The sequence below is a fragment of the Roseateles saccharophilus genome (genome assembly GCF_004342485.1).
Lineage (GTDB): Bacteria > Pseudomonadota > Gammaproteobacteria > Burkholderiales > Burkholderiaceae_C > Pelomonas > Pelomonas saccharophila.
On sequence record NZ_SMBU01000032.1, the window covers coordinates 1 to 56,905 of the forward strand.

Below are 56,905 nucleotides of genomic sequence, written 5' to 3' on the forward strand. Positions count from 1 at the left end.
ACCATCCAGACTGTCATCTTCCTGATCGCGGGCAAGCTCGACTTCAGCGCGATCAACCCTCACGCCCGGCAACCCACTTGAAATTCAAGAGAGCCAGCTTTTTGCGCCTGGCCAACAATCGCCAGGTACTCCCGACCGATCGCCCGGCCTTCTTTGGCTATGTCGGGCGCGTCATGCGCAGCGTCGTGATCGACCATGTGCGCGAGCAACAGTCGCTCAAGCGAGGCGGCGGGCAGCAGCTGGTGACGCTGACCACGGGCGCCGAGCCCGGGATGGTCGATGACAGCCGATTGCTGGCCGTGGACGCTGCGCTGGATTTGCTGGAACGCATCGGCTGTGGCTTTCGCGCCGGCAATCGGACGCAGACCGGCCTACGACTTGAACCCTGTGGCAGCGGATTCCGATCGCCGCGAACAGCCTTGACGATGCCCGAGGCCTCAGGGCACGAGGACGGCGGCGCCGTTGAGCCTGCCCGCGCGCAGATCGCCGACCGCCGCATTCGCATCGGCCAACGCATAGCGGGTCGTGCGCACCCGCAGCGGCAAGCGGGCTGCGGCTGCCAGGAACTCCCGGCCGTCCTGTCGCGTGAGGTTGGCGACCGAAAGGATCCGGCGTTCCTCCCACAGCAGCCGGTAGGGGAAGGAGGGGATGTCGCTCATGTGGATGCCGCCGCAGACCACCCTGCCGCCCTTGCGCACCGCCTGCAGCGCCTGCGGCACCAGTTCGCCCGCCGGCGCGAAGATCAGCGCCGCGTCGACAGGCTCGGGTGGTGCCTCGCCCGAGCCACCGGCCCAGCTGGCGCCCATCGAGAGGGCGAACTGCTGGCCCGCCGTGTCGCCCGCGCGCGTGAACGCAAAGACCTTGCGCCCCTGGTGGGCGGCCACCTGCGCGATCAGGTGAGCGGCGGCACCGAAGCCATACAGGCCCAGCACCCTGGCGCCGTCGCCCGCCGCGCGCAGGGCGCGCCAGCCGATCAGGCCTGCGCACAGCAGGGGCGCCGTGTGCTCGGGGTCGGCGCATTGCGATGCGCCGAGCGGCAGGCAGAAGGCCGCGCGTGCGAGCACATGAGTCGCGAAACCACCGTCGCGGCTGCAGCCCGTGAACTGCGGCCGGTCGCACAGGTTCTCGTCGCCATCGATGCAATAGCGGCAGCTGCAACAGGCCCCGCCCAGCCAGGGCAGGCCGACGATCTGGCCGACGCAGAGGCCATCGGCACCGGGGCCCAGCGCCTCGACCTCGCCGACGATCTCGTGGCCGGGCACGATGGGGTAGCGCGCCTGCGGCAGCTCGCCGTCGATGACGTGCAGGTCGGTGCGGCACACGGCGCAGGCCAGCACGCGCAGACGGACCTCCCCGGCCGGCGGTTCGGGCAAGGGGCGGTCCTGCAGCTGAAGCGCCTGCTTCGGGTGCCCAAGGACCATGGCTTGCATCGTCTTCATCACAACTCCTCGCAGCGGTATTCTGGGCGGCGGCGGCGCCCAGGCATTGATCGAGCGCAAGTGCTGCGGCCGGTGTCGCGCGCAACATGCCAATGGGCGTCCCCGCTGAACGGCCTGCCGCGCAAAATGCTTTCTGCGGTCAATGGCGGGAGCGCTGGCGAAATGGCCCACATGGCCTCCTTGGCAACCTTGAATCCGGACGCCTGGCTCTACGCGGGCGCATGGTCCGCGACCTGGTGGTCCGGCCTCCATCCGGAGACCGTGGGGCTGGCCATGCGCCAGCGGCGCCTGGCCAGGCTCATCGACCAGGCCCTGTCGGCCTCGCCCTTCTACAAAAAGCGTGGCGGCGGCAGGCTGTGCGACTTCAGGCCGACCACCAAGCACGAGCTGATGGCCTGCTTCGACGACTGGGCGACCGACCGCCGCATCACGCGCGCGGCGCTGGAGTCCTTCGTCGCCGATCCGCAGAGGGCCGCCAGCCCCTGGCTGGGCAGGTATCTGGTCTGGACGAGCTCGGGAACATCGGGCGAGATGGGCTACTTCATCCAGGACGCCACCAGCATGGCGGCCTACGACGCCATCGACTCGCTGCGCCTGCGCGGGCGCGCGCCGCTGGACAACCTCAACCCGCTGTGGGGCCTGGACCAGCGCTTCGCCTTCGTGGGGGCCACGGGAGGGCATTTCGCCGGCTTCGTCAGCCTGGAGCGCATGCGGCGTGCCACGCACGGCCGGCCGACGATCCAGGTGGTCTCTGCGCTGGAGCCGGTCGCGCGCATCGCGGAGCAACTCGCGGTGATCGATCCCACCGTCCTGATCTGCTATCCGAGCGCGGCGGTGCTGCTGGCGGAGCGGCAACTGTCCGGCACCCTGGGGCTGGACCTGACCGAGGTCTGGCTGGGTGGCGAGCAGTTCACGCCCGGCCAGCGCGCGCTGATCCAGGCAGCCTTCCAATGCCCCGTCCGAAACAACTACGGTGCCTCGGAGTTCTTCTCCATCGCCTCCGAATGCCGGTTCGGGAACCTGCATGTCAACGAGGACTGGGTGATCCTGGAGCCGGTGGACGCCAACCTGCAGCCCCTGTCCGGCGACGGCTTCTCCGCTTCCGTGCTGCTGACGAACCTGGCCAATCTGGTCCAGCCGCTGCTGCGCTATCAGCTCACGGACCGGGTGCGGTTCGCCCCGCGGCCCTGTCCCTGCGGGGATCGGTTCCGCGTGATCGAGGTCGACGGCCGCTCCGACGACATACTGCGGTTCCAGGACGCGCAGGGCGGACCGGTCCCGGTCCTTCCGCTGGCCTTGGAGACCGTGATCGAGGAGGGTGCCGGCATCACGCATTTCCAGCTGCTGTGCCGCGGCAGCGCGGTGATCGAGGTGCGCTTCGACGCCGAGCTACCGGACGCGCCTGCGGCCTACGAGAGGCTGCGGGCGGTGTTGCTGGCGTATCTGCGGCAGCACCGCGTCGCCGGCCTACGAACCCGGTTCAGCCGGGCCGCACCGCAACGGGAGCAGCGCAGCGGAAAGCTGCGGCGCATTGTCGCGGTCCAGGCCCGGTCTCAGGGCAGGGGTGAGGTCTCAGGCTCCAGCCCGGCCTCCGCGTAGCGGTTGCCCGGGTTCCACAGCATCCAGCCATTGGTGCCCACGGCGTCGGCCGCCTCGATCTGCGCGCGGATCTCGTGTTCGCCGAAGACGCGCCGGTCGAACGCATAGTCGCGGAAGGCCTGCAGCCAGGGGCGAAAGCGCGTGCCTGGCAGGCCGGTGCGCGCAAGCGCCCGCTGCAGGCTGCGCTGCACGATCTCGTAGGGCGCGGCAACCGGGTCGCGGTAGCCGGGAATGCCGAAGCTGAACCCCGAGGGGTAGAGCATGGGCGAGAGGTAGTCGACATGCCCGGCGATGGCTTCGAGCTGCTGGCCGATGTGCGTGTCGTTGCTGTTCCAGGTCACGTAGCCAAAGATGTCGGCGGCGACGAAGACGTTGTAGCGCCCCAGCCGCTGCTGGGCCGCGTCGAGAAAGCCGCCGATCGCCGCGATGCGGCGGTCTTCGGTATCGGGCTCCGAGAAGGCCAGGCCGCTGGCGTCGGGGAAGCGCAGGTAGTCGAACTGGATCTCGTCGAAGCCGAGCACGGCCGCCTCCTCGGCAAGCGCCAGATTGCGCTCCCAGGCCATGCGGCGGAACGGGTCTATCCAGGCCAGGCCCTCGCGGTCCTTCCACACGGCGCCCTGGGCGTCGTGCACGGCCCATTCCGGGTGGGCCGTGGCATAGGGCTCGTCCTTGAAGGTGACGATGCGGGCGATCAGGTAGAGCCCGCGCTCGTGCAGGCTGCGCACCAGGGCCGCCATGTCGCGCACCGTGACCAGCGTCTGCGCCAGGCCGGCCGCGGTCAGCGCCGCGCTGGGGTAGGGCACCAGGCCGCGGTCGCCCTTCACGTCGATCACCAGCGCGTTCAGCTCCGTGTCGTCGATCAACTTCAGCGCATCGCCGCGCAGCTTGGCGCTGCCGATGCCGTAGACCGACAGATACAGGGCCTTGGGCCGCAAGGGCTTCAGCGCGAGCGCGAGCGGCGCGGACGGCGCGACCGTGCCCCGGTACCTCGCATAGCCCGGCGCGCGCGCGGTGATCGGGCCGCCCGCGACGGGTTCGCCCACCTCGAAGCGGCCCTGGGCATCGCAGCGCCGGACCTCGGCGCCGACCACCACGCTGGCGAACGGGATGGGGCGGCCCGTCTCGGCGTCCTTCACCATGCCGTCCAGGGCGCGTGCGGGCAACGCCGCGATGCCCAGCACAAGGGCGAGCCAGATCGACGCAGCCGCTCTCATGGTGGCGCCTCGCTGCTGAAGGCGGCCTGCAGCCGCGCCGCGAGCTGATGGGCATCGACGCTGTCGACCATCAGATGGCGCGGCACGGCGAACGGCGGGTCGGCGGCGCTGGCCGAGCGGTTGCCCAGCGCGAACGCCGCCTGGTAGCCGGCCTCGGCGGCCTGCAGGGCCAGGCCCTCGTCGCTGAGGCCGAAGGGCCAGGCCAGCAGGTCGACGGGGCGTGACAGGCGCTGCTCCAGCGTGCTGCGCGAACGGGTCAGCTGGTCGGCGGCGAAGCGCCGGAAGGCGTCCGGCGGCATGCGCTCGCGCTCGCGCAGCAGGTTGGGATGCCAGAAGGTGTGCGACTGCACCGAGACCAGCGGGCTGGCTGCCAGCTCGCGCAGCTGGGGCCAGGTCATCGCGTAGGCGGCGTTGGAGATGGCGGAGGGGTAAACGAACAGCGTCACCGGCCAGTTGCGCTCTCGCAGCAGCGGCGCCATCACCTCGAACTGCGACCGGTGGCCGTCGTCGGCCGTGAGCACGACGGCGCGTGGCGGCAGCGACGCGCCAGCGGCCCCCGCCAACCGCCAGGCCACCCATTCGGACAGCGGGATCACTTGGCAGGAGAAGCGCTCGAGCATGCGCAACTGCGACTCGAAGTTCGCGACGCGCAGCGTCATGCTGTCGAGGGCGGCAGCCGCGAAACGGTGGAACACCAGAATGGGCACATGCCGCGCCGCCGCTGCCAAGGCGGCAGGCGCGCCAGCCCAGGCTGCAGCGCCGGCGAGGCTGCAGACGAGGGCGCGGCGCCTGCGGTCGACAAGGCCTGCTCCCGTGGCCGAAAGGCTGCGCGGTGTTGCCGGCAAGGTCATGGGCAAATGATGGTCCCGTTGGCGTCGTGCGGACTTGACGCGGCGCAAGACTCACCTGGAAGCAGGGCAATTGAGGCCCTGCAAGCCCGGAGCGGGTTCACCCCAGGTAAACCCGTCCGATGAGGGCGTCAGCGGCTGCCTAGAATTTGCTGCACTGCACAGGAGACATCCGCATGGCGACAGCCCGCAAGAAGGCGGCGACGACGAACGAGCAAACCGGCGAAGCCAAGCCCGGCCTGCGCGTCCTCAAGAAGTACCCCAACCGCCGCCTGTACGACACCCAGACCAGCAGCTACATCACGCTGGCCGACGTGAAGCGCATGGTGCTGGACGGCGTCGACTTCGAGGTGCACGACGCCAAGACCCAGGAAGACCTGACCCGCGCCATCCTGCTGCAGATCATCCTGGAGGAAGAAACCGGCGGCGTGCCGATGTTCTCCACCGCGTCCCTGGCCCAGATCATCCGCTTCTACGGCCATGCGATGCAGGGCGTCATGGGCGGCCTGCTGGAGCGCCAGATGCAGGCCTTCACCGACATGCAGCAGCGCTTCACCGAGCAGACGCCCGGCATGCCCTTCACCCCCGAGGCCTGGACGGGCCTGATGGGCGCTTTGCCGACACAGGTGGCCGAGCAGTCCAAGACGCTGATGAACCAGTGGCAGGAGCAGCTGAAGAACGCCGGCGCGATGTTCCCCTTCGGCGTGCCGCCGGGCAGCAAAAAGCCCTGAAGTCGCACATCGCCGAAAATACGGCGATGAACGAAACGACCACCTCCGTCCCGAAGATCGGCTTCGTCAGTCTCGGCTGCCCGAAAGCCCTGACCGACTCCGAGCTGATCCTGACCCAGCTCCGCGCCGAGGGCTACGAGACCTCCAAGACCTTCGCCGGTGCCGACCTGGTGATCGTCAACACCTGCGGTTTCATCGACGACGCGGTCAAGGAGAGCCTGGACACCATCGGCGAGGCCCTGGCCGAGAACGGCAAGGTCATCGTCACCGGCTGCCTGGGCGCCAAGGCCGGCCATGCCAGCAGCGACGCCGGCAGCCTGGTGCGCGAGATCCACCCCAGCGTCTTGGCCGTGACCGGCCCGCATGCGACGCAGGAGGTCATGGACGCGGTGCATACCCATGTGCCCAAGCCCCACGACCCCTTCGTCGACCTGGTGCCCAGCTATGGCATCAAGCTCACGCCCAAGCATTACGCCTACCTGAAGATCAGCGAGGGCTGCAACCACCGCTGCTCCTTCTGCATCATCCCCAGCATGCGCGGCGACCTCGTCTCCCGCCCCATCGGCGACGTGCTGAACGAGGCGCGCGCGCTGTTCGAGAGCGGCGTGAAGGAGCTGCTGGTCATCAGCCAGGACACCTCGGCCTACGGCGTGGACGTGAAGTACCGCACCGGCTTTTGGGACGGCAAGCCGGTCAAGACCCGCATGCTGGACCTGGTCGCCCAGCTCGGCGAGATCGCCAAGCCTTATGGCGCCTGGGTGCGCCTGCACTATGTCTACCCCTATCCGCACGTGGACGAGGTGCTGCCGCTGATGGGTCAAGGCCTGGTGCTGCCCTATCTCGACGTGCCCTTCCAGCATTCCCATCCCGACGTGCTCAAGCGCATGAAGCGCCCGGCCAACGGCGAGAAGAACATGGAGCGCATCCTGCGCTGGCGCGAGGCCTGCCCGGATCTCGTCATCCGCTCGACCTTCATCGCCGGCTTCCCCGGCGAGACCGAAGCCGAGTTCCAGCATCTGCTGGATTTCATGCAGGAAGCCAGGATCGACCGCGCCGGCTGCTTCGCCTATTCGCCGGTCGAAGGCGCTAGCGCCAACGACATCCCTGGGGCGCTGCCCGACGAGGTGCGCGAGGAGCGCCGCGCGCGCTTCATGGCCGTGGCCGAGCAGGTGTCGGCCGCCAAGCTGCAGGCCCGCGTGGGCCAGACACTGCAGGTGCTGGTCGATGCCGCGCCGGCGCTGGGCCGCAAGGGCGGGGTGGGGCGGTCCTACGCGGATGCGCCCGAGATCGACGGCAGCGTGAAGATCCTGCCGCCCGAGAAGGCCAGCAAGACGATGAAGGTCGGCGACTTCGTGCGTGCCCGCGTCGTCGCGGCCGATGGCCACGACCTGGTCGCGTCGCTGGTATGACGTGGGCCGAGCGCTGGGCCGCTCCCGAGCCGGCCCGCATCCCCTCGGGGAATCGTCCGTCGTACTCGACGGACGAGGGGCTCACATGAAAAAGCCGGCGACCGAGCTGATCCACCATCCCTACCGCGCTCCCGAGGGCTGGGACGCGGTGCCGGTGCCGGTGGCCAAGGCCTCGACCGTGCTCTTCAAGGACACGGCAGACCTGCACAAGCCGAGGCCGCGCGATGGCCTGACCTACCGCTACGGCCTGCACGGCACGCCCACCAGCTACACGCTGGCGGCGCGGCTGGCGACGCTGGAGCATGCCGAGCACTGCCTGCTCGTGCCCAGCGGCCTGGCCGCCGTCACGCTGCCGTCGCTGGCCATGCTGCGCCCGGGCGACGAGGTGCTGGTGCCCGACAACGTCTACGGCCAGAATCGCTACCTGACCGAGTCCTGGCTGCCGCAATGGGGCGTCACGCACCGCTTCTACGACCCGCTGACGGTGCCCGAGCTGCGCGACAACACCCGGCTCGTCTGGCTGGAGGCCGCCGGCTCGATCACGTTGGAGTTCCCTGACCTGCTCGGCACGCTGGCGGCCTGCCGCGCCCGCGGCGTCGTCACGGCGTTGGACAACACCTGGGGCGCGGGCCTGGCCTTCAACGGCTTCGAGCCGGCGCCGGGCACGCACCCGGGCCTGGGCGCCGACATCGTCATGCAGGCGCTGACCAAATACCCCAGCGGCGGCGCCGACGTGCTGATGGGCTCGGTCTGCACCCGCGATCGCCGCCTGCACGACCAGCTCAATTACGCGCACGAGCATCTCGGCTACGGCCTGGGCCAGAACGACGTGGAACTGGTGCTGCGGGGCCTGCCGACCCTGCCGCTGCGCTATGCGGCCCAGGACCGCGCCACGCGCCAGCTCGCCAGCTGGATGGCCGGCCGGCCCGAGGTGGCGCGGGTCCTCCATCCGGCGCTGCCGGGCTCGCCGGGCCACGAGAACTGGCTCGCGGTCGGCGCTGCCGGCGCGGCCTGCCTGTTCTCGGCGGTCTTCCAGCCGCAGTACAGCGCCGCGCAGGTCGACGCCTTCGTCGACGCGCTGCAGCTGTTCGGCATCGGCTATTCCTGGGCCGGCCCGATGAGCCTGGCCGTGCCCTACGACATGAGCCGCAGCCGCAATCTGCCGCTGCCCTTCGATGGCGGCCGGCTGGTGCGCTTCGCGATCGGCCTGGAGGACGGTGCCGATCTGAAGGCCGACATCGAGCAGGCGCTGGGCATGCTCGCGGCCCCGGTCTGAACTGAACTGAACGTGATCGCGCGAGCCGGCGCGTCGAATCCGTCGCGCTGACCGCCGTAGTCGGCGGCCGGATCGCCTGCGCGTCATGTCCAGCGCAGATACTGCGCCCATGCAGCAGCTCAAGCCCAGGACGCTCTACTTCACGCTGAGCTTTTTGATGGTCGGCCTGGTGGCCCTGGTGTTCGGCGTGCTGATGCTGCACGAGCGCTCGCGCAGCGATGCGCTGATGCTGCAGCAGGCCGGTGCCGCGGCAAAGCGCATCGGCCAGGAGGCGGCGGCGACGGTCGAGGCCGAGCTGAGGCCCGCGCGCGTCAGCGTCGCCCTGCTGGCGGCCGGCGCGCTGGGCCGCGCGGGCAGCGAGGCCGAGCGCCTGGCGGCGCTGCCGCAGATGGCCGCGGCCCTGCACGGCAATGCTTCGGTGTCGGCCGTGTATGCCGGCACGGCGGACGGCGCCTTCGTGCTGCTGCGCCGCCTGGCCGACCCGGCCACGCGCTCGCGCATGGACGCGCCGGCCGAAGCTGCCTTCGCGCTGCAGAGCGTGGAGCGCGGCGCCACCGGCAACGCACACGGCGCCTACCGCTTCTACGACGCCGCGATGCGCGAACTGCAGCGGCGCGAGCGGCCCGACTACGAGTTCGACCCGCGCACCCGGCCCTGGTATGTGCTGGCGCGGCGTGCGGCCGATGGTGGCGTCGTGCAGTCGGCGCCCTACCGCTTCTTCACGACCGGCGAGCCTGGCGTGACGCTGGCCCAGGCGCGTGGCGCCAGCGTCGTCGGGGCCGACGTCAGCCTGCAGGCACTCGGCGAGATGTTGGGCAAGCCGCAGATCAGCCACTCGGCGGAACTGCTGATCGCGACCGAGGGCGGCGAGATGCTGGCCGAGGCGCGGCGCGGGCAGGGGGTGCAGATGAAGGGCGGGCAGAACCTGCCGCGCGTCGTCGAGTCCGCGTCGCCGCTGATGCGCGCGCTCTGGCAGCAGCGCGACGCCGGGGGGCGGCTTGCACCGGTGCAGACCCTCGAGGGCCGCGAATGGGTCAGCCATGCGCTTCCGCTGGCCGGGTCCGTCGAGGCCGGCGCGCCGCTGGTGCTGCTGATGGCCGCACCACGCGACGAGCTGCAGGCCTTCCAGATCGAGAGCCGCCGCCACAGCTTCTACATCTCGCTCGGCCTGGTGCTGTTGCTGCTGCCGCTGGTGCACCTGCTGGCCGACCGCGTGTCCAGGCCGCTGCGCAATCTGGCGCGCCAGGCCGAGGCCATCGAGCGCTTCGAGTTCGGCGGCCCCGACCCGGCACGCAGCCTGATCCGCGAGGTCGACCGGCTGGCCCTCGCGATGACGGCCATGAAGCATTCGCTGCGACGCTTCCTGGACATCAGCGGCGCGCTCGGCGCCGAGCGCGACTTCGACGCGCTGCTGGACCTGATCCTGCGCGAGACCATCGCCGTGACCGGCGCGAGCGGCGGCGCCGTGCACCTGCTGTCCGAGGACGGCCGCACGCTCGAGCCCGTCGCCGCGCGACTGCATGGCGCGGTGGCCCCCGAGGTCGGCTATAGCTGGGACCTGGCCATGGCCGACAGCCTCGGCGCGCCGGTGCGGGCGCTGCGGGCCGACGACGCGATCGAGGCCGAGCTGCGCTGGGACGACCCGGCCCATCTGGCCGCCTACCAACCCCTGTTCACCGGCCTGGGCGCGGCGCGGCTGCGTCTGTTGTCGCTGCCGCTGAAGAACCGCCAGCACGAGACCCTGGGCACGCTGACACTGAGCTTCCCGCTGCCCGCCCAGGGCCGGCCCGAAGCGCTGGGGGCGGCCCTGGTGGCTTTCGTGCGCGCGCTGTCGGGCACGGCGGCGCTGGCCATCGACAACCAGCTGCTGCTGCGCGCGCGCAAGGAACTGCTGGAGAGCTTCATCCAGCTCGTCGCCGGCGCCATCGACGCCAAGAGCCCCTACACCGGCGGCCACTGCCAGCGCGTGCCGGAGCTGACCCGCCTGCTGGCCCAGGCCGCCTGCGACGCGACCGAGGGGCCTTATGCCGGCTTCGCGATGGATGCCGAGCAGTGGGAGGCCCTGCACATTGCGTCCTGGCTGCACGACTGCGGCAAGGTCACGACGCCGGAATACATCGTCGACAAGGCCACCAAGCTCGAGACCCTCTACAACCGCATCCACGAGATCCGCACCCGCTTCGAGGTGCTCAAGCGCGACGTGCTGGTCGAGAAGCTGGCGGCCGAGCTCGGCGAGGCGGGCACCGCCCGCGCTCGCGCTGCAGCGGCCGGGCCGCTGGCCGAGCTGGACGCCGACTACGCCTTCGTCGCCGCCAGCAATGTCGGCGGCGAGACCCTGGACCCCGGCGCGCTGGCGCGGTTGCGCGGCATCGGCGAGCGGCGCTGGCAGCGCACGCTGGACGATTCGCTGGGCCTGTCGGCCGACGAGTCGCGCCGCCTGCCCCGGCCGCGCCCGCCGCTGCCCGCCGCCGAGACCCTGCTGCAGGACCGGCCCGAGCATGTCGTGCCGCGCCCGGCCGGCGACAGGCTCGCGGACGACAACCGCTGGGGCTTCAGGCTGGACCAGCCCGGGAACCTGCACCACCGCGGCGAGCTGCACAACCTCGCCGTCCCGCGCGGCACGCTGACCGAAGAGGAGCGCTACCGGATCAACGACCATATCGTGCAGACCATCAAGATGCTGGAGGAGCTGCCTTTCCCCAAGCATCTGCGCGGCGTGCCCGAGATGGCCGGCGGCCACCACGAGCGCATGGACGGCCGCGGCTACCCCAAGGGCCTCAAGGGCGCCGACATGAGTCCGCAGGCGCGCATGATGGCCATCGCCGACGTCTTCGAGGCGCTGACGGCCGACGACCGGCCCTACAAGCCCGGCAAGCGGCTTTCCGAGGCGCTGGCCATCATGCAGCGCATGGTCCGCGAGCAGCACCTGGACCCCGAGCTGTTCGCGCTCTTCCTGAGCGCCGGTGTCTGCCTTGCCTATGCAGAACGCTTCATGCCGGCCGAAAGGGTCGACGTGGCGGACCTCGCGGCCTATCGACCCTAGCGTTCGTGCCGGTTCACGCCGAAGTGCAGCGGCGTGCCCTTGAGCAGCAGATTGCCGCCGCCGTCCTGCAGCGCGACCTGCAGCTCGTAGTCACCCAGCGGCAGGTCGACGATGGCCTCGGTACGGCCGTCGGCGAGGTTCTGGCGCTGCGTGGCGCCGCCCTTCTGGCTGAAGCTCAGCTGAAAGTGGCCGGTGTCCTTGATGCTGCTGCCGGCCGGCGCCACGCCCAGGCCGGCGCCGAGCACGCCCAGCGACACCGTGAAGGGGCTGGACACCACCTCGTCGTCGCGCAGGTTCTTCACATAGACCTCACGGTTGGCGGAAGCGCGCGGCGTGGCGAGCTGGTCCTGGTACCAGGCCTCGCAGCTCCCGGCATTGCCTGCCTCGACCCGGGGCGCTGGCATGTCACCGCGCTTGCCCGTGACGACGACTGCGATCTCGTTGCTGAAGACGAAATAGGGCTTGTGGGCATGGTCGGCGAACAGCAGCCGCAGCGTGTGCCGGCCGGGCGGCAGGTCCAGTTCGGTGCCGGTCTGGCCCTTGCCGAAGTGGCGGTAGGTGGCGGAGAAGGGGATGGGGGCCGTGTGGTCGCGCGGCAGCGGCGTGTCGATGAGGAGGTGGTGGTGGCCGGCCTTCTCGTTGGGGTTGCCGGCCGGGATGACGCCCATGCCGCGCACGCCGAACTCGACCCAGAAGGGCGTGCGCACGCGGTAGCCGTTCTTCAGATTGCTGAAGTGCACCGAGATCGGTTCGCGCAGGTCTACCGCGGCGCGCTGGGCGGTGTGGGCCAGCCAGCACTGGCGTTCCAGCGGGTCGGCGGGCAGGGGCTCGGCGGCGGCCAGGGCGGGCACGAGGCCCGCCACGCAAAGCAGGACGCGGCCTCGGTTGAGATGAACGGCTGAACCCATGCGAACCTTCCGTCAAGGACTGCCACCGATTGTGGTGGCGCCCTGTGACGGAAGGCGTCGTGAAGAGTGCGGACGTGCCAGCCTCTGAACAGGTTCTCGGTGCGCTATGCCGCGTCGCTGCACCCGCGACGCATGAAGCCGGGGTACTGCGGGCCGAGCGCCGGGCCTGCCATGGGCCAGAGGCCCAAGGCCTTCCGTAGGCACAAGCAGTCCGCAGGGACTGCTTGTGTCCGACTCCAGTTCCCAAGCCGGCCCGCGCTGGCGATGTGCTTGCGGCTCAATGCCGCAAGCATCGCCGTCCCCGCGGGGGACCGACTGGACTCGCTCGCGTTCAGCGATGCGAGGCCGGGCGAGGGGCAGCTTTCAGGCCGCCTGAAGCCGGTGGTTCAGCTGCAGCTCGCCGAACAGATCCTTGGGGTCGGCCATCTGCGGGATCAGCTCCAGCGGTGCGCCCAGGCCGAGCTGGCGGCTCAGGTCGTGCAGCAGGCGCAGCGCGGAGAAGTCCTCCAGCGCGAAGCCGACCGAGTCGAACACGGTGACCTGGGCATCGCTTTCGCGGCCCGGCGCGGCACCGGCCAGCACGCGCCAGAACTCGGTGACGGGGAAGTCGGCCGGCATCTGCTGCAGGTCGCCCTCGACGCGCGATTGCGGCTCGTACTCGACGATGACGCGGGCCATCTCCAGCACGCCGCGGTGCAGCTCGGTCTTGCCGGGGCAGTCGCCGCCGACGCCGTTGATGTGCATGCCGGGCTCGATCAGCTCGGGCGTCAGGATGGTGGCGTTGGTTTTGTCGGCGGTGACGGTGGTGACGATGTCGGCGCCGCGCACCGCCTCGGCCGTGGAGGTGCAGACCCTCAGCGTCAGGCCGGGCGTGCCCTGGAGGTGGGCGAGCAGCTTGGCCGTGGCGGCCGGGTCGATGTCGAAGAGGCGCAGCTCGCGGATGCCCAGCAGGTGATGGAAAGCCAGGGCCTGGAACTCGCTCTGGGCGCCGTTGCCGATCAGGGCCATCACGCGGCTGCCCGGGCGGGCCAGCCGCTTGGCCACCATGACCGAGGTGGCGGCGGTGCGCATCGCGGTGGTCAGCGTCAGCTCGGACAGCAGCGCCGGGGCGCCGGTGTTCACGTCGGCGAGCACGCCGAAAGCCATCACGGTCGGCAGGCCGAAGCGGTGGTTTTTGGGGTGGCCGTTGACGTATTTGAAGCTGTAGAGGCTGGCGTCAGCGATGGGCATCAGCTCGATGACGCCGTCGGGCGAATGGGCGGCGACACGGGGCGTCTTGTCGAACTCGGCCCAGCGCAGATAGTCCGCCTCGAGGTAGGCGACGAGGCGGCGCAGTAAATCGGGAAGGCCCACGCGCTGCACGAGGCGGGCGACATCGCGGGGGGTGAGGACGGTGGTCATGGCGGTCTCCTTGGGGCTGTTGGAGCGATTCTTCCGACGCAGGCCGCCAAACAGAAGCGCAAGTCCTGACCAGTAATGCATTGCCATTTGGCAAAATGGCAATGGAAATTGCCAATCTGTTCAAAATGGACGCCCTCGACCAGAAACTCCTCGCGCTGTTGCGCACCGATGCCCGTGCCAGCGTCGCCACGCTGGCGGCCAAGCTCAAGGTGTCGCGCGGCACCGTCACCAACCGCATCGCGCGGCTGGAGGACGGCGGCGTCATCACCGGCTACACGGTGCGGCTGCGGCCCGATGCGGTGCCCGACCAGATCCGGGCCTGGATGAGCATCACCGTCGACGGCAACCGCACCCGCGAGGTCGTCGCCATGCTGCTCGGCGAGCCGGGCATCACGGGCCTGTTCGACACCAACGGCCGCTGGGACCTGCTGGCCGAGATCAGCAGCTCCAGCCTGCAGGAGCTGGCCGAGGTGCTGGAGCGTGTGCGCCTCATCAAGGGGATTGCCGGCACCGAGACCAGCATCCATCTGCAGAGCTACAAGCTGGGCTGATATCGTGCGCGGCGCTTTCCGAGGCCAGCTCCTGGCCACCCTTTCGACATGACCCCTGCCCTGATCCGCCGCGCCTGGCTCGCGGCTTCCTTCGCGCTGCTGGCCGGCTGCTCCGTGCTGCCCACGCAGACGCCCCAGCCTCCCGTTGTCACGCCGCCGGTCGAGCCGCCGCCCGTCGTCAAACCCGCGCCCAGGCCACCCCGCGTCGGCCTGGCGCTGGGGGGCGGCGCGGCGCGCGGCTTCGCCCACATCGGCGTCATCCAGGTGCTGGAAGAGCATGGCATCAAGGTCGACCTCGTCGCCGGCACCTCGGCCGGCAGCCTGGTGGCTTCGCTCTACGCCTCGGGCAAGAACGGCAAGGAGATGCAGACCCTGGCCGAGTCCATGGACGAGGGTGCGATCACGGACTGGTCCTTCCCGCTGCGCGGCCTGATCCGCGGCGAGGCGCTGGCGCGCTTCATCCGCGAGAAGACTGGCGGCCGCGGCATCGAGCAGATGGCCCTGCCGCTAGGCATTGTCGCGACCGACCTGTCCGACGGCTCGCCCATCCTGTTCCGCAGTGGCGACACCGGCACGGCCGTGCGCGCATCGAGTGCGGTGCCGGCCGTGTTCCAGCCGGTCAAGATCGGCCAGCGCGAGTACGTCGACGGGGGGCTCGTGTCGCCCGTGCCGGTGCGCTTCGCGCGCGAGATGGGCGCCCAGCTCGTCATCGCGGTGGACATCAGCTCGCCGCCCGAGAAGGACCCTCCCGGCGACGCCTTCCGCATGCTGATGCAGACCTTCTCCATCATGGGCCGCAGCATCAACGGCTTCGAACTGCGGGATGCCGACATCGTCATCCGCCCCCGGCTGGACGGCGTCGGCAGCGCCGACTTCACGGCGCGGCGCCGTGCCATCCAGGCCGGCCGCGAGGCTGGGCTGGCGATGCTGCCGCTGATCCGGCAGCGCATCGCCGAAAAGACGCGCTGAACCCTCAGCGCGCCAGCCAGCCCATCAGGGCTGCGATGACCTCGGCCTTCTCGGGCTCGTTGAAGATCTCGTGCGCAAAACCCGGCCAGGGGCGGCAGGTGACGACGCTCCTGGGCGCCGCCGCGGCGAAGGCCTCGCTACCGCGCGGCGCGACGCAGCGGTCCGCGCCGGCCCACATCAGCAGCGTCGGCAGCGTCCAGCGCGGCGCGGCGGCGATGACCTGGGCACCGCCGTCGACGATGAAGCGCGTCAGCCGCGCGGTGATGCGGTCGTGCACCAGCGGGTCGTTCGTGTAGGCCTGCACGACGGCCGGGTCGCGGCAGATCCACTCGGGCTTGAGGCCGTTGCCGACGGCCAGGCCGGGGGCCAGCGAGCCGGCCACCGCGAGCAGCAGCTTCTGCAGGCCCGACAGGCCCGCGTCCAGCGCGGGCGAGGACAGCACCAGCGCATCGAGAGGCCGGCTCCAGGTGGCCGGCTGCGCGGCCAGGGCCTCGGCGGCGAAGCGCGCAGCGACGAGGCCGCCCATGCTGTGGCCCAGCATCACGAAGCGCCGGCCGGGCTGGCGCACGGCATCGATGACGCGGGCGGTGTCCCGCAGCAGGGCGTCGTGGTCGGGGATGTCGCCGCGCCGGCCCTGGCTGCGGCCGTGGCCGCGATGGTCCCAGCCATGTACGTCCCAGCCCTGGGCGTTCAGCGCCGCGGCGACATGGGCATAGCGGCCGATGTGCTCGCCCAGGCCATGCACCAGCAGCAGCTGGCCGCGCGCAGGCTCGGCGATGGCGGGCCAGTGGCGCAGCTGGAGTTGCAGGCCGTCGTCGGTGGTGATCGTCGTCATCGTCGCGTGGTCCGGTGAAGGGCAGGGCGCGATTATGTTCAGAGCACGGCGCGCAGCCTGTCGTAGCCGCTGCGGCTGACGGGGATGCGCTTGCCGTTCTTCATGCGGGCCAGGTAGGCGTCGCTGTCGGTGCGCTCCAGTCCCTGCAGCGCGGCCAGGTTGATGATGAAGCTGCGGTGCACGCGCACGAAGCGCGCCGGGTCGAGCTGAGCCTCGAGTTCGGAGATGCGCTGGGCCTTCAGGTGCTCGCGGCCGGCGCTGTGGAAGGCGACGTAGTCGGCCTGGGCCTCGATGTGGTCGATGGCGTCGACGGCCAGCACCAGCAGGCTGCCGCCGTCGCGGTCGGGCACCAGCACGCGGGCCAGCGGCCGCGGCGCGACCAGCCTGTCCAGCCCCGGCTGGGGCTGGCCCTGCAGGCGGCGCGCGCGCGCCAGCGCCGCGTCGAAGCGCTCCTGCGCGAAGGGCTTGAGCAGGTAGTCCACCGCATGCAGCTCGAAGGCACGCAGCGCGTGCTGGTCGTAGGCGGTCGTGAAGACGACGCCGTCGCGCCGGCCGGTCAGCTCCAGCACCTCCAGGCCGGTCAGCCTGGGCATCTGGATGTCGAGGAAGACCAGGTCGGGCCCGAGCTCGGTGATCGCGCGGGCGGCGTCCAGGCCGTTGTCGGCCTCGGCCACGAGCTCGATGTCGGCATGGGGCCGCAGGTACTCGGCGAGCAGGCGGCGGGCCAGGGTTTCGTCGTCGGCGATGAGCGCGCGCAGGGTCATGGCTGAACCTCGTCAATCTTGAACGGCAGGGTGATCTCGACGGCGAAGCCCCCGGGCGTCTCGCCCCATTGCAGGCGGGCGCGGCCGCCGTATTGCGCGTCCAGGCGCTCGCGCAGGTTGCGCAGGCCGTGGCCGAGGCCGCTCTCACGCGCTGGCGTGGCGGGCATGGGGTTGCGCACGGCCAGGTGCAGCCAGCCGTCGCGTGCCAGGGCCTCGATCTGCAGCAGGCCGCCGTCATCGCGCGGGCGCAGGCCGTGCTTGAGGGCGTTCTCGGCCAGCGGCTGCAGCGTCAGCGGCGGCAGCAGCGCGGCGAGGCTGTCGGCGGGCGCGTCGAAGGCGAAGCGCAGCTTGTCGCCCAGGCGCTGCTTTTCGATGGCAAGGTAGTGCTGCACCAGGCCCAGCTCGTCTTCCAGCCGGATGCGCTCGCGGCCGGCCAGCGCCAGGGTCTGGCGGAAGAACTGGGCCAGGTCGATGGTCATGGCGCGCGCCGCCGGTGGGTCCAGGTGGGTCAGCGCGCTGATGGAGTTCAGGCTGTTGAACAGGAAATGCGGGTCGATCTGCAGGCGCAGCAGCTGCAGCTCCATGTCGCGGGCCAGCAACCGGGCCCGGGCCTCGCGCGCGGCGGCTGCCTGAGCCGCCTCGACGGCGATCAGCAGGTCATGGGCCAGCACGGCCAGCAGGAAGAAGCCCAGCGCCGCCACCAGGCCCAGGGCCCATGTGGCCGGGGCCAGGGCGACGAAGCCGGCGCTGCGCCCGAAGGCCAGGCCGGCCATGTTCCAGGCCGCCGCGATGGCCAGCGCCGCGCCCGCCAGCAGCGCCACGGCCACCGCACGCGTGGCCAGCGCGCGCTGCCAACGGCCCGCGCCGAACGGCTGGCTGCGGCAGACGTAGTAGACCGACAGCGCGGTGAACGCGAGCACGGCGGCCAGAGGCAGGGTCCAGGCCAGCGCCCAGCCCGGCGGCGCCAGGCCTTCGGCGGCCAGCAGCGCGGCACCCGCGATGCCGGCCAGGGCCGCGGCCAGCAGATAGGCCGCGAGGCCGCGCCAGTGCGTCAGCAGCGGGTGCACGCGGCGCGGCTCAGTTCTTGATTTCGACGCTGCCGAACAGGGCCTCGCCACGCAGCACCAGGCGGTGTGCCGGCGTCATCGGCGGCACGGTCTGGTCGTTGACGGCGCCCATCGTCGGCACGATGTGCACGACCACCTGCCAGTCGCGCGGCACGCGCAGCTCGATGCCGCTGAAGCGGGCCGAGATCTCCAGCACGGCCTCGGGGGCCTCCATGGCGGCCTGGCGCAGGTCCAGCTCGACGCCGCCGAAAGCCGCGTCGATGCGGCCGCCCTTGAAGCTGCGCGAATCGTTCTGCTGGCGCATACCGCTGAAGTTGGCATCGATGTTGACCTGGTCGCCATGCTCCAGCGTCGAGGTGTCGAAGGCACAGGCCATGCCGTCGCGGTGGCGGTGCGGGAAGACGCCGCGCAGCAGGATGGACAGGCCGGCCAGGATGACCAGCACGGGCCACCAGTCGCGCCAGGCCAGATGGGTGTAGCCGAGGTTCTGCGCCGTCAGCAGGCCGCCGACGGTGATGAGGGCCGTGCCGAACAGCCAGCTGCCGGCGTGGCGCGGCCAGACCAGGCGGGCCAGCCCGAACAGCACCAGGACCAGCGGCCAGAAGGTGTGCAGCAGTGGCAGCCCGAAGGCCTGCAGGTTGTCCAGCAGGGCCAGCGCGCCAATGCCGATGACGCCGAGGCCAAAGAGGATGCGGCGGCCGGGGTGGCGCAAGGCGTGGCGGCGGCGGATGCGTTCGGATCTCATCGGTGGCTGTTCCTGGGCTGGCAATGCCGCAAGTAGACACGCGCATCGGGCCCGCGGGGCCGCCGTTCCGGCGAATCGACGCACGGCGTCGACGAATCGACAACGGGCGGCGCCAATGAAAAAGCCCGGTGCGGGTGCACCGGGCTTCTCAGGGGATGACAGCGAGCGATCAGGCGGCGCGCTTGGAGGCGCGGGTGGCCGTCTGCGTGGCCTTGACGGCTTGGGACGTGGCGGCCTGGAAGTTGGTCTCGGCCACTTCGACGGCTTGCTTGGCGGCCTTCTGGACCGACTCGAAGGCGTTGTTGGCGGCGGCGACAGCCGACTTCACCAGGGCGACGGCGTTCTCGGTGCCGGCCGGGGCGTTCTTGGCGGCGTTGTCGACGACGGAGGTGAACTTCTTCTGCGCGTCGGCGAACTGGGCTTCGGCAACCTTGGCGACTTCGGAACCGGTGGCCGAGGCGATGTCGTAGATGTGGCGGCTGTAGGAAGCGGCCTTCTCGGCGGTCGGCTGCAGCAGGGCGGCCTGCAGGGACAGCAGCTCCTGGGCGTCCTTCACGGACAGCGCGGCGGCGGTCGTGTCGGCGGCTTCGGTCAGCGCGGTGCGGGCGACTTGCAGGTTCAGCTCGACGAGCTTTTCGACGCCTTCGAAGGCCTTGTTCGTCAGGCCGAAGAGGGTTTCGACGTTGGCCTTGTGGGCGGCGATGATTTGTTCAGCGGTCAGCATGGTAGGACTCCGATCAGTGGGTGAATCGATTGCCGTGCTTGTTTGCTGCACTGCAACATGGAACGAATGATAGGGCCTCGCCGCCGGAATGCAAGAACTTTTTGTGCGGTGCAGCAAAACTAGGGATTGCTGCACGCGGCGGGCCTGGCGGGCGGGGCGCGGCTATCGTCCGGGCATGCTGGCCTTCCACTATGACAACCATGTGTTGCCGCTGCCGCCCGGCCACCGTTTTCCGCAGTCCAAGTACCGGCTGCTGCGCGAACACTTCCTGCGCCAGCCCGGCGGGCTGGGGCTGAGCCTGGCGCCGGCGGCGACCGAGGCCGAGCTGCTGCTGGCGCACACGCCCGAGCATGTCGACGCGGTGCTGCAGGGCCATCTGGGCGCGGCGGCCCAGCGCGAGATCGGCTTCCCGTGGAGCCCGGCCATGGCCGAGCGTTCGCGGCGCTCGGTCGGCGCGACCATCGCCGCCGCGCGTGCGGCGCTGGCCGAGGGCGTGGCGGCCAGCCTGGCCGGCGGCACCCACCATGCCTATGCGGACAAGGGATCGGGCTTCTGCGTCTTCAACGACGTGGCCGTGGCCGCGCGGCTGATGCAGGCCGAATGGTGTCGAAGCCAGCGCAGCCAGCTGCACGTGCTGGTCATCGACCTGGACGTGCACCAGGGCAATGGCACGGCGTCCATCTTCCGGGGCGACGACACGGTGTTCACCTTCTCGATGCACGGCGAGAAGAACTTCCCCTTCCGCAAGGAGGCGAGCGACCTGGACGTGGGCCTGCCCGACGGCTGCGGCGATGCCGACTACCTGGCCGCGCTGGACGGCGCGCTGGACGAGGTCTGGCGGCGCCTGGTGCTCTGCCCGCCTGGCCTGGCCTTCTATCTGGCGGGCGCCGACCCGCACGAGGGCGACCGCCTGGGGCGGTTGAAGCTGACCCACGCCGGCCTGGCCGAGCGCGACCGCCGCGTGCTGGCGGCGCTGCGCGAGCGCCGCATCCCGGTGGCACTGAGCATGGCGGGCGGCTATGGCCACGATCTTGCGACGACCGTGGCTGCCCAGGTCAACACGCTGAATCTGGCGGCCGACTCCTGGGCGGCCTGGCAGCGCATGAAAGAATGCCCCGCATGACGTCCCGCCCCCAGCCCGACACCCGCGACGCCTATCCCCGCTTCGTTCCCCTGACCACCCGCTGGATGGACAACGACGTCTATGGCCATCTGAACAACGTCGTCTACTACAGCCTCTTCGACACGGCGGTGAACAGCCTGCTGATCGAGGCTGGCGCGCTGGACATCCATGGCGGCGAGGTCATCGGCCTGGTCGTCGAGACGCATTGCAACTTCTTCGAGTCGCTGGCCTTCCCGCAGCGCATCGAGGCCGGCGTGCGCGTCGCCCACCAGGGGCGCTCCAGCGTGCGCTACGAGATCGGCCTGTTCGCCGAAGGAGCGCCGACCTGCGCGGCGCGCGGCCACTTCGTCCATGTCTACGTCGACCGCGACAACCGCCGCCCGGTGGCCGAGCTGCCCACCGCCTACCTTGACGCCCTGAAGACCCTGACCCCATGAGCCGATTCGACATGCCCACGCCTGCGCAGACCGCCGCCGTGGACGAAGCCATCACCAGCCGCCACTCGCTGCGCGCCTTCCTGCCGACGCCGGTGCCGCGCCAGACCGTCGAGGACATCCTCGCCGTCGCGTCGCGCGCGCCCTCGGGCACCAACACCCAGCCCTGGCAGGTGCATGTGCTGACCGGTGCGGCGCTGGAGCGCGTGCGCTCGCGCCTGCACGCGGCCTATCTGGACCCCGCGCAGAACGCGGCCAACCAGGAGGAGTACGCCTACTACCCCGTCGAGTGGCGCAGCCCCTACATCGACCGCCGCCGCAAGGTGGGCTGGGACCTCTACGGCCTGCTCGGCATCGCCAAGGCCGACAAGGCCCGCATGCAGGTCCAGCACGGCCGCAACTTCCTCTTCTTCGACGCGCCGGTGGGCCTGTTCTTCACGATCGACCGCGTCATGGAGCAGGGCTCCTGGCTGGACTACGGCATGTTTCTGCAGAACGTCATGGTGGCGGCGCGCGCGCGCGGCCTACACACCTGTCCGCAGGCGGCCTTCACGCAGTTCCATGCACTGATCGCCGAGGAACTGCAGCTCGGGCCCGAGCAGATGCTGGTCTGCGGCATGTCGCTGGGCCATGCCGACCCGCGGGCCATCGAGAACAGCCTCGTCACCGAGCGTGCGCCGGTGGCCGAGTTCACGCGTTTCCTGGAGCAGTGATGGCGCTGCACGGAGCCGAACTGGGCCTGGCCTGGGCAACGCCTTTCGCCGGCCTGCTGCTGTCCATCGCCGCGATGCCGCTGGCCGCGCCGGCGGTCTGGCACCACCATTTCGGCAAGATCGCCGCGGCCTGGGCGCTGGCGCTGCTGCTGCCCTTCGGCCTGAGCTTCGGCGCCGCGGCGACCGGCGGCGTGCTGGTGCACACGCTGGTCGAGGAATACCTGCCCTTCACCATCCTGCTCTGCGCCCTCTACACCGCGGCGGGCGGCATCTACATCCGCGGCAACCTGCACGGCAGCCCGGCACTGAACGCCGGCCTGATGGCGCTGGGCGCCGTGCTCGCGAGCTTCATGGGCACGACGGGCGCGTCCATGCTGCTGATCCGCCCGCTGATCCGCGCGAACGACAACCGCCGCCACAACGCGCATGTCGTCGTCTTCTTCATCTTCATCGTCAGCAATGTCGGCGGCTCCCTGACGCCGCTGGGCGACCCGCCGCTCTTCCTCGGCTTCCTGCAGGGCGTGGGTTTCCTCTGGACCACCGAGCACCTGTGGGCCCAGACCCTGTTCCTGCTCGTCGCGCTGCTGGCCGTGTTCTGCCTCATCGATGCCTGGCTCTACAGCCGCGAGGGCGTGACCCGCGTCGACCCCACGCCCGACATGCCGGCTCTGGGCATCGAGGGCGGCATCAACCTGCTGCCGCTGGCCGCGGCCGTCGGCCTGGTGCTGATGAGCGGTACCTGGAAGCCCGGCGTCGTGCTCGACCTCTGGGGCACGCCGCTGCCGCTGCAGGCCCTGCTGCGCGACCTGGGCCTCGTCGCGGTGACGGCCGCTTCGCTGTGGCTGACGCCGGCCGGCGTGCGCGAGAAGAACCGCTTCAGCTGGGCGCCGATGGAGGAGGTGGCCAAGCTCTTCGCCGCGATCTTCCTGACCATGGTGCCCGTCATCGCGATGCTCAAGGCCGGCCCCGCCGGCGTGTTCGCGCCGCTGGCGGCCCTGCTGGGCGGCACCGACGGCCAGCCTTCGACCGCGGCCTATTTCTGGCTGACCGGCGGCCTGTCCTCGGTACTGGACAACGCGCCGACCTATCTCGCCTTCTTCAACCTCGCCGGCGGCGATGCGCAGCGGCTGATGGGCGAGGGCGCCGCGGTGCTGGCCGCCATCTCCGGCGGCGCTGTCTTCATGGGCGCGATGACCTACATCGGCAACGCGCCCAATTTCATGGTCAAGGCGATTGCCGAGGAGCGCGGCGTGAAGATGCCGAGCTTCGGCGGCTATCTGCTCTGGTCCGGTGCGGTGCTGCTGCCGCTGCTCTTCGTGATGGCATGGCTATGGATGTGAAACCGAAGATCCTGGTCGCCCGGCGCGCGCCGGCGGCGGTGCTCGAGAAGCTCTCGGCCCATTTCGATGTCGACTGCCACGCGGGCGACGCGCCGCTGAGCCCCGAGGAGCTGCGCGCGCGGCTGCAGGGCAAGGCCGGCGTCTACATCACCGGCACCGAGCGCATCACGGCCGAACTGCTGGACGCCTGCCCGGCGCTGCGCGCCGTCTGCACGATGACCGTGGGCTACAACCACATCGACCTGGCCGCCTGCACGGCGCGGCGCGTGCTGGTCAGCAACACGCCCGACGTGCTGACCGAGACGACGGCCGACTTCGGCTTCGCGCTGCTGATGGCCACGGCGCGGCGCATGAGCGAGGGCGAGCGCCTGCTGCGCGACGGCGGCTGGAAGAGCTGGGCCTGGGATTTCCTGGCCGGCTCGGAGGTCCATGGCACGACGCTGGGCATCCTCGGCATGGGCCGCATCGGCCAGGCCATCGCGCGCCGCGGGCGTTTCGGCTTTCGCATGAAGGTGATCTATCACAACCGTTCGCCGCTGCCGGCCGGCATCGAGGCCGAGCTCGACGCTCGCCGTGTCGCCAAGGACGAACTGCTGCGCCAGGCCGACCACCTCGTGCTGGTGCTGCCCTATTCGGCCGAGTCCCACCATTGCATCGCCGCGGCCGAGCTGGCGCTGATGAAGCCGACGGCGACGCTCGTCAACATCGCCCGCGGCGGCATCGTCGACGAGGATGCGCTGGCTGCCGCGCTGCGCGAGCGCCGCATCGCGGCGGCGGGCCTGGACGTCTTCGAAGGCGAGCCGCGCGTGAACCCCGCGCTGCTGACCCTGCCCAACGTCGTGCTGACGCCCCATATCGCCAGCGCGACGATGCCCACGCGCCTGGCCATGGCCCATCTCGCGGCCGACAACCTCGTCGCCGCGCTGACCGGCGCGGCGCCGCCGACCCCGCTGAACCCGGAAGTCCTCTCCGCATGAAACGCCGCCTGCTCTACCTGCTCCCCCTGCTGCCCGCGCTCGCCTTCGCCCAGGGCGCCAGGCACAAGGACAAGGCCGAGCCGCCGCCCGCGCCTGCACTGCTGCCTGCGTCGGCGCCCGCCGAAGACAAGGCGCCGCGCGACGCCAACAAGTTCGCCGCGCTGTCCCTGCTCGGCGACAGCGTGCAGCTCATCAGCCTGACGCCGGCGCGCGGCGACACCGTGCAGACCGGCGAGTGGACGGCGGCGCCGGCGGGCGGCCTCGACAACGCGGTGCTGCAGGCCGTGAACGCCGCCGTCGCGTCCTCGGCCCAGGGCCGCGAGGCCAAGCTCTACACCTCGTCCACGCGCAGCCTGTTCGGCGACCCGGCGGCCCTGTTCGTCGACGGCCGGCTCAGCCTGCCCGGCAAGCTCGGCGAGGCCGTGCGCCAGAGCGGCGCGGCGCGGCTGCTGCTCGTCACGCGCAGCCGCCAGGAGCCGGCCCTGGCCGGCGCGCTGCCGGCGCGCATCCTGACCAGCCTGGAAGGCCCCGGCTTCGTGCTCGACCAGCGCCCCGCCGAGCAGATCGGCTTCGATGGCCAGGCGGGCCTGCCGGTGCTGGCGCCCTATGTGTCCATCCGCGTGGCCCTCGTCGACCTGGCCGACCTCAAGCTCAAGCGTGAGCAGTCGCTCGCGGTGGCGAGCCGCCTGCCGGTCAGCCGCGCATCGGCGGCCAATCCCTGGGCCGCGACGACGGCCGAGCAGCGCGTGAAGGCGCTGCAGGCGCTGATCGAGACCGAGTTGCCGAAGGCGGTGCTGTCCCTGGTCCAACCCTGACGCGCCGGTCGCTGCTGGGACAATGGCCGTATGAGCCTTTTCGATGTGTTGCTGCTGGGCCTGCTGGCCCTGATCCTGATCCTGCTGGTCGTCATCTGGGCTCGCCAAAAGGCGCCACAGGGCGTGCCTCCCGAGCTGCTGCAGGGCAACGAGAGGCTGGAGCGCGAACTGCGCGACGAGCTGGGCCGCAGCGCCAGCGGCACCCGCCAGGAGCTGGTGCAGGGCCTGGCTCAGTTCCAGCAGGTGCTGACCCAGGGCCTGCAGGGCAGCAATCAGTCGCTCAGCGCACAGGCGCTGGCCGCGCGCGAGGCCCAGGATGCAGCGGCCCTTCGCAGCGCCCAGGCCCAGGCCGAGGCCATGCAGCGCCTGAACGACGCGATGCGCGAGCAGCTGCAGGCGCTGTCGAAGAACAACGACCAGCGCCTGGCCGAGCTGCGCCTGACGGTGGAGCAGCGCCTGACCGCCATCCAGCAGGACAACGAGAAGAAGCTCGAGCAGATGCGCGCGACCGTCGACGAGAAGCTGCACGCGACGCTGGAGCAGCGCCTGGGCGAGAGCTTCAAGCAGGTGGCCGAGCGGCTGGAGCAGGTGCACAAGGGCCTCGGGGAGATGCAGAACCTGGCGCGCGACGTCGGCTCGCTGAACCGCGTGCTGACCAATGTGAAGACGCGCGGCGTGTTCGGCGAGGTGCAGCTGGCCGGTCTACTCGACCAGGTCTTCACGCCCGAGCAGTACGCGTCCAACGTGGCGACGCTGCCGGGCTCCAGCGAGCGCGTGGAGTTCGCGATCTCGCTGCCGGGCCAGCGCGACGACGGCAAGCCGCTGTGGCTGCCCATCGACGCCAAGTTCCCGCGCGAGGACTACGAGCGCCTGCTCGACGCCCAGGAGCGCGCCGACGCGCCCGCCGCCGAGGCCGCGGGGAAGGCCATCGAGACGCGGCTGCGGCTTGAAGCGAAAACCATCCGCGAGAAATACATCGCCCCGCCGCACACGACCGACTTCGGCATCCTCTTCGTGCCGACGGAAGGCCTGTACGCCGAGGCGCTGCGCCGCCCCGGCCTCGTCGAGGGCCTGCAGCGCGAGCACAAGGTCATGCTCTGCGGCCCCACCACGCTGCTGGCCACGCTGACCAGCCTGCAGATGGGCTTTCGCACGCTGGCGCTGGAGAAGCGCAGCGCCGAGGTCTGGGAGGTGCTGGGCGCCGTGAAGACCGAGTTCGGCAAGTTCGGCGACGTGCTCGCCAAGGCCAGGAAGAAGCTCGAGGAGGCCGGCAACACGCTGGACGCCGCCGAGGTGCGCACGCGCGCGATGACGCGCAAGCTCAAGACCGTGGAGGCGCTGCCGGACGATGCCGCCCAGCAGCTGCTGCAGCTCGGCCTCGGCGAGGACGCCGAGTGAGCGACGCGGTCCCGTCGCCGAAGCAGAGCCTGCGCCACGCCTTCCCCTGGCTGATCGCCACGCTGATCTGCGTGCATGCCTGCATGGCCACGACGCGGGTCACGGCCGCCCTCTGGGTGCTGAACCAGGGCTATGGCGAGGCCTCGGTGGGCCTGCTGCTCAGCCTGTTCGCCGTCGCGCCCATCGTGCTGTCACTGTGGGCCGGGCGGCTGGCGGACCGGCATGGCTTCCACCGCCCGGTCGGCGTCGGCGTGACGCTGGCCTTCGCCGGCGCGCTGCTGGCGCTGGCGGTGCAGCAGCTCTGGGCCATCGCCATCGGCTGCCTGCTGTGTGGCGGCGCGATCGCCGTGGCGGCGGTCGCGATGCAGCGCGAGGCCGGGCTGATGGCCGACCAGCCCGGCGAGCTCAAGCGCATCTTCAGCTGGATGGCCCTCGGGCCGGCGCTGTCCAACTCGCTGGCGCCCGTCATTGCCGGCCTGCTGATCGACCACGCCGGCATGACGGCCTCCTTCGGTTTCGCCACGCTGCTGCCGCTGCTGGCCTGGGGCCTGGCGCAGAAGGTGCCGCGCCACCGGCCCGAACCACGGGCCGCGAGCCACCGCGAGCCCGCTGCCTGGGACCTGTTCCGCCTGCCGGCCTTTCGGCGGCTGATGCTGGTCAACCTCGTGCTGTCGGCCTGCTGGGATGCGCACAGCTTCGTCGTACCGGTGGTGGGCCATGCGCGCGGGCTGTCGGCGTCCAGCATCGGCGTGGTGCTGGGCAGCTTCGCGGTCGCGGCGACCTGTGTGCGCCTGGCCATCGTGCGCTTCGCCGACGACCTCGACGAGGTCAGGGCGCTGCGCACGGCCATGGTCGCCGCGATGCTGACCTTCCTGGCCTATGCCTGGCTGCCCGGCACGGCCGGCCTGATGTGCGGCTCGGCCCTGCTCGGCACGGCGCTCGGCTCGGTGCAGCCGATGATCCTCGCGATGCTGCACCACGTGACGCCGCCCGAGCGCCATGGCCAGGCCCTGGGCCTGCGCATGTTCGCCGTCAACGGCGCGACGGTGGCCATGCCGGCCGGCTTCGGCCTGCTCGCGGCGGCCACGGCCCTGGCCGCGCCGATGTGGCTGATGGCCTCGCTGCTGCTGCTTGCGCAGCTGCCCGCGCGCCGGCTTTAGCCGCCCGCGAGCGCTCGGGCCGTATCGGCAGGGCGCCACCGCCGGCACGAATCGGCGCTTGGCGTGACTTGTGACACCCACCTGTGCCGACCCCGCGGCTAAGCTGGCGCCCTGATTTTTTCTCTCGGCCATCGCCGCCGGACGGTGACTGACATCGTGACAAGCCGCCCCTTCGCGCCCGCCTGGTATGCCACGCTGGCCCTGTCTTTCGCGGCCCAGGCCGCGCCCGGCCCCGACGCCTCGGACGACAAGGCGCTCGAAGCGCTCTTGAAGCGGGAAGTCCAAGGTCCTTCCCGCTATGCCCAGAGCCTGATGGACGCGCCGGCCTCGGTCAGCGTGCTGGAGCGCGAGGAGTCCGATGCGCTCGGGCACCAGACGGTCGGCGACCAGCTGGCCCGCCTGCCGGGCGTCTACCTCAGCAATTCGCGCACCTACAGCGCCCTCGGCCTGCGCGGCTTCAGCCGCCCCGGCGACTACAACTCGCGGGTGCTGATGGCCATCGACGGCCAGCGGGTCAACGAGGCCATCTTCGACCAGGGCCTGCCCCAGCTGGAGTTCCCCGTCGTCGCGGAATGGGTGCAGCGCGTGGAACTGGTGCGAGGCCCCGGGTCTTCGGTCTATGGCAGCAATGCGCTGCTGGGCGTCGTCAACGTGGTCACGCTCGACGGGGCCGACGCGCCCGGCCTGAGCACCCAGGGCAGCGTCGGGGAGCATGGCCTGCGCCGCGTCGAGATGCACTACGGCGCGGCCGACGCGGGCGACCGCGACCTCTTCGTCGGCCTCAACCTGCAGGACTCGGCGGGCGAGAACCTCTACCTGCCGGAGCTCGGCACGCCCGATGGCTGGGTGCGCCGGCTGGACGGCGAGCAGCAGGCCGCGCTGCTCGTCAAATACCGCGACGGCCCCTGGCGCCTGTCGCTGAACGCGGTGCGCCGCGACAAGGACGCCGCGACGGCTCCCTATGGCACGGAGCCGGGCGTCGCCGGCACCCGCTACAGCGACAGGGAGGTGCTCACCGAGCTCGCCTACGACGCCGGCTGGCAGGACGATGTGCGCAGCAGCGTCAGGCTCAACGTGGCGGGCTACGAGTTCCGCGGCCGCTATGTGTTCGGCCCGCCGCCCGAGCGCATCAACCGCGACGAGGCCTATGCGCAGTGGACGACGCTGGAGGGTCGCGTGCTGTGGCGCGGCGTGCTCAACCACCAGCTGATGGCGGGCGCGGAGCTGCGCACCGCGCCCATCGGCGTGCAGCGCAACTACGACGTCTCGCCCTACAACGACATCCTGAACACCCGCTCCAGCCAGGATTCCGCCGCCCTCTATGCGCAGGACCAGTGGCGCCTGGCCCCGACGCTGCAGTTGACGACCGGCCTGCGCCTGGACCGCGTGCGCGGCTTCTCGCCGGCTCTGTCGCCGCGCGCCGTGCTGGCGCTGCGCCCGGACGAGCGCGAGTCCTTCAAGCTGATGTGGGCCCAGTCCTTCCGCACGCCCAATCTGTACGAGCGCTTCTACGACGATGGCGGCGCCACCCAGATCGGCAATGCCGCGCTGAAGCCGGAGCGCCTGAATTCGGCCGAGGCCTCGTGGGAGCACCTGCTGCGCAACGGCCTGGCGCTCAGCGCCAATGCCTACTGGACGCAGATGAGCCGGCTGATCGAGCAGGTGCCGCTGAGCGACTCGCCCGACGCCGTCGTGCAGTACCGCAATGTGGGGCGGGTCAGGCTGCGCGGCGTGGACCTGGACATCGAGCAGCGTGCCGGCGGCGGCTGGCTGTGGCGCGGCAGTGCTTCATGGATGGATGCCCGCAACCAGAGTGGCGAGCGCCTGAGCAACGCGCCGACCTGGATGCTGAAGGGCCATCTGGTGTCGCCGCAATGGCGGGGCTGGCAGCTCGGCGTGGAGGGCAATGTGCTGGGGCCGCGCCTGGGTCGCGTGGAGGTGCCGACGTCCGTCGTCGTCAACGCCCATCTGCGCTACCGGGTCGATGCGCGCCAGAGCGTCTCGCTGCACCTGAACAACGCGCTGGACCGCCATAACCTGGACCCGTCAACGCCCGATACGGCGTTGAGCGCCATCCCGCAGCTGGCGCGCGCCTGGCGTCTGGACTGGCGCATCAGCCTCTGAGCATCGGCATGACCCGGCTCCTGGCCATCCCGAGCAGCAGCGCCCGCTGGCGGCGCCGGCTCGGCTGCGCGCTGCTGGCCTGGCTGTCCTGTGCCGGGCCGGCCCTGGCGCAGACGGGTGGCCCGGAGGCGCTGAAGGCGGAGGTCGTCTACCGCCTGCTGATGTTCGTCAGCTGGCCCGCCGAGCGCGAACAGCCCGGCCATAGCCTGCAGCTGTGCACGCTGGGCGAGGGGCGCATGGAGGGCGCGCTGCAGGGCCTGGCCGGGCGGCAGATCCGCCAACTCACGCTGGACGTTCGCCGCATGGCCCGCGGCGACTCGCCTGCCGGCTGCCATCTGCTCTACCTGCCGGCGCCCCAGGCCGGCCTGCGCACCCAGCTCGCCGAACTGCCGGTCCTCGTCGTCTCCGACGTGGCCGCGATGTTCGATCAGGGCGCCATGGTCAACCTGCAGGTCGAGGACGGCCGCATCGTTTTCGACGTGGATCTCGACGCCGCCCGTCATGCGGGTCTTGGCGTCAGCGCCAAGCTGTTGCGGCTGGCGCGATATGTGCGACACCAGGGTGGGGCGCCATGAAGCCGGGATTTGCCGATGCCGTCGACCGCCTGCGCGAACTGATGGTCGCGTTCGCGGCGTTGCTGGCCTTCGGCCTGGTGCTGAGCCTGCTGCAGTACTGGCGCTTGCTGGAGCGCCAGACCGAGGACCTGCGCACCCAGGCCAGCATCGTTGCGCAGACGGTCTCCGCCGCCATGGTCTTCGACAGTCGCAGCGATGCCGGCGATAGCCTGCTGGCGCTGGAGCAAAGCCCGGCCATCGTGCATGCCCGGCTGATCCGGACCGACGGCAGCGTCTTCACCCAGTTCATCCGGCTGCCGGCAGAAAGCTCCTGGCTGCACGACCTGGCCGGCATCGCACGGGTCGAGGTGCCGGTGACGGCCGACGGCCACCGCGTCGGCCTGCTGGCCGTCGAGGCCAGCCAGCTGCCGATGTGGACCGACCTGGTCCGCTTCCTGGCGGCGACCCTGGGCACGCTGCTGGCGACGGCAGGCCTGGCCTGGTGGCTGTCCAAGCGCCTGCGCGTGCAGATCAAGGAGGTCGAGCGCCGCACGCGCTACATCGCCCGCTTCGACGCGCTGACCGACCTGCCCAACCGCGGGCATATGCGCCACCTGCTGGAGCGCGCCTTCCGCCAGCAGGAGGCGGCCACGCTGCTCATCCTGGACCTGGACGACTTCAAGCAGATCAACGACCAGCACCGCCACGCCGCCGGCGACGCGGTGCTGCAGGCCGTCAGCCAGCGCCTTCAGCTGCTGTGCCGCCATGGCGACCGGGCCGCCCGGCTGTCGGCCGACGAGTTCGCCGTGCTGCTGAAGCCGGGCCTGGAGGGCGAGGCGTTGCGGGCCCATGTCGCCCAGATGCAGAACGAGCTGACGAAGCCGGTTTCCTACGACGGCCAATGGCTGCCCCTGCATGTCTGCGTGGGCGCCGTTTCCCTGCCCGAGCATGCGCGCGACGCCAGCGAAGCCATGCGCTGCGCCGACGCGGCGATGCGGCATGCCAAGCAGATCGGGCGGGACAGCTTCCAGCCCTTCACGCCGCAGATCGGCGAGGCCCTGCACTCGCGGCTGGCGCTGGAGCGCGACATGGTCGAGGCGCTGGCCCAGGACCAGTTCTGCCTGGCCTACCAGCCGCAGTACGACGCGCAGCGCCGCGTGCTGGGCCTGGAGGCGCTCGCGCGCTGGCGCCATCCCGAGCGGGGCTGGGTATCGCCGGTGGAGTTCATCCCGGTCGCCGAGAGTTCGGGCCACATCGTCGAGCTCGGCCTCGTCCTGCTCGCCGTGCTGCGCCGGGACCTGGATGCGTGGAAGGCCCTGGGCCTGAAGCCGCCGGCGGTGTCCATCAACCTGTCCTGGGAGCAGTGCCGCAAGCCCCAGCACCGCGAGCGCTTCCTGCAGCAGCTCAAGCTGCTGCAGCTGGGGCCGGACGAGGTCGAGTTCGAGCTCACCGAGAGTGCCGACTTCGAGGACATCGACAAGCCCGATTCCTTCGTCTTCACGTTGCAGGGCCTGGGCTACGGCCTGGCCATCGACGACTTCGGCACCGGCTACAGCTCGCTGGCCTATCTGCGCCGCATCCGCTGCCGCAAGCTCAAGATAGACCGACTCTTCGTGCACGGCCTGTCGGCCAACGCCGATTCGCACACCCTGGTCGAATCGATGGTGCGCGTGGCCCATGCGATGCACATGCTCGTCGTCGCCGAGGGCGTGGAGCTGCCGGCCGACGAGGCGGCCTTGATCGCGATGGGCTGTGATCTGATGCAGGGCTTCGGCTTCAGCCGGCCCGTCGAGCCGCAGGCGGTGCCGGCGCTGTTCGGCGTGGCTTGAGTCAGTCTGCTCTGATGAACCAGCGCGAGCGCAGCAGCGCCGCCGCGTCGCCCTCGGAGACGTAGAGCGTGGGTCGGCCGGCATCGAACTCGTAGAGCCGCCCGCTGGCCACGCCGCGCACGACGACCGGCGAACTGGCGCGGTAGCGCACCAGCACGCGCCGCTCGGCCGGGCCGGCCGCGGGCCGCTCCGGCGTCGGGCTCGGGGCCTGGCGCAGCGCCGCGCGGCCTTGTCCGCAACATCCCATGTCATCTCTCCTTGCGTGGCGAGGCGAGGGCGTCCAGCCCCGCCTCGACGATGCAGACCGCGCCCGACAGCGCCAGCACGCCCAGGGCCCAGCCGAGCGGGTCCTGCGCAATCAGCAGGGCCAGCGGCGCCGCCACCCACAGCGACACGCAGTAGGGGCAGTCCATCAACTGCCCCCAGGCGCCGTTGCCCAGGCGCGTGCGCAGCTTCAGCACGAGGCCGAAGGGGCCGTCCTCGGCGGCCAGCAGATGCGTGAGCCGCCAGGCCGCGAGCGTGGCCAGCGCCAGGCGGGGCCAGAAGCCCAGATCCTCCAAGCTCACAGCGGTTCCGGGCCGTTGATGATCTTGATTGGGAACAGCTTCCAGCCGGAGTAGTGAACCGTTCCTTCGTCGACGACGGTCTTGTCCCAGGCTTCCAGCACGACGACGTAGACGCAGGCCTCGCCGGGGCCGAGCAGTTGGTCGGCCGGCAGGCCCAGCGGGTTGCTGGCCGCGTCCAGCACCTGCAGGTTCCAGGGCGTCAGCGTGCCGGTGGCCAGGCTCTCGGCCGGCAGGGCCAGCGCGCGCGCGGGCACCGTGTTGGTCGAGTTGATCAGCATGACCTGGGGCGACACCGCACCCTGCTTGGTGAAGCGCACTTGGTAGCTGTCGAAGTTGTCGCTGGTCGGCGCGCTCAGGTCGCCGCGGTCGATGTACTGGTCCCAGGCATAGCCGCGGATGTCGACGGTCTTGAAGATGCCCTCGTGGGTCTGGGTGTACATGTCGGAACAGGGCGCCTGGTTGCCGATGCCGACGACGGCCGCCTGGATGGGCTCGTTGTCGATCCAGGCGCGCTGGATGTCGTAGTAGCTGTTGCCGGCGGTGTCGATGACCTGCAGCAGGACGCTGAACTTGCCGGTGCCGCCTTGCTGGTGGGGCGGGTCCTGCCTGGGCAGGGAGTTGCTGTCGAAGCCCGCGGGCTCCAGCGAGGGCACGTTCCAGCAGGTGCAGAAGTTGGTCGAGTCGATGTGTACGCAGATGCATTCGCTGCGCGAACCCCAGACATTGGTGAGGATGCTGGGCAAGGGGTTGCCGTCCAGCACATTGCTGGCGCGCACCTGGTCGGCCGTGTAGTTGATGGGCGGGCCGCTGGGCTGGGCGATGCTCATCGGGTTGAACTCGATGTGGGTGACGAGGCGCCAGCCGCCGCCGGGCACGATGCTCGTGAAGGGCGCGGGCTGGGGTTCGCTGAACGTCGGGTCGGGGATGGCCCAGATCGTGTACTCGCGGATCTTCTCGCCCGCGCAGCCATAGACATTGGCCGCGCCGCGCACATGCAGGCCGCCGCCGACGGTGGACAGCGCCGCCGCCGCGCTGTCGGCCGCGCGCAGCGGCTCGGCCGGGTTGGGGTAGTCCACCGACCAGGGCGTGCTGACGCGCTTGATGTAGACCTCGTTGACCGACAGCGCGAAGCTGCCCGTGCAGGGCGGCTGCAGCTCGGCGCCGCTGGCGGAGAAGACGCGCAGCGTCAGCGTGAAGGTGGTGGAGCTGAGCAGCTCGATGCCGGCGTCCACCGCGCACTTGCGCGTGTCCACCCAGCCGAGGTTGCCGCCCGCGACCGAGAAGTTGCCCTGCGTGGCGGCCACGTCCGGCAGGCCCAGGTTGTTGGGGTAGACAACCACGCCGCCGAGCAGGCTGCCGCCGGGGCTGCGCACCTCGATGAGGTAATGGCCGAAGCCCGTGCCCTCGGCGTCGCCGCGCACGGCCTCGAGGATGCGGCCGGGCAGGATGTCGGTCTCGCCGCGCACGCAGCCGGCGGGTGCGGTCAGTGCGCAGTGCAGCGGGCGCTGGCAGCGGCGCAGGCAGGCGCGGTAGCCGCGCAGGCAGCGGAACACGTCGCGCAGGTTGCGGGCGCGCGCCAGGCAGCAGCCGAAGCGGATGGCGCACAGCGCCCAGCAACGGCAGAACCAGTAGAGGGGATCGGCGCGGTGCTTGGCGATGAGCTCGCGGCCCATCAGGGCGGCGGCCGTGTCGGTGCTGAGCAGGCGTTCGAGGATCTGCGTGTTGGCGTCGCCATCCTCGAAGCAGTCCACCTGGCCGGCCAGCACCTGCTCGGGCAAGCCCTGAGTGAACTCGACGCTGGCGAGCTGGTCGTCCAGATAGGGCTTGTAGGCCTCGGCCAGCGCCTTGACGAGGTGGTTGAAGTCGGCCCGCTCGGCGGCCGTGGGCGGGTTGGCGACCGGCGCGCCCAGCACCTCGCGCACGCAGCGCCAGTAGCGCCACAGGTAGTAGCTGGAGCCGCGGAAGGAGCGCGGTCCGCGGCACATCAGCCAGCCGAAGACGATGCAGCAGCGCAGGTGCAGCAGGCACCAGCGCCAGCGCTCCAGCGGCCCGAGCTGCTCGCGCACGGCCGCGGGCAGCACGCGCTGCGCGACCTCCTCGCTGCTGAAGCGCTCGAACAGGGCCATGGCCTGCGCGAACTCGTCCTCGCAGCTCGGCGGGTTGGCGAGTGCGTCCTTGATGAGGGCGTCGGGCGAGTCGGCGCGTTGCAGGTCGGCGGCCAGCACGGGCTTGTAGGCGGCCAGCAACTCGCCCAGCACGAAGTGGAAGTCGTCGTCCAGCGGCTCATTGGCATCGTCACCTGCCCCGTCGGCGGGCAGGGCAGCTGTGGGCATGGCGGTGGATCGGGGCGGCTTGGGGGTGGTGGCCATGGCTTGTTTCCTTGCAGAGGTCGTCGTTGAAAGGGAAGGGCGGCGCTGCTGCGCTTCTTGAATCAACCCTAGGCGCCACCTCGCCCGGCCACCCCCCTAGCGGGCCAAAAAGCCTAGGGAGGGCGGCGGTTCTTATTCACCGATGGTTTCTGCCTGCATGACGTATGCGACGCCGGGGGGCAGGCGCTCTGCGGTCAGAATCGGCGCCTCATCGACGCGACCGGCGCAGCCGGCCCCTTGGAGACCTGAATGAAGTCCTTGCGAATCGGCCTGCTCGTGGCCTGCGTTCTGATGGCCGGCCTGCCGCAGGCACAGGCCCAGAAGCCCCAGGCCCCGCATGCGGCCGTGGCGGCGCGGCCCGCGGCGAAAGCGGCGGCGCTGCAGCCCACCGCCGTGCGCGAGCTCGGCGGCATCGAGGAATACCGCCTGCCCAACGGCCTGCAGGTGCTGCTCTTCCCGGACGCGACGCAGACGACGACCACCGTCAACATCACCTACCGCGTCGGCAGCCGCTACGAGGCGCCGGGCGAATACGGCATGGCCCATCTGCTGGAGCACATGCTGTTCAAGGGCACGCCGCAGCACAGGGACATCCCCGGCGCGATGGCCCAGCGCGGCGTGCGCTTCAACGGCACGACGACGGTGGACCGCACCAACTACTTCGCGAGCTTCAACGCGAACGCCGACACGCTGGCCTTCCTGCTCGGCCTGGAGGCGGACCGCATGGTCAACAGCCGTGTCGCCAAGGCCGACCTCGACACCGAGATGACGGTGGTGCGCAACGAGTTCGAGCGCGGCGAGAACCAGCCCTTCGCGGTGCTGGCCCAGCGCGTCAACGCGGCGGCCTATGCCTGGCATCCCTATGGCCACGCCACCATCGGCCCGAAGAGCGACATCGAGAACCTGCCCATCGAGAAGCTGCAGGGCTTCTACAGGCGCTACTACCGGCCCGACAACGCGACGCTGCTGATCGCCGGCGCCTTCGACAAGGCCGCCACGCTGGCGCTGATCGCCAGGGACTTCGGCCCCGTCGCCAAGCCCGCGGCGCCCATCCCCCAGCCCTACACGGTGGAGCCGGCCCAGGACGGCGAACGCTCGGTCGTCGTGCGCCGCGTCGGCGGCCAGCCCCTGCTGCTGGCGGTCTATCACGTGCCGGCCATCACTCACCCGGACACGCCGGCCCTCATCGTCTACGGCCTGCTGATGAGCCTGCAGCCCAGCGGCCAGCTCTACAAGCAGCTCGTCGAGCCCAAGCTCGCCGTCGCGGCCGGCATCGGCGGCGTGGGCGGGACCGACCCCGGCACCGTCAGCGCCTACGCGGCCCTGCCGCCGGACGCCGACGTGGGCAAGGTCGAGGCCCAACTGCTCGACCTCGTCGAGGGCCGCACGGCCAAGCCCTTCGAGGAGAGCGAGCTCGTGCGCGTGCGCGACATCGCCGTCAACAGCTATCGCCAGCAGATGAAGAACCCCGAGGCGCTGATCCAGCAGATCTCCGGCCTGATCGCGGCGGGCGACTGGCGGCTGCTGTTCCAACTGATGGAGGACATTCCCAAGGTCACGCTGGCCGACGTTGAGCGCGTGCGCGCCGCCTACTTCAGGCCGGCCAACCGCACGCTGGGTCGCTATCTGCCGGCCGCGGCGGTGGAGCGCGTCGAGATCCCGGCCGCGCCGGCGCTGGACGAGCGCCTGGCCGGGCTCAAGGCCCCGCCCAAGGTAGAGGCCGGCGAGCAGCTCGACCCCGTGCCCGCCGTGCTGGAGTCGCGCATGAACCGCACGACGCTGCCCAGCGGCATCGCGCTGCACACACTGCGCAAGCAGACGCGCGGCAACAGCGTCGCGCTGATGCTGGGCCTGCGCTGGGGCGAGCGCGACGCCACCTTCGCGCGCAACGGCACCGGCATGGTCGGCTCGCTGATGAACGAGGGCAGCGCCGGCTACAGCAAGCAGCAGCTGCAGGACGCCCTCATCAAGCTGCGCGCCAGCCTCAACATCAGCAGCTACGACCAGGGCGCCACGGTCTTCCTGAGCGCCGAGCGCGACACGCTGCTGCCGGCCCTGCGCGTGGTGGCCGACGTGCTGCGCCACCCGCTGCTGCCGCAGGATGCCTTCGACCGCGACATCAAGGCCGGCCTGGCCGCCATCGAGGCCTCGCGCCAGGAGCCCGGCGTGCTGCGCCAGGAGGCCACGCGCGGCCACTACAACCAGGCCCGCGGCGTGCATCTCGGCCAGCCCGACTATGTGATGGGCGTGGACGAGCGCATCGCCAACCTGAAGGCGACGACGCTGGACGACGTGAGGCGCTTCCATGCCGACTACTGGAGCGCCAACGACGCCCAGGTCAGCGTCGTCGGTGCGCTGCCGGACGGCCTGGCCGCCGAAGTGGACAAGCTCTTCGGCGACTGGAAGAAGCCCGCCGCGCCGAAGTTCCTGCGCCATATCCCGCGGCATGTGGAGGTGCCGCCGGCGCGCTTCGACGCCATCGCGCGCGACAAGGCCAATGCCATCGTGCGCCTGCACGAGACCCTGGCGCTGAACAGCGAGGACGCCGACAACGCGGCGCTGGAGCTGGCCGTGCACGTCTTCGGCGGCGGCGGGCTGGAGAGCCGGCTCTCCGAGCGCGTGCGCCAGAAGGAGGGCCTGACCTATGGCATAGCCGCGTCGCTGACGGCGGGCTTCTGGGGCAACGACGGCGGCTTCGCCATCCAGGCCAGCTATGCGCCGGACAAGCGCGAGCGCGTCATTGCCGTCATCCGCGAGGAGCTGGCCCGCATGACGGCCGACGGCATCACGGCCGCCGAGCTGGCGCGCGCCAAGCAGGACATGCTGGAAAGCCGCAAGCAGGCCCGCACCGAGATCGGCGCGCTGGCCGGCACCCTCGGCAGCCTGGCCGAGCGCGCCCAGACCTGGGCCGCCGTGCAGAAGGACGACGACGAGATCGCCGCCGTCACGGTGGAACAGGTCAATGCCGCCTGGCGCGCCCACATCCGGCCCGATGCCTTCGTCATCTCGACGGCGGGTGATTTCAAGAACCCATGAGGCTAGAGTCGACCGCTGGTATGAACTTGCCGAGGAAACCGCGATGAAGATCGAACCCTATCTGTTCTTCGACGGCCGCTGCGAGGAGGCCATCGAGTTCTACAGGGCGGCGCTGGGCGCCGAACTGCAGTTCATGATGCGCAACGCCGAAAGCCCCGAGCCGCCGCCGCCCGGCATGCTGCCGCCGGGCTCCGAGCGCAAGGTCATGCATGCCTCGCTGCGCATCGGTGAAACCGTGGTCATGATGTCCGACGGCCACTGCGGCGGCGACCCGGCCTTCAAGGGCTTCTCGCTGTCGCTGGACAGCCCCGACGAGGCCGGTGCGCGTCGGCTCTTCGGTGCGCTGGCCGACGGCGGCCAGGTCGGTATGCCACTGGCCAGGACCTTCTGGTCGCCGCTCTTCGGCATGGTCAGCGACCGCTTCGGCGTGGGCTGGATGATCAGCGTCTCGGCGCCGCCCGCAGCGTGATCGCGGCGGTGCAGCTTCCGCAGCGCCTGAAGGCCGACTGCTCGGCCTGCGTGGCGCTGTGCTGCGTGATCCCGCCCTTCGACGCCGTGCAAGGCTTCGGCTTCGACAAGCCTGCCGAGACGGCCTGCCACCACCTTTGCGCTGACCATCGCTGCGGCATCCACGACCGGCTCATAGACCTCGGCTTCCCCGGCTGCATCGCCTTCGACTGCCTGGGCGCTGGCCAGCGACTCACGGCCCTGGCCGTCGAGCGCTTCGGCAGCGCCGACTGGCGCGCACAGCCCGAGGTGGCGCGCTGGCTGTTCGCGGCCTACCCGCGCGTGCGCCAGGTACAGGAGTGGCTGGCGCAGCTGAGCCTCGCGGCAGCGGTGTCGGGCCAGGCCGGTCTGCAGGCGCTGGCGGACGAACTGGAGGCCGAGGCGCCGCGCTGGGCCGACTGGCGCGCGGACGAGCTGGTCGGCTGGCAGCACCGTGTTGCGGATGCGCTCGCGCCGCTGGCCCGAGAATGAAGGCCGTTCAAAAGAAAGGTTGGCGATGTTCGGATTGATGGGCGATGGCCTGGGAGAAGTTTGAGATGCGCTGGCGCCGCCCCCGCCCCCGCCCCATCCAGGTCGTGGCCCTCGCGGGCAGCGTGCTGGCCGCAGGCACCGTGCTGATGATGTTCAACCGGATGTCGGGCTTCATGGGCCGCACCAGGGCCGAGCCGCAGCTGATCGCGACCGTCGACCTGCGACTGGGCAACACCCTTCTCGCGGCCGACCGCGGCGAAGCCCAGGCCCGCGCGGACATCGAGGCCGGCCTGCTGCAGTTGCAGACCTTCGCGCCGGCCGAGCCGCAGACGCGCGCCGAGGCCGCCAAGACCCGGCAGTGGAAGCAGCGCTTCGGCGTCACGCGCCTGCACAAGACCGAGGCGCGCACGCCGGTCGCCGAGGCCTACGCCGACGGCTACAACCGCGTGATGCTGGCCGAGATCGAACGCCGCCACGGCCGCAGCGCCCTGGACGAGCTGCTGCACGGGCAAGATCGCGCCACGACCGGAGAACCACGCTCATGAAACTGATCGGCATGCTCGACTCGCCCTATGTGCGCCGCGTCGCCATCACGATGCGCCTGTCTGGCCTTGGCTTCGAGCACGCGGCCATCTCGGTGTTCCGCGGCTTCGACGAGTTCCAGCACATCAACCCGGTCGTGAAGGCGCCGACCCTGGTCTGCGACGACGGCACGGTGCTGATGGATTCGACGCTGATGCTCGAATACATCGAGGCCCTGTCCGGCCGCCGTTTCGCGCCGTGCGAGCCCGCGCTGCTGGCCCGCGAGCTGCGCCTCACCGGCCTGGCGCTCGCGGCCTGCGAGAAGACGGCCCAGATCGTCTACGAGCGCGGCCTGCGTCCGGCCGAGAAGCGCCACGAGCCCTGGATCGCGCGGGTCAGCGGCCAGCTCGACGCCGCCTACCGCGCGCTCGAGGCCGAACTCGCCGCGCGGCCGCTGGACGGCACCGAGGCGGGCCTCGGCCAGGCCGGCATCACGACCGCGGTGGCCTGGACCTTCACGCAGTTCGTGCTGCCCGAGGTCGTGCCGGCCGATGCCTTCCCGCGCCTCGTCGCCCATGCGGCGGCCTGCGAGGCGCAGCCGGTCTTCCGCGCCATCCCCTGCGACGACGGCGTGCAGCTGCAGGCTTCCTGATGGCGACCCGGCGCCTCCCGCAGACCGTCTATGTCTTCCAGGGCGGCGGCGCCCTGGGCGCCTACCAGGCCGGCGTGGCCGAGGCGCTGGACGCCGGCGGCATCGCGCCGGACTGGCTGGTGGGCACCTCCATCGGCGCGATCAACGCGACGCTGATCGCCGGCAATGCGCCGGCCGACCGGCTGGCCGCGCTGCGCGAGTTCTGGTCGCGCGTGACGCGGCCGGGCCTGCCCATGTCCGGTCCCGCCAACCCCTTCAGCGCCGGCCTGCAGACCTGGCAGACGCTGGTCGGCGGCGTGCCCGGCTTCTTCAAGCCGCGCGGCCCGCTGGCCTGGGACCTGAACCGCCAGGCGCCGCTGACCGAGCTCGGCTTCTACGACACCACGCCGCTGGCTGCGACGCTGAACGAGCTGGTCGACTTCGACCTTGTCGCCTCCGGCGACACGCGGCTGACGCTGTGCGCCGTCAACGTGCGCTCGGGCGAGCTGGAGCTGTTCGACAACCGCGACGGCAGCACCCGCATCGCGGCCGAGCACGTGATGGCCAGCGGCGCGCTACCGCCGGGCTTCGCGCCGGTGCGCATCGGGCGCGAGGCCTACTGGGACGGCGGCATCTACTCCAACACGCCGCTGGACGTCGTGCTCGACGACAGCGAGCGCCGCGACACGCTGTGCTTCATGGTCGACCTCTGGGACGCCAGCGAGGCCGCGCCGCGCACGATGGCCCAGGCGCTGACGCGCTACAAGGACATCCAGTACGCCAGCCGCATCTGCGAGCACCTTGACGACCACGAGCGGCTGCAGAACCTGCGCCGCGCGCTGCGCCTCGTCGGCCGCCAGCTCGGCGCCAAGGCCGCTGCCGACCCGGCCGTGAAGGCCCTGCTGGCGCTGGGCTGCGACTCGCGCATCGATGTCGAGCACCTCGTCATGCAGGCCCAGCCGGGCGAGGACTCCTGGCGCGACATCGACTTCACCGCCGCACGCCTGCAGGCCCGCTGGGACGCCGGCTTGCGCGACGGCCGCCGCGTCGTGAAGCGCGCCGCCTGGCGCGAGCCGCCGGGCGACAACGTCGGCATGCGCGTGCACTCGTTACCGGAGAACTGACATGGACGTCGTGAGATCCATCCTTGATTTCAACGCCGGCCGCGACCCCGAGCGGCTGCGCATGAAGTTCGCGAAGATGCGCCAGAGCCCCTTCATCTTCCTGCGCGGCACGGCCCATCTCTTCCACGCGGGCGTGCAGCGCCGCGGCGTGCTGAAGAACGCGCCGCCGGCCTGGTGCTGCGGCGACATGCACCTGGAGAACTTCGGCAGCTACAAGGGCGACAACCGCCTGGCCTATTTCGACCTCAATGATTTCGACGAGGCCGCGCTCGCCCCGGCCGCCTGGGACCCGCTGCGGCTGCTGACCAGCCTGTGGCTGGCGGCGCAGGAGCTGCACCTGGACACGGCGCACACGCAGCGGCTGTGCCGCGCGCTGCTGGACGCCTATGCCGATGCGCTGGCCGTCGGCAAGGCCTACTGGCTGGAGCGCGAGACCGCGTCCGGCCCGGTGCGCGAGCTGCTCGATCAGGTCGGCCTGCGCAAGCGCGCCGATTTCCTCGCCAAGCGCTGCGGTGCGCCGACGCGCGCCGGCCGCTACCGCCGGCTCAAGATCGACGGCCAGCGCTCGCTGGCGGCCAGCGATGTGCAGAAGCAGCAGGTCGCCGAGTTCATGCAGGGCTTCGCGAAGACCCAGCACGACCCGCAGTTCTTCGAGGTGCTGGACGTGGCGCGGCGCATCGCCGGCACCGGCAGCCTGGGCCTGCAGCGCTATGTGATCCTGGTGCGCGGCAAGGGCGTGGCCGACGGCCAGTACCTGCTCGACCTGAAGCAGATCCTGCCGTCGGTGCTCGCGCCGGCGGGCGGCTGCAGGCAGCCGGAATTCGGCGACACGGCGCAGCGCCTCGTGGCCGTGCAGCGCCGCATGCAGGCCGTGTCGATGGCCTTCCTGCACGCGGTCAGCCTCGATGGCCAGCCCCATGTGCTGCGCGGGCTGCAGGCCAACGAGGACAGGCTGGACCTCGCCGCCCTCTCGGAGCACGGGCATGCGCTGGCCGACAGCCTCGTCACGATGGGGCGGCTGATGGCCTGGGCGCAGCTGCGCTCGTCGGGCCGCCAGGGGGCCGCCACGGCGGACGAGCTGATCGATTTCGGCCGGCGCGGCGGCGGCGAGGGCAAGTGGCGCGACCGGCTGGTGGCGCTGTCGCGCGCGACGGCCGAGCAGGCGCGCGAGGACTGGGTCACCTATTGCCGGGCCTTCGACCAGGGCGCCTTCGACATCGTGAACCATGGCAGCTGATACCCCGGGCCTGCGCTGGCGCGCCGACCTGACCGCCGGCCTGTGCGTGGCCGGTCTGCTGCTGCCCGAGGGCGTGGCCTATGCCGGCCTGGCCGGCCTGCCGGTGGCGCATGCCTTCGCGGCGGCCCTCGTCGGCCTGGCCGTCTACGCGCTGTTCGGCCGCAGCCGCGACGCCATCGTCGCGCCCACCTCGTCCAGTGCCAGCCTGGCCGCTGCCGCGGCGGCGGGCCTGGCCGGCATCGCGCCCGCCGAGGCGCTGCTGGCCCTGACGCTGGCGGCTGGCGGCGTGCTGCTCGCGCTGGCCGCGGCGCGCCAGGGCCAGCTGTCGGCCTTCGTGTCGCGGCCGGTGCTGCGTGGCTTCGCGTTCGCGCTGGCCATCACCATCGTCATCAAGCAGCTGCCCGACGTGCTCGGCCTGCACCCGCCGCCGGGCCTGGATGCGCCGCACCTGCTCGTCTGGGTGCTGGCCCACACGGCCGGCTGGCACGGCCTGAGCCTGCTCGTGGCGCTGGCGGCCGGCGGGCTGATCGCGCTGCTGCGGCGCTGGCCGACCTGGCCGGCCTCGCTGATCGCGCTGGTGGCCGCCATCGCCGCGACGCGCTGGCTGGGCCTGCAGGCCGAGGGCGTCGAGGTGGTCGGCACGGTCGCGCCGCCGGCCTTCGCGCTGCACCTGCCGGATCTGGAGCGTGACGCCTGGCTGCGCGTGGCCGAGCTGGCGGTCGGCCTGGTCGTGCTGCTGTTCGCCGAGTCCTGGGGCAGCATCCGCGCGCTGGGCCTGCAGCGTGGCGACGCGCCGGACGCCAACCGCGAGCTGATGGCCCTGGGTGCGGCCAATGTGGCCGCCGGGCTGTTGCAGGGCATGCCGGTGGGCGCGGGCTTCTCGGCCAGCGCGGCCAACCACAGCGCCGGCGCGCAGAGCCGCCGTGCCGGCCTCATCGCCTGTGCCGTGCTGGGGCTGGCCATCGCCGTCGCGCTGCCGGCCCTGCAATGGCTGCCGCGGCCGGTGCTGGCCGTGGCCGTCATCGCGGCGCTGTGGCATGCGCTGTCGCCGCGGCCGCTGCTGGCCACCTGGCGTCTCGGTCGCGACCGCCTGCTCATCGCCGGCGCCGTCGTCGCCGTGCTGGCCCTGGGCCTGCTGCACGGCATGCTGGCTTCGGTTGCGCTGTCCATCGTCGAGGCGCTGCGCCGCTTCAGCCAGCCGGTGCTGCACGAGCTCGGCGCCATGCCGGGCACGCGCAACTTCGTCAACCGGCCCGAGCACCCCGATGCCGTGCCGGTGCCGGGCGCGCTGATCCTGCGCCCGCAGGAGCCGCTGTTCTTCGCCAGCGCCGAGCGCGTGATGGCCGAGGCCGCGGCGCGGCTGGCCGCGAGCGGCGCAGCCACGCTGGTGATGAGCCTGGAGGAGAGCGGCGACCTCGACAGCACGGCGCTGGAATGCCTGCTGGAGCTGGACCAACGCCTCGCGGCGCGCCAGCAACGGCTGCTGCTGGCGCGCGTGAAAGAGCCGGTGCGGGCCCTGCTGCATGCGAGCGCGCCGGATGGGCTGGGCCGCGAGGACCGGCAGTTCTGGAGCGTGGCGGACGCGGCGACCAGCCTGGGAGGCTAGAACCGGTTCAGGGCTTCAAGGCAGGAGCAGCGGCAGGCGCAGCGAGAAACAGGCGCCGGTGCCGACGCTGGGCTCGATGCCGAGCTGGCCGTGCATCAGCTCGGCCAGCGCGCGCGACAGCGCCAGGCCCAGGCCGGTGCCGCCATGTTGGTAGCTGACGCTGGCATCGCCCTGGCGGAACTTCTCGAAGATCTGCGCATGTTTCTCGGCCGGAATGCCGGGGCCGGTGTCGATGACCTGCACGAGCAGGCTGTCGCCGTCGCGGGCCATGCGCAGGCGCACGCCGCCCTGCTCGGTGAACTTGATCGCGTTGGAGAGCAGGTTGTTGAGGATCTGCTTCAGGCGCAGGCCGTCGCAGAGGATGGCCGGGGGCAAGGCGGGGTCGAACTCCTGCGTCAGCGTCAGGCCCTTGCTCTGCGCGCTCAGCGCGAAGAAGTCGGCCGTGCCGTTCAGCAACTGCTGCAGGTCGACGGGTTCGGGGCTGAGCTGCATCGAGCCGGCCTCGACTTTGGCGAGGTCGAGGATCTCGGTCAGCAGCTTGTTCAGATGCTCGGCGCCCTTGCGGATCAGGCCGGCGGCCTCGCGGTAGCGCGGTTCCTGCAGGCGCTGTTCCATCAGCTCGGCATAGCCGCGGATGCTGGTCAGCGGCGTGCGCAGTTCGTGCGAGATGGCGGCCAGGAACTCGCTCTTGGCCTGGTTGGCGGCCAGCGCCTCGGCCTCGCTGATCTTCAGCGCATCATGGCTCTGCTCGAGCCGGCGCAGTCCGGTGACGAAGAGCACGGCCGAGGCGACGATGGCCAGGCTCAGCACGGCGGTCAGGCCGATCATGCCGTCGCGCGTGGCCCGCCAGTCGCGCAGGGCCTCCTCCTCGCCGATGCTGACGAGGGTCAGCAGCGGGAGGCCGGCGACGTGGCGGAAGGCGTAGATGCGCCTCACGCCGTCCAGGCTGCTGGTCGAGCGGTAGTTGCCCTCTGGCTCGCCCAGGTGCTGGCCCAGCGCCGAGCCGGGCGGCAGCTGCCTGCCCATGCCGTCGGGCTTGCCACCGATCACGCGGGCGCGCACGTTCATGTCCTGGCCGATCAGGGCGACGCTGCCGGTCTGGCCCACGTCCACGTCGGCATAGACGCGCTCGAAATAGCTCGGGTCCAGAGAGGCGACGATGACGCCGTCGATGTGGCCGTTCGCGTCGCGCAGCGCGCGCGAGAGCTGGATGGTCCAGCGGTTGGACACCTTGCCGAGCACGGGGCGGCCGACGAAGAGCCGGTCCTGGTCGGCGGGGCGGTCGGGCTGGCCGAGATGGGCCTTGACGTGTTCGCGGTCGGAGAGGTCGATGCGGCCGTTCTTCCTGCCGCTCGGGTCCAGGTTGCTGCCGACGAGGACGCCCTGGGCATCGACCAGTGAGAGCTGCACGAGGATCAGCGGCGCCAGGCCGGTCTCGTTGGCGAAGCGGATCAGGTCCTCCGGCCGCAGTTGGGCGGCGCCGTGGTCCTGCACGACGCGCAGCATCGCCTGGTCGGCCGCGGCCAGCACGCGCAGGGTCTGCTCCGACAGCACGCGGGCGAGGTTGCGACCCTGCTGGTCCTGGGCCTGCAGGGCGTCGCGCCGCTTCAGCCCCAGCACGGCCGCGACCGAGCCCCAGGCGACGATCAGCGCGAAGGCCGCGAACAGCAGCACCATCGCGCTGAGCGTCAGGCGCCGGCCGGTGGCGTGGTTCCGGGGTGGGGCTGGCGGCAGGGAAGCGGCGGGCATGGCGCCATGCTAGGGCCAGGCGGGCACCGCGCCACCGGCCGCGGCGGCCCGTCTGTGCAGCATTTGGGTGCCGCGGCGCCTGCGCGGCACCGGCAGCTAGGCCAAAGCCAGCACCCTGAGCTTCTCGACCGTCGCCCAGTTGCGCGTCGTGCCGGCCTCGCCGAGCCGCTTCAGCAGCGCGACGCCGGCCTTGCTTTCGAGGATGCCGTGGGCGCACCACAGGTAGGCCGCGTGCGCGGTGACGACGAGGCGCTCGTCACCCTGGGTGGCGATGCCGGCCACGGCCTGCAGCGTGGCGGCATCTCCCGTCACCGCGACGAGCAGGCGGCTCGCGTCGTCGGCCTCGGCGATCGGCTGCGAGGCCGCGATGGCGGCCCATTCGTCCGCGGTCTTCACGATGACGGCGGCGTCGACGCCGAGCCGCTCCAGCACGGCCGCGCGGATCCGGTCCGCCGTGAGCTTCCTGCGGGTGTCGAAGACGGCGTTGCCGCTGTTCAGCAGCGTTGCCACATTCGTCGCGCCGAGTTCGGCCAGCAGGGCCTTGAGGTCGGCCATCGCGAGGCGCTTGGCCTTGCCGACATTGATGCCGCGCCAGAGGGCGATGGTGCGCAAGTCAGTTCTCCGCGGTGTGGACGAGCTTGCCGCCAACCCTGGATTGCAGCACGCAGCTCAGCTCATGCCCTGATGGCGCAGCAGGGCGTCGATGCGCGGCTCGCGGCCACGGAAGGCCTTGAAGTTGTCGATGGCGTCGCGCGCGCCGCCCTGTTCCAGCACCTCGTGCAGGAAGCGCCGGCCGGTGGCAGCGTTGAAAACGCCTTCCTCCTCGAAGGCGCTCCAGGCGTCGGCGCTGAGCAGCTCGGCCCACTTGTAGCTGTAGTAGCCGGCCGCATAGCCACCCGCGAAGATGTGCGAGAAGCTGTGCTGGAAGCGGTTGAAGGCGGGCGGGATCAGCACGGCGACCTCGTCGCGCACCTCGTCGAGCAGCTTCTGCACGTCGGCCTCGCTGCCCGGCTCGCCGTGCAGGCGCATGTCGAACAGCGCGAACTCGATCTGGCGCAGCGTCATCAGCCCGCTCTGGAAGTTCTTGGCCGCGAGCATCTTCTCGAACAGCTCGCGCGGCAGCGGCGCGCCGCTGTCGACATGGCCGCTGAGCTGCTGCAGCACATCCCATTCCCAGCAGAAGTTCTCCATGAACTGGCTGGGCAACTCGACGGCGTCCCACTCGACGCCGGAGATGCCCGACACGCCGAGGTCGTTCACCTGCGTCAGCATGTGGTGCAGGCCGTGGCCGAACTCGTGGAAGAGGGTGATGACGTCGTCGTGCGTCAGCAGGGCCGGTTTAGCCCCCACGGGGGAAGCGAAGTTGCACACCAGCTGGGCCACGGGCAGCTGCTGCTCTCCCGAGGGCCTGAGCCAGCGGCTGCGCACATCGTCCATCCAGGCACCGGGGCGCTTGCCCGGGCGGGCGCAGAGGTCGAGGTAGAACTGCGCGATGGGCTTGCCACTGCGACGCAGCTCGTAGAACTTGACGGTGTCGTTCCAAACCGGGGTGCTGGCCTCGGTGATGGACACGTCGAACAGCCGCTCGATGATGGAGAACAGGCCGGCGACGACCTTGGGCGCGGTGAAGTATTGCTTCACCGTCTGGTCGCTGAAGGCGTAGCGGGCCTCCTTGAGCTTCTCGCTCCAGTAGGACACGTCCCAGCTCTCCAGCGCGGCGCCCTTGGCGAAATCGCGCAGCTCGGCCAGATCCTTCTCGGCGAAGGGGCGGGCGCGTCCGGCAAGGTCGCGCAGGAAGTGCATGACCTCGGCCGGCGTCGACGCCATCTTGGGCGCGAGCGACACCTCGGCGAAGCTGGTATAGCCCAGCAGTTGCGCCTCCTCCTGGCGGAGTGCCACGATTTCGCGCATCGCGGCCGTGTTGTCCCATTCGGGCTTGCCCTGCTCGCTGGCGCGGGTCACGTAGGCGCGGTAGAGGGTCTCGCGCAGCGCGCGGTTCTCGGCGTACTGCATGACGGGCAGGTAGACCGGGAAGTGCAGCGTGATCTTGTAGCCGCCATCGTCGAGCCGGGTGGCGTCCAGCACGTCCTGCGGCACGCCGGCCAGCTCCTCGGCGCTGGCGATGATGTGCCAGCCATCGGTCGCGTCCAGCACATGCTCGCTGAACTGCTGCTGCAGCTCGGCGCTGCGCTCCTGGATGGCGGCATAGCGCTCGCGGGCCGTGCCCTGCAGCTCGGCGCCGGACAGCACGAAGTCGCGGATCGCGTGCTTGAGCAGTTGCCGGCGCGGTGCGCTCAGGGCCTCGCCCTGCGCGGACATCACGGCCTTGTACTTCGCGAACAACGCCTCGTTGGCGCCCATCGCGGTGCTGAACTCGGTGACGGCCGGCAGCATCGCGTTGTAGGCCTCGCGCAGGGCCGGCGTGTCGGCGACGGCGTTCAGATGGCCGACCGCGCCCCAGGCCGCGCCCATGCGCTCGGTGGCCGTGTCGAGGATGCGCGAGAGCGCGTCGTAGTCGGCCGGCGTCTCGGGCTTCACGGCCTCGTCCAGCGCGGCCTGGGCGGCGGCCAGCAGCTGGTGAATGGCGGGCTGCACATGCTCGGGCCGGATGGCCGCGAAGTCGGGCAGGGCGGCGGTGGAGAGCAGGGGATTGGTCATGGTCAGGCGGACTTGGCGGCGCGTTCCGCCGATTCAAGCGTATTGACGAGCAGCATGGCGATGGTCATCGGGCCGACCCCACCGGGCACGGGGGTGATCCAGCCGGCGACTTCCTTCACGCCGTCGAAATCCACGTCGCCGCAGAGCTTGCCCTCGTCGTTGCGGTTCATGCCGACGTCGATGACGACGGCGCCGGGCTTGACCATGTCGACCGTCAGCACATTGCGCTTGCCCACCGCCGCGACGATGACGTCGGCCTGGCGGGTCATCGCGCCGAGGTCGGCCGTGCCGCTGTGGCAGACGGTGACGGTGGCGTTGGCGGCCAGCAGCATCATGGCCATGGGCTTGCCGACGATGTTGCTGCGGCCGATGACGACGGCGTGCTTGCCCTTCAGGTTGGCCATGCCGATGCTTTCCAGCATCTTCATGCAGCCATAGGGCGTGCAGGCCTTGAAGCCCGGCTCGCCCACCATCAGCGCGCCGGCGCTGGCGACGTGGAAGCCGTCCACGTCCTTGGCCGGCGAGATGGACTCGATGACCTTGTGGTCGTCGATGTGCTTGGGCAGGGGCAGCTGCACGAGGATGCCGTGGATGGCGGGATCGTTGTTCAGCGCCTCGACGCGGGCCAGCAACTCGGCCTCGGTCATGCTCGCCTCGTACTTCTCCAGCACGGAGCGGATGCCGGCTTCCTCGCAGGCCTTGACCTTGTTGCGCACATAGACCTGGCTGGCCGGGTTGTCGCCGACGAGGATGACGGCGAGGCCGGGCTGGCGGCCCTGGGCGGTCAGCGCGGCGGCGCGTTGGGCCACTTGGGCGCGGGTGGCCTTGGACAGGGCGAGGCCGTCGATCAGTTGGGCGGTCATGGAACAGTCCTTTGTTTTTGCGGGACAGACCGCCCGAGCGAAGCGAGTAGCTCTGTCCTCAACTGACTAAAACAAAAGAGGCCGCATGCAGCGGCCTCTGTATGAGATGCGGGTGTTTAAGCCTTGGCGGTGGCACCGAGGGCGATCTTCAGCAGATCGGCCACGGTGTTGGCGTTGAGCTTCTCCATGATGTTGGCGCGATGCGCCTCGACCGTCTTGATGCTGATGCCGAGGTCGTCGGCGATCTGCTTGTTCAGGCGGCCGGCGACGATGCGCTCCAGCACCTGGGCCTCGCGGGTCGTGAGCCGGGCCAGCAGCGCGTCGCGGCTGGCGGCTTCCTGGTGGCTGGAGAAGGCGTCGCGGGCCTGGTCGAGCATGCGCTCCACCAGGGCCAGCAGCTCTTCTTCCTTGAAGGGCTTCTCGATGAAGTCCATCGCGCCCTTCTTCATCGTCTGCACGGCCATCGGCACGTCGCCGTGGCCGGTGATGAAGACGATGGGCAGGGGGCTCTTTCGCTCGATGAGGCGGTCCTGCAGCTCCAGGCCTGTCATGCCGTCCATGCGGATGTCGGCGATCAGGCAGGCCACCTCGCGGGGGTCGTAGCGGGCCAGGAAGGATTCGGCGGAGTCAAAGCACTTGACCCGGTAGTCCTTGCCTTCGAGCAGCCATTGCAGGGAGTCGCGGACCGCTTCGTCGTCGTCGACAACGTAGACGTTGCCCTTCTTCGGGATCAAGCTCATGGTGTGGTGGGTTCGGTTCTCTGAGCGCCGCTGGCGTTGTCCGCACGCAGCTGTTCTGAGGAGATGGTGACCGGGATCGTGAAGGCGAATCGGCACCCGACGACAAGGGAGCCATTGTAGAGGTTCTCGGCTTTTATCCGGCCCTGGTGGGACTCGACGATGGACCGGCATAACCCTAATCCGATGCCCAGGCCGTCGGCCTTGGTCGAGAAGAAGGCCTCGTACATGCGGGCCAGCACCTCATCGGGCAAACCCGGCCCCATGTCGGTCACCGAGAACTCGATCTGGCCGCCCAGGTCGGCGCTGTGCTTGGGCACGACGCGCAGCTCGATGTGGCGGCGCGAGGTCGGCAGCGAGGCGTTGTCGATGGCCTCGGCGGCGTTCTTCAGCAGGTTCATCAGCACCTGCTCGATGAGGATGGGGTCCACCATCAGCTGCGGCAGGCGCTGAGCGACATAGGTGTGGATGGCCACGCTGCGCCGGCGCAGCTCGATGCCGGCCAGCTCGACGGCGTCCTCGACGATGTCGGCCGCATTCGCCGGCTGGCGCTGCGGCTCGCTGCGCTTCACGAAGGCGCGGATGCGGTGAATGATCTGGCCGGCACGCTCGGCCTGGCGGGCGGTCTTCTCGAGCGCCGCCATCAGCGAATCCTTGTCGATGTTGTCGGCGCGCACGCGGCTGACCATGCCGTTGCAGTAGTTGGTGATGGCGGTCAGCGGCTGGTTCAGCTCGTGGGCGACGCTGGAGGCCATCTCGCCCATCGTCATCAGCCGGCTCGTCACCTGGGCCTTCTCGGCCTGCAGCGCGGCCTGGTGCTCGGCGTGGCGGCGCATCGTGATGTCGGTGGCGATCAGCATCTGCGCCAGGCGCCCGTCCGTCCACTGCAGGTAGCGGGCGCGCACGTCGAACCACATGGCCAGCGACTCGACGTAGACCTCGCGCGGGTCGGAGCCGATGTCGGTCAGCGCCTCGGCGGGCAGGCCGGAGTAGTCGTCGACCTCGTCGGAGGCGTCGGGCAGGCCGCGCCGGCTCGTCGTGCCGACCAGCTGGCCGCCGGCCAGCAGCGCGTGGCCGGCCGGGTCGGCGCCGAACCACAGCCGGTAGCTGCGGTTGGCGAACAGCAGCTCGGGCGGCTGCACCGACAGCACCGACACGGCCGCGTCCAGGCCTTCCAGCACGGTCGTGAAGCGCTCGTGCGAGGCCGAGAGCTGGTCGCGCACACGCTTGGCCTCGGTGATGTTGGTCATCGAGGTCATCCAGCCGGTCTGCTTGCCCTTGGTGTCCACCAGGGGCGAGACATAGACGCGGGCGTCGAACTGGCTGCCGTCGCGGCGCTGGATCTTGACCTCGACGCCGCCCGAGGGGCTGCGACCCTGCAGCTCCTGCTGCAGCAGGCGCGCGTTCTCCTCGCGGCGGTCGCTGGGCCAGAAGGGGTAGGGCGGCGTGCGGCCGACGAGGTCGGCCTCCGAGAAGCCCGTCATCGCGCAGAAGGCCGGGTTCACGTAGGTGATGCGCGTGTCCATGTCCATCGCGCGCATGCCGGTCAGCATGGAGTTCTCCATCGCGCGGCGGAAATTGGTTTCCAGCGTCAGCGCGTTCTGGATCTGGGTGCGGCGACGCATGTGGCGCCAGGTGCCCAGCAGCATCCACACCGTCAGGCCGGCCAGCGCCAGCACCAGCCAGAACAGGGCATTGCTGATCAGGCCGATGGAGGTGCGCCAGCCCTGGCCGCGCAGCACCAGGCCGTTCAGCGCCGGGGCCAGCGGCACGTCGTGCAGCAGGGCCGCGCGGCGCAGCACCTGGCCGGGCATGGGCGTGACGGTGCTGCTGACGACCTGGTCGCGCGCATCCAGCACGGCGATGCTGTGGCGCGTGGCGACCTCGCTGGGCACGTAGTAGCGCAGCAGCGCCTCGACCGTGTATTCGGCGATCAGCACGCCGGCGAAGCCGCCGCGGTCGATCAGCGGGATGTGCAGCTGGAAGACTGTGGTGCCGTTGGCGTCGGCGAAGGGCGGCGAGTAGACCGGCTGGCGCCTTTCCTTGGCGGCCTCGAAGGCGATCTCGGCCGCGTTGGACTGGTTGGGCAAGGGCATGGACGGGTCGTCGCCGTCCGCCGTCATCAGCCCGTCGGCCTGGAAACCGGCCGCGCCGACGCTGCTGCGGCGCTCGCGGTGCGCGCTCAGCCAGGTCACATGGGTCAGCTCGGGCCGCTCGCGCGCGAAGGCCTGGGCCTGGGCGGAGAACTCGTGGGCGTCGATCTGGCGCGTGACGACCTCGCGCGCGATGCGCACGAGCTGCTCCTGGTTCTCGATCAGGCGCAGGCGGATCTGCTGCTGGGCGATCTCGGTGTCGCGCTTGACGCTCTCGGTCTCGCGCTCGATCTCTTCGTTGCGCAGATACCAGAAGGCCGAAATGATGGCTGCGAGGAAGAGCAGCACCGAGATCAGCGGGCCCAGCGTGGCCAGGCGGTCCTGGCGCGAGGGCGATTGCCGGAACCACCAGGTGGCGACCAGGCGGCGCAGCGGCGCCAGCATGCGCTGGCTGCGGGAGCGGGTCTCGGGGGCGGGAGAGTCGACGGACATCGACAAATTATCCGGGTGGCTGATGCCATCAGAATTTCATAATAAGAAATCGAATCGCACCATTTGGAAAATTCCGAGGCCTGTGAGACACTGCGGCCGCTCGCGGACCGAGGTCCTGCGTCTTGCCCCTGTTAGAACAGCCACTTCCGCACGAAAGAGGCGGAATTCACTAGGAGACCGGCCATGTCAGCCCAGCCGCAAGAGTTTCTCGGCGCCGCCGCGAACGACAACGATCCGCAAGAGACCAAGGAGTGGCTGGACGCCCTCTCGGCCGTCATCGACCGCGAGGGCGCGGAGCGCGCCCACTTCCTGATCGAGGAACTGCTGGAGCACGCCCGCCAGCACAGCATCGACCTGCCGTTCTCGGCCACGACCGGCTACGTCAACACCATCGAGGCCTCGGCCGAGGCGCGCTGCCCCGGCAACATCCAGATCGAGAAGCGCCTGCGCGCCTATATGCGCTGGAACGCGATGGCCATGGTCGTGCGCGCCAACCGCCTGAATCCGGCGGATGGTGGCGACCTGGGCGGCCACATCGGCTCCTTCGCGTCGCTGGCCTCGATGCTGGGCGCCGGCTTCAACCACTTCTGGCATGCCGAGAGCGAGGGCCATGGCGGCGACTGCCTCTACATCCAGGGCCACAGCGCGCCCGGCATCTATGCCCGCGCCTTCCTGGAAGGCCGGCTGACCGAGGATCAACTGGACAACTTCCGCCAGGAAGTCGACGGCCACGGCCTGTCCAGCTATCCGCACCCGAAGCTGATGCCCAACTTCTGGCAGTTCCCGACCGTCTCGATGGGCCTGGGCCCCTTGATGGCCATCTACCAGGCGCGCTTCCTGAAGTATCTGCACGCCCGCGGCATCGCCAACACCGAGAACCGCAAGGTCTGGGCCTTCATGGGCGACGGCGAGATGGACGAGCCCGAGAGCCTGGGCGCCATCGGCCTGGCGGCGCGCGAGGGCCTGGACAACCTGGTCTTCGTCGTCAACTGCAACCTGCAGCGCCTGGACGGCCCGGTGCGCGGCAACGGCAAGATCATCCAGGAGCTCGAAGGCGAGTTCCGCGGCAGCGGCTGGAGCGTCATCAAGCTGGTCTGGGGCAAGGGCTGGGACGAGCTGCTGGCGCGCGACAAGACCGGCAAGCTCAAGCAGCTGATGATGGAGACGCTGGACGGCGACTACCAGGCCATGAAGGCCAATGACGGTGCCTACGTCCGCAAGCACTTCTTCGGCAAATACCCCGAGACCGCCAAGCTCGTCGCCCACATGAGCGACGAGGAGGTCTTCGAACTGCGCCGCGGCGGCCACGAGCCCGAGAAGGTCTACGCCGCCTTCCACGCCGCCCACAACAACACGACGGGCCAGCCCACCGTGCTGCTGGTCAAGACCGTCAAGGGCTATGGCATGGGCAAGGCCGGCGAGGGCAAGAACACCGTCCACCAGACCAAGAAGCTGACGGACGAGGACATCAAGTACATCCGCGACCGCTTCAACATCCCGGTGCCGGACAGCGAGCTGCCCAAGCTGCCCTATTACAAGCCGGCCGAAGACACGCCCGAGATGCGCTATCTGCACGAGCGCCGCCAGGCCCTGGGCGGCTATCTGCCGCACCGCCGCGCCAAGGCCGACGAGCAGTTCAAGACGCCCGAGCTGGCCACCTTCCAGGCCGTGCTCGACCCGACCGCCGAGGGCCGCGAGATCTCGACGACCCAGGCCTATGTGCGCTTCCTGACCCAGCTGCTGCGCGACAAGGAGATCGGCCCGCGCGTCGTGCCCATCCTCGTCGACGAGGCCCGCACCTTCGGCATGGAAGGCCTGTTCCGCCAGATCGGCATCTACAACCCCAAGGGCCAGCTCTACACCCCGGTCGACAAGGACCAGGTGATGTACTACCGCGAGGACAAGGCCGGCCAGATCCTGCAGGAAGGCATCAACGAGGCCGGCGGCATGGCCAGCTGGATCGCGGCGGCCACGAGCTATTCGACGAGCAACCGGATCATGATCCCGTTCTACGTCTACTACTCGATGTTCGGCTTCCAGCGCATCGGCGACCTGGCCTGGGCCGCCGGCGACATGCAGGCCCGCGGCTTCCTGCTCGGCGGCACGTCCGGCCGCACGACGCTGAACGGCGAGGGCCTGCAGCACGAGGACGGCCACAGCCACATCCTGGCCGGCACCATCCCCAACTGCGTGAGCTACGACCCGACCTTCGCGCACGAGGTGGCGGTCATCATGCAGCGCGGCTTGAAGCGCATGGTCGAGGACCAGGAAAACGTCTTCTACTACATCACCCTGCTGAACGAGAACTACCCGATGCCGGGCCTGAAGGCCGGCACCGAGGAGCAGATCCTCAAGGGCATGTACCTGCTGGAAGAAGCCGACGCCGGCAAGACGATCAGCGTCAACCTGCTGGGCTCGGGCACCATCCTGCGCGAGAGCCAGGTCGCCAAGATGCTGCTGGAGGAGGACTGGGGCGTCGGCGCCAATGTGTGGAGCTGCCCGAGCTTCAACGAGCTGGCCCGCGACGGCCAGAACGCCGAGCGCTGGAACCTGCTGCACCCGACCGAGCTGGCCTGCGTGCCCTTCGTCACGCAGCAGCTGGGCCGTACGACCGGCCCGGTCATCGCGTCGACCGACTACATGAAGAACTATGCCGAGCAGATCCGTGCCTTCGTGCCCAAGGGCCGTTCGTACAAGGTGCTGGGCACCGACGGCTTCGGCCGCAGCGACTTCCGCTCCAAGCTGCGCCAGCACTTCGAGATCAACCGCCACTACATCGTCGTCGCCGCGCTGAAGGCGCTGGCCGATGACGGCGCCATCCCGATGGCGCGTGTGGCCGAGGCCATCGCGAAGTACGGCATCGACGCCAACAAGATCAACCCGCTCTACGCCTGAAGCCGAGGGAGACAAGACATGGCAATGGTTGAAGTCAAGGTTCCCGACATCGGCGATTTCGACGAAGTCGGCGTCATCGAGGTGCTCGTCAAGGTGGGCGACCGCATCAAGGTCGAGCAAAGCCTCGTGACGGTGGAGAGCGACAAGGCCTCGATGGAGATTCCGTCGTCCACGGCAGGCGTCGTCAAGGAGATCAAGGTCGCCGTCGGCGACAAGGTCAGCGAGGGCAGCCTGCTCGTCGTCGTCGAGAGCGAAGGCGCGGCTGCGCCCGCTCCGGCCGCCGCTCCGGTAGCCGCCGCTGCTGCGCCGGCCGCGCCCGCCCCGGCGCCTGCCGCTGCGGCGCCCGCGCCGGTCGCCGCCGGTGGCTCGGTCACCGTCGAGGTGCCGGACATCGGCGACTTCGACGAGGTGGCCGTCATCGAGCTGCTCGTCAAGGTCGGCGACACCGTCAAGGTCGAACAGAGCCTGGTGACGGTGGAGAGCGACAAGGCCTCGATGGAGATTCCGTCCTCGACGGCCGGTGTCGTCGAGGAGCTGCTGGTCAAGATCGGCGACAAGGTCAGCAAGGGTTCGGCGCTGGCACGCGTGAAGGCTGCCGGCAGCGCTGCTGTGCCGGTGCCTGCCGCCGCGGCACCCGCTCCGGTCGCCGCCGCACAGGCCCAGCCGGCCGCGGCTGCCGCCCCCGCCGTGGCTGCTGCGCTGCCCGCCCACCAGCCCACGGCCCCCACGGGCCAGCTGCCCCACGCCTCGCCCAGCATCCGCAAGCTGGCGCGCGAACTGGGCGTGCCGCTGGCCGAGGTCAAGGGCAGCGGAGCCAAGGGCCGCGTCACCGAAGCCGACCTGCAGGGCTTCGTCAAGGCCGTCATGGCCGGCGCGGTGCAGACCGGCGCGCAGAAGGCCGTCGCCCCCGCGGCTGCCGCCGGTGGCGGCACGGGCCTGAACCTGCTCGCCTGGCCCAAGGTCGACTTCGAGAAGTTCGGCGCGGTGGAGCGCAAGGAGCTGTCGCGCATCAAGAAGATCTCGGGCGCCAATCTGCATCGCAACTGGGTCGTCATTCCGCACGTCACCAACCACGACGATGCCGACATCACCGAGCTCGAAGCCTTCCGCGTGCAGCTGAACAAGGAGAACGAGAAGGCCGGCATCAAGGTCACGATGCTCGCCTTCATGATCAAGGCGGCCGTCGCGGCGCTGAAGAAGTTCCCCGAGTTCAACAGCAGCCTCGACGGCGACACGCTGGTGCTGAAGAACTACTTCCACATCGGCTTCGCGGCCGACACGCCCAACGGCCTCGTCGTGCCCGTCATCAAGGACGCCGACAAGAAGGGCATCTTCCAGATCAGCGCCGAGATGTCGGAG

The 56,905-nt window shown here is 70.5% G+C and carries 47 protein-coding genes and 1 pseudogene (1 of these 48 cut by a window edge); 29 read left to right on the forward strand and 19 right to left on the reverse strand.

All coding sequences use genetic code 11. The features are described from left to right. Window positions 1-101 precede the first annotated feature (101 nt). Window positions 102-269 (forward strand): annotated as a pseudogene (locus tag EV671_RS28015) (ECF-type sigma factor); the annotation flags it as partial. A gap of 168 nt (window positions 270-437) precedes the next feature. Here EV671_RS28015 and EV671_RS26845 read toward each other — a convergent pair. Further along, entirely contained in the window at window positions 438-1,430 is a 993-nt protein-coding gene (locus tag EV671_RS26845) for a zinc-dependent alcohol dehydrogenase family protein (RefSeq protein WP_165917662.1), read from the reverse strand. A gap of 180 nt (window positions 1,431-1,610) precedes the next feature. Here EV671_RS26845 and EV671_RS26850 point away from each other — a divergent pair, with 180 nt between their 5' ends. Next, window positions 1,611-3,038 (forward strand): phenylacetate--CoA ligase family protein, encoded by a 1,428-nt coding sequence (locus tag EV671_RS26850; RefSeq protein ID WP_165917659.1) that lies wholly within the window; start codon window positions 1,611-1,613, stop codon window positions 3,036-3,038. Here EV671_RS26850 and EV671_RS20555 read toward each other — a convergent pair. Both EV671_RS20555 and EV671_RS20560 read right to left on the reverse strand, forming a co-directional pair. Then, window positions 2,993-4,252, reverse strand: coding sequence for a putative glycoside hydrolase (locus tag EV671_RS20555; protein ID WP_132575259.1), 1,260 nt, complete (start codon window positions 4,250-4,252; stop codon window positions 2,993-2,995). The two genes, EV671_RS26850 and EV671_RS20555, sit on opposite strands and share 46 nt — an antisense overlap. Further along, entirely contained in the window at window positions 4,249-5,103 is an 855-nt protein-coding gene (locus EV671_RS20560) for a polysaccharide deacetylase family protein (protein WP_132575261.1), read from the reverse strand. Before EV671_RS20560 ends, EV671_RS20555 begins: the two co-directional genes overlap by 4 nt. Window positions 5,104-5,276: 173 nt before the next feature. Between EV671_RS20560 and phaR the strand changes: the two genes are divergently transcribed. From phaR to EV671_RS20580, 4 genes are all read left to right on the forward strand, one after another. Then, entirely contained in the window at window positions 5,277-5,831 is a 555-nt protein-coding gene (phaR, locus tag EV671_RS20565; RefSeq protein ID WP_132575263.1) for a polyhydroxyalkanoate synthesis repressor PhaR, read from the forward strand. Window positions 5,832-5,857: 26 nt separating this feature from the next. Beyond that, the gene (gene rimO / locus EV671_RS20570; RefSeq protein ID WP_132575265.1) at window positions 5,858-7,240 is read left to right on the forward strand and encodes a 30S ribosomal protein S12 methylthiotransferase RimO; all 1,383 of its coding nucleotides are present in this window, start codon (window positions 5,858-5,860) and stop codon (window positions 7,238-7,240) included. 85 nt (window positions 7,241-7,325) lie between these two features. Further along, complete coding sequence (locus EV671_RS20575; RefSeq protein ID WP_132575267.1) at window positions 7,326-8,516, forward strand: PLP-dependent transferase; 1,191 nt, start codon at window positions 7,326-7,328, stop codon at window positions 8,514-8,516. A 109-nt stretch (window positions 8,517-8,625) separates the two neighbouring features. Continuing rightward, window positions 8,626-11,559, forward strand: a complete 2,934-nt coding sequence (locus EV671_RS20580) for an HD domain-containing phosphohydrolase (protein WP_207911213.1) — start codon at window positions 8,626-8,628, stop codon at window positions 11,557-11,559. On the opposite strand, the gene EV671_RS20585 is transcribed toward EV671_RS20580, so the two are convergent. Together EV671_RS20585 and EV671_RS20590 are read right to left on the reverse strand one after the other, a co-directional pair. Continuing rightward, window positions 11,556-12,467 carry a DUF4399 domain-containing protein gene (locus EV671_RS20585; RefSeq protein WP_132575271.1) on the reverse strand — a complete coding sequence of 304 codons (912 nt, stop codon included), beginning with the start codon at window positions 12,465-12,467 and terminating at the stop codon, window positions 11,556-11,558. The genes EV671_RS20580 and EV671_RS20585 overlap by 4 nt on opposite strands. 363 nt (window positions 12,468-12,830) lie before the next feature. Next, the gene (locus tag EV671_RS20590; protein ID WP_132575273.1) at window positions 12,831-13,868 is read right to left on the reverse strand and encodes an ornithine cyclodeaminase; all 1,038 of its coding nucleotides are present in this window, start codon (window positions 13,866-13,868) and stop codon (window positions 12,831-12,833) included. Window positions 13,869-13,993: 125 nt separating this feature from the next. Here EV671_RS20590 and EV671_RS20595 point away from each other — a divergent pair, with 125 nt between their 5' ends. Both EV671_RS20595 and EV671_RS20600 read left to right on the forward strand, forming a co-directional pair. Beyond that, complete coding sequence (locus EV671_RS20595) at window positions 13,994-14,419, forward strand: Lrp/AsnC family transcriptional regulator (RefSeq protein WP_132575275.1); 426 nt, start codon at window positions 13,994-13,996, stop codon at window positions 14,417-14,419. A gap of 48 nt (window positions 14,420-14,467) precedes the next feature. Continuing rightward, a complete protein-coding gene (locus EV671_RS20600; RefSeq protein ID WP_132575277.1) occupies window positions 14,468-15,388 on the forward strand; it encodes a patatin-like phospholipase family protein in 921 nt (306 codons plus the stop codon). Window positions 15,389-15,392: 4 nt separating this feature from the next. On the opposite strand, the gene EV671_RS20605 is transcribed toward EV671_RS20600, so the two are convergent. From EV671_RS20605 to EV671_RS20625, 5 genes are all read right to left on the reverse strand, one after another. Next, window positions 15,393-16,223, reverse strand: coding sequence for an alpha/beta hydrolase (locus tag EV671_RS20605; protein ID WP_132575279.1), 831 nt, complete (start codon window positions 16,221-16,223; stop codon window positions 15,393-15,395). A 38-nt stretch (window positions 16,224-16,261) separates the two neighbouring features. Next, window positions 16,262-16,987 (reverse strand): LytR/AlgR family response regulator transcription factor, encoded by a 726-nt coding sequence (locus EV671_RS20610; RefSeq protein ID WP_338139954.1) that lies wholly within the window; start codon window positions 16,985-16,987, stop codon window positions 16,262-16,264. Next, entirely contained in the window at window positions 16,984-18,054 is a 1,071-nt protein-coding gene (locus EV671_RS20615; protein ID WP_132575281.1) for a sensor histidine kinase, read from the reverse strand. Before EV671_RS20615 ends, EV671_RS20610 begins: the two co-directional genes overlap by 4 nt. A gap of 10 nt (window positions 18,055-18,064) precedes the next feature. After that, complete coding sequence (locus tag EV671_RS20620; protein WP_132575283.1) at window positions 18,065-18,799, reverse strand: LiaI-LiaF-like domain-containing protein; 735 nt, start codon at window positions 18,797-18,799, stop codon at window positions 18,065-18,067. Between the two features lie 169 nt (window positions 18,800-18,968). Beyond that, entirely contained in the window at window positions 18,969-19,523 is a 555-nt protein-coding gene (locus tag EV671_RS20625; RefSeq protein WP_132575285.1) for a phasin family protein, read from the reverse strand. 175 nt (window positions 19,524-19,698) lie between these two features. Between EV671_RS20625 and EV671_RS20630 the strand changes: the two genes are divergently transcribed. The 11 genes from EV671_RS20630 (at window position 19,699) to EV671_RS20680 (ending at window position 31,990) form a co-directional block, all read left to right on the forward strand. After that, window positions 19,699-20,646: a histone deacetylase family protein gene (locus EV671_RS20630; RefSeq protein ID WP_132575287.1), complete on the forward strand. Its 948-nt coding sequence runs from the start codon at window positions 19,699-19,701 to the stop codon at window positions 20,644-20,646. Beyond that, complete coding sequence (locus tag EV671_RS20635) at window positions 20,643-21,083, forward strand: acyl-CoA thioesterase (protein WP_132575289.1); 441 nt, start codon at window positions 20,643-20,645, stop codon at window positions 21,081-21,083. Before EV671_RS20630 ends, EV671_RS20635 begins: the two co-directional genes overlap by 4 nt. Continuing rightward, the gene (locus tag EV671_RS20640) at window positions 21,080-21,793 is read left to right on the forward strand and encodes a nitroreductase (protein ID WP_243655827.1); all 714 of its coding nucleotides are present in this window, start codon (window positions 21,080-21,082) and stop codon (window positions 21,791-21,793) included. Before EV671_RS20635 ends, EV671_RS20640 begins: the two co-directional genes overlap by 4 nt. After that, window positions 21,793-23,133, forward strand: coding sequence for a sodium:proton antiporter (locus EV671_RS20645; protein ID WP_132575291.1), 1,341 nt, complete (start codon window positions 21,793-21,795; stop codon window positions 23,131-23,133). The genes EV671_RS20640 and EV671_RS20645 overlap by 1 nt, the downstream gene beginning before the upstream one ends. Beyond that, entirely contained in the window at window positions 23,124-24,110 is a 987-nt protein-coding gene (locus EV671_RS20650; protein WP_243655828.1) for a 2-hydroxyacid dehydrogenase, read from the forward strand. The genes EV671_RS20645 and EV671_RS20650 overlap by 10 nt, the downstream gene beginning before the upstream one ends. Then, window positions 24,107-24,925, forward strand: a complete 819-nt coding sequence (locus tag EV671_RS20655) for a hypothetical protein (RefSeq protein WP_132575295.1) — start codon at window positions 24,107-24,109, stop codon at window positions 24,923-24,925. Before EV671_RS20650 ends, EV671_RS20655 begins: the two co-directional genes overlap by 4 nt. A 30-nt stretch (window positions 24,926-24,955) precedes the next feature. Continuing rightward, on the forward strand, window positions 24,956-26,323 hold the full coding sequence (locus tag EV671_RS20660; protein ID WP_132575297.1) for a DNA recombination protein RmuC: 1,368 nt from the start codon (window positions 24,956-24,958) through the stop codon (window positions 26,321-26,323). Beyond that, complete coding sequence (locus tag EV671_RS20665; RefSeq protein WP_132575299.1) at window positions 26,320-27,483, forward strand: MFS transporter; 1,164 nt, start codon at window positions 26,320-26,322, stop codon at window positions 27,481-27,483. The genes EV671_RS20660 and EV671_RS20665 overlap by 4 nt, the downstream gene beginning before the upstream one ends. 156 nt (window positions 27,484-27,639) lie before the next feature. After that, the gene (locus EV671_RS20670; RefSeq protein ID WP_165917660.1) at window positions 27,640-29,607 is read left to right on the forward strand and encodes a TonB-dependent receptor plug domain-containing protein; all 1,968 of its coding nucleotides are present in this window, start codon (window positions 27,640-27,642) and stop codon (window positions 29,605-29,607) included. A gap of 8 nt (window positions 29,608-29,615) precedes the next feature. Then, window positions 29,616-30,182 (forward strand): YfiR family protein, encoded by a 567-nt coding sequence (locus EV671_RS20675; RefSeq protein ID WP_132575303.1) that lies wholly within the window; start codon window positions 29,616-29,618, stop codon window positions 30,180-30,182. Beyond that, window positions 30,179-31,990, forward strand: a complete 1,812-nt coding sequence (locus EV671_RS20680; RefSeq protein ID WP_132575305.1) for a putative bifunctional diguanylate cyclase/phosphodiesterase — start codon at window positions 30,179-30,181, stop codon at window positions 31,988-31,990. Before EV671_RS20675 ends, EV671_RS20680 begins: the two co-directional genes overlap by 4 nt. Window position 31,991: 1 nt before the next feature. Here the strand turns inward: EV671_RS20680 and EV671_RS20685 are convergent, their stop codons facing one another. Genes EV671_RS20685 through EV671_RS20695 form a run of 3 tightly spaced genes read right to left on the reverse strand, consistent with a single transcriptional unit; the run spans window position 31,992 to window position 34,925 of the window. Then, entirely contained in the window at window positions 31,992-32,237 is a 246-nt protein-coding gene (locus EV671_RS20685) for a hypothetical protein (protein WP_132575307.1), read from the reverse strand. 1 nt (window position 32,238) lies between these two features. Beyond that, window positions 32,239-32,556, reverse strand: coding sequence for a DUF1360 domain-containing protein (locus EV671_RS20690; RefSeq protein WP_132575309.1), 318 nt, complete (start codon window positions 32,554-32,556; stop codon window positions 32,239-32,241). Continuing rightward, complete coding sequence (locus EV671_RS20695) at window positions 32,553-34,925, reverse strand: hypothetical protein (RefSeq protein WP_132575311.1); 2,373 nt, start codon at window positions 34,923-34,925, stop codon at window positions 32,553-32,555. Before EV671_RS20695 ends, EV671_RS20690 begins: the two co-directional genes overlap by 4 nt. Window positions 34,926-35,174: 249 nt before the next feature. Here EV671_RS20695 and EV671_RS20700 point away from each other — a divergent pair, with 249 nt between their 5' ends. The 8 genes from EV671_RS20700 (at window position 35,175) to EV671_RS20735 (ending at window position 44,059) form a co-directional block, all read left to right on the forward strand. Then, window positions 35,175-37,961 carry a M16 family metallopeptidase gene (locus EV671_RS20700; protein WP_132575313.1) on the forward strand — a complete coding sequence of 929 codons (2,787 nt, stop codon included), beginning with the start codon at window positions 35,175-35,177 and terminating at the stop codon, window positions 37,959-37,961. Between the two features lie 43 nt (window positions 37,962-38,004). Continuing rightward, complete coding sequence (locus tag EV671_RS20705; protein WP_132575315.1) at window positions 38,005-38,430, forward strand: VOC family protein; 426 nt, start codon at window positions 38,005-38,007, stop codon at window positions 38,428-38,430. An 8-nt stretch (window positions 38,431-38,438) separates the two neighbouring features. After that, window positions 38,439-38,939 (forward strand): hypothetical protein, encoded by a 501-nt coding sequence (locus EV671_RS20710; RefSeq protein ID WP_132575317.1) that lies wholly within the window; start codon window positions 38,439-38,441, stop codon window positions 38,937-38,939. Window positions 38,940-39,004: 65 nt separating this feature from the next. Beyond that, the gene (locus tag EV671_RS20715) at window positions 39,005-39,484 is read left to right on the forward strand and encodes a hypothetical protein (protein WP_132575319.1); all 480 of its coding nucleotides are present in this window, start codon (window positions 39,005-39,007) and stop codon (window positions 39,482-39,484) included. After that, window positions 39,481-40,113: a glutathione S-transferase gene (locus EV671_RS20720; RefSeq protein ID WP_132575321.1), complete on the forward strand. Its 633-nt coding sequence runs from the start codon at window positions 39,481-39,483 to the stop codon at window positions 40,111-40,113. Before EV671_RS20715 ends, EV671_RS20720 begins: the two co-directional genes overlap by 4 nt. Next, complete coding sequence (locus EV671_RS20725; RefSeq protein ID WP_132575323.1) at window positions 40,113-41,216, forward strand: patatin-like phospholipase family protein; 1,104 nt, start codon at window positions 40,113-40,115, stop codon at window positions 41,214-41,216. The genes EV671_RS20720 and EV671_RS20725 overlap by 1 nt, the downstream gene beginning before the upstream one ends. Window position 41,217: 1 nt before the next feature. Further along, window positions 41,218-42,453: a DUF2252 domain-containing protein gene (locus tag EV671_RS20730; protein WP_132575325.1), complete on the forward strand. Its 1,236-nt coding sequence runs from the start codon at window positions 41,218-41,220 to the stop codon at window positions 42,451-42,453. Then, window positions 42,443-44,059 (forward strand): SulP family inorganic anion transporter, encoded by a 1,617-nt coding sequence (locus EV671_RS20735; protein ID WP_132575327.1) that lies wholly within the window; start codon window positions 42,443-42,445, stop codon window positions 44,057-44,059. Before EV671_RS20730 ends, EV671_RS20735 begins: the two co-directional genes overlap by 11 nt. Window positions 44,060-44,074: 15 nt before the next feature. Here the strand turns inward: EV671_RS20735 and EV671_RS20740 are convergent, their stop codons facing one another. From EV671_RS20740 to EV671_RS20765, 6 genes are all read right to left on the reverse strand, one after another. Next, window positions 44,075-45,808 carry a sensor histidine kinase gene (locus EV671_RS20740; protein ID WP_243655829.1) on the reverse strand — a complete coding sequence of 578 codons (1,734 nt, stop codon included), beginning with the start codon at window positions 45,806-45,808 and terminating at the stop codon, window positions 44,075-44,077. Window positions 45,809-45,904: 96 nt separating this feature from the next. After that, a complete protein-coding gene (locus tag EV671_RS20745; RefSeq protein ID WP_165917661.1) occupies window positions 45,905-46,420 on the reverse strand; it encodes a DUF1697 domain-containing protein in 516 nt (171 codons plus the stop codon). Window positions 46,421-46,477: 57 nt separating this feature from the next. Then, window positions 46,478-48,466 carry a M3 family metallopeptidase gene (locus EV671_RS20750; protein ID WP_132575331.1) on the reverse strand — a complete coding sequence of 663 codons (1,989 nt, stop codon included), beginning with the start codon at window positions 48,464-48,466 and terminating at the stop codon, window positions 46,478-46,480. 2 nt (window positions 48,467-48,468) lie between these two features. Next, a complete protein-coding gene (gene folD / locus EV671_RS20755) occupies window positions 48,469-49,329 on the reverse strand; it encodes a bifunctional methylenetetrahydrofolate dehydrogenase/methenyltetrahydrofolate cyclohydrolase FolD (RefSeq protein WP_132575333.1) in 861 nt (286 codons plus the stop codon). Between the two features lie 116 nt (window positions 49,330-49,445). Continuing rightward, complete coding sequence (locus EV671_RS20760; protein WP_088483486.1) at window positions 49,446-50,069, reverse strand: response regulator transcription factor; 624 nt, start codon at window positions 50,067-50,069, stop codon at window positions 49,446-49,448. Continuing rightward, window positions 50,066-52,651: a PAS domain-containing sensor histidine kinase gene (locus EV671_RS20765; RefSeq protein ID WP_243655830.1), complete on the reverse strand. Its 2,586-nt coding sequence runs from the start codon at window positions 52,649-52,651 to the stop codon at window positions 50,066-50,068. Before EV671_RS20765 ends, EV671_RS20760 begins: the two co-directional genes overlap by 4 nt. Before the next feature lie 183 nt (window positions 52,652-52,834). Between EV671_RS20765 and aceE the strand changes: the two genes are divergently transcribed. Together aceE and aceF are read left to right on the forward strand one after the other, a co-directional pair. Then, on the forward strand, window positions 52,835-55,546 hold the full coding sequence (gene aceE / locus EV671_RS20770) for a pyruvate dehydrogenase (acetyl-transferring), homodimeric type (RefSeq protein WP_132575335.1): 2,712 nt from the start codon (window positions 52,835-52,837) through the stop codon (window positions 55,544-55,546). An 18-nt stretch (window positions 55,547-55,564) separates the two neighbouring features. After that, window positions 55,565-56,905, forward strand: the 5' portion of a protein-coding gene (gene aceF, locus EV671_RS20775) for a dihydrolipoyllysine-residue acetyltransferase (RefSeq protein WP_132575337.1). The gene runs 309 nt beyond the window's last position; the window shows 1,341 of its 1,650 coding nt (coding positions 1-1,341); it begins with the start codon at window positions 55,565-55,567; its stop codon lies off the right edge, out of view.

Excerpts from the sequence above, each read along its gene's own strand:
- EV671_RS20590 (WP_132575273.1), bottom strand. The coding sequence starts at position 13,868 with ATGACCACCGTCCTCACCCCCCGCGATGTCGCCCGCCTCGTGCAGCGC.
- EV671_RS20620 (WP_132575283.1), bottom strand. The coding sequence starts at position 18,799 with ATGAGATCCGAACGCATCCGCCGCCGCCACGCCTTGCGCCACCCCGGC.
- EV671_RS20765 (WP_243655830.1), bottom strand. The coding sequence starts at position 52,651 with ATGTCCGTCGACTCTCCCGCCCCCGAGACCCGCTCCCGCAGCCAGCGC.
- EV671_RS20695 (WP_132575311.1), bottom strand. The coding sequence starts at position 34,925 with ATGGCCACCACCCCCAAGCCGCCCCGATCCACCGCCATGCCCACAGCT.
- EV671_RS20610 (WP_338139954.1), bottom strand. The coding sequence starts at position 16,987 with ATGACCCTGCGCGCGCTCATCGCCGACGACGAAACCCTGGCCCGCCGC.
- EV671_RS26850 (WP_165917659.1), top strand. The coding sequence starts at position 1,611 with ATGGCCTCCTTGGCAACCTTGAATCCGGACGCCTGGCTCTACGCGGGC.
- EV671_RS20645 (WP_132575291.1), top strand. The coding sequence starts at position 21,793 with ATGGCGCTGCACGGAGCCGAACTGGGCCTGGCCTGGGCAACGCCTTTC.
- EV671_RS20740 (WP_243655829.1), bottom strand. The coding sequence starts at position 45,808 with ATGCCCGCCGCTTCCCTGCCGCCAGCCCCACCCCGGAACCACGCCACC.
- EV671_RS20700 (WP_132575313.1), top strand. The coding sequence starts at position 35,175 with ATGAAGTCCTTGCGAATCGGCCTGCTCGTGGCCTGCGTTCTGATGGCC.
- EV671_RS20640 (WP_243655827.1), top strand. The coding sequence starts at position 21,080 with ATGAGCCGATTCGACATGCCCACGCCTGCGCAGACCGCCGCCGTGGAC.
- EV671_RS20685 (WP_132575307.1), bottom strand. The coding sequence starts at position 32,237 with ATGGGATGTTGCGGACAAGGCCGCGCGGCGCTGCGCCAGGCCCCGAGC.
- EV671_RS20680 (WP_132575305.1), top strand. The coding sequence starts at position 30,179 with ATGAAGCCGGGATTTGCCGATGCCGTCGACCGCCTGCGCGAACTGATG.
- EV671_RS26845 (WP_165917662.1), bottom strand. The coding sequence starts at position 1,430 with ATGCAAGCCATGGTCCTTGGGCACCCGAAGCAGGCGCTTCAGCTGCAG.
- EV671_RS20735 (WP_132575327.1), top strand. The coding sequence starts at position 42,443 with ATGGCAGCTGATACCCCGGGCCTGCGCTGGCGCGCCGACCTGACCGCC.
- EV671_RS20730 (WP_132575325.1), top strand. The coding sequence starts at position 41,218 with ATGGACGTCGTGAGATCCATCCTTGATTTCAACGCCGGCCGCGACCCC.
- aceE (WP_132575335.1), top strand. The coding sequence starts at position 52,835 with ATGTCAGCCCAGCCGCAAGAGTTTCTCGGCGCCGCCGCGAACGACAAC.
- rimO (WP_132575265.1), top strand. The coding sequence starts at position 5,858 with ATGAACGAAACGACCACCTCCGTCCCGAAGATCGGCTTCGTCAGTCTC.
- EV671_RS20625 (WP_132575285.1), bottom strand. The coding sequence starts at position 19,523 with ATGCTGACCGCTGAACAAATCATCGCCGCCCACAAGGCCAACGTCGAA.
- EV671_RS20720 (WP_132575321.1), top strand. The coding sequence starts at position 39,481 with ATGAAACTGATCGGCATGCTCGACTCGCCCTATGTGCGCCGCGTCGCC.
- EV671_RS20750 (WP_132575331.1), bottom strand. The coding sequence starts at position 48,466 with ATGACCAATCCCCTGCTCTCCACCGCCGCCCTGCCCGACTTCGCGGCC.
- EV671_RS20600 (WP_132575277.1), top strand. The coding sequence starts at position 14,468 with ATGACCCCTGCCCTGATCCGCCGCGCCTGGCTCGCGGCTTCCTTCGCG.
- EV671_RS20760 (WP_088483486.1), bottom strand. The coding sequence starts at position 50,069 with ATGAGCTTGATCCCGAAGAAGGGCAACGTCTACGTTGTCGACGACGAC.
- EV671_RS20560 (WP_132575261.1), bottom strand. The coding sequence starts at position 5,103 with ATGACCTTGCCGGCAACACCGCGCAGCCTTTCGGCCACGGGAGCAGGC.
- EV671_RS20650 (WP_243655828.1), top strand. The coding sequence starts at position 23,124 with ATGGATGTGAAACCGAAGATCCTGGTCGCCCGGCGCGCGCCGGCGGCG.
- EV671_RS20555 (WP_132575259.1), bottom strand. The coding sequence starts at position 4,252 with ATGAGAGCGGCTGCGTCGATCTGGCTCGCCCTTGTGCTGGGCATCGCG.
- EV671_RS20725 (WP_132575323.1), top strand. The coding sequence starts at position 40,113 with ATGGCGACCCGGCGCCTCCCGCAGACCGTCTATGTCTTCCAGGGCGGC.
- EV671_RS20630 (WP_132575287.1), top strand. The coding sequence starts at position 19,699 with ATGCTGGCCTTCCACTATGACAACCATGTGTTGCCGCTGCCGCCCGGC.
- EV671_RS20585 (WP_132575271.1), bottom strand. The coding sequence starts at position 12,467 with ATGGGTTCAGCCGTTCATCTCAACCGAGGCCGCGTCCTGCTTTGCGTG.
- EV671_RS20715 (WP_132575319.1), top strand. The coding sequence starts at position 39,005 with ATGCGCTGGCGCCGCCCCCGCCCCCGCCCCATCCAGGTCGTGGCCCTC.
- EV671_RS20660 (WP_132575297.1), top strand. The coding sequence starts at position 24,956 with ATGAGCCTTTTCGATGTGTTGCTGCTGGGCCTGCTGGCCCTGATCCTG.
- EV671_RS20655 (WP_132575295.1), top strand. The coding sequence starts at position 24,107 with ATGAAACGCCGCCTGCTCTACCTGCTCCCCCTGCTGCCCGCGCTCGCC.
- EV671_RS20595 (WP_132575275.1), top strand. The coding sequence starts at position 13,994 with ATGGACGCCCTCGACCAGAAACTCCTCGCGCTGTTGCGCACCGATGCC.
- EV671_RS20605 (WP_132575279.1), bottom strand. The coding sequence starts at position 16,223 with ATGACGACGATCACCACCGACGACGGCCTGCAACTCCAGCTGCGCCAC.
- EV671_RS20705 (WP_132575315.1), top strand. The coding sequence starts at position 38,005 with ATGAAGATCGAACCCTATCTGTTCTTCGACGGCCGCTGCGAGGAGGCC.
- EV671_RS20675 (WP_132575303.1), top strand. The coding sequence starts at position 29,616 with ATGACCCGGCTCCTGGCCATCCCGAGCAGCAGCGCCCGCTGGCGGCGC.
- folD (WP_132575333.1), bottom strand. The coding sequence starts at position 49,329 with ATGACCGCCCAACTGATCGACGGCCTCGCCCTGTCCAAGGCCACCCGC.
- EV671_RS20580 (WP_207911213.1), top strand. The coding sequence starts at position 8,626 with ATGCAGCAGCTCAAGCCCAGGACGCTCTACTTCACGCTGAGCTTTTTG.
- EV671_RS20635 (WP_132575289.1), top strand. The coding sequence starts at position 20,643 with ATGACGTCCCGCCCCCAGCCCGACACCCGCGACGCCTATCCCCGCTTC.
- phaR (WP_132575263.1), top strand. The coding sequence starts at position 5,277 with ATGGCGACAGCCCGCAAGAAGGCGGCGACGACGAACGAGCAAACCGGC.
- EV671_RS20575 (WP_132575267.1), top strand. The coding sequence starts at position 7,326 with ATGAAAAAGCCGGCGACCGAGCTGATCCACCATCCCTACCGCGCTCCC.